This is a genomic window from Microbacterium sp. 22195 (genome assembly GCF_052056515.1).
Taxonomy (GTDB): domain Bacteria; phylum Actinomycetota; class Actinomycetes; order Actinomycetales; family Microbacteriaceae; genus Microbacterium.
In genome coordinates this window covers 1-55,361 of record NZ_JBQEPE010000004.1, presented here as the reverse complement: position 1 = coordinate 55,361, position 55,361 = coordinate 1, and the positions used below count along the sequence as shown (strand labels likewise).

The 55,361-nt window shown below is 69.7% G+C and carries 53 protein-coding genes (1 of these 53 running past the window's edge); 18 read left to right on the top strand and 35 right to left on the bottom strand.

The genetic code is table 11. The features are described 5' to 3' along the window. Positions 1-48: the 3' end of an aldo/keto reductase family protein gene (locus tag ACTJJ4_RS12890; protein ID WP_285637960.1), read on the top strand. 966 nt of this gene lie to the left of the window's left edge; only the last 48 of its 1,014 coding nucleotides appear in the window; the start codon falls outside the window, past its left edge; it ends in the stop codon at positions 46-48. A gap of 51 nt (positions 49-99) precedes the next feature. On the opposite strand, the gene ACTJJ4_RS12885 is transcribed toward ACTJJ4_RS12890, so the two are convergent. Genes ACTJJ4_RS12885 through ACTJJ4_RS12870 form a run of 4 tightly spaced genes read right to left on the bottom strand, consistent with a single transcriptional unit; the run spans position 100 to position 4,534 of the window. After that, positions 100-1,008 (bottom strand): carbohydrate ABC transporter permease, encoded by a 909-nt coding sequence (locus ACTJJ4_RS12885; protein ID WP_440943701.1) that lies wholly within the window; start codon positions 1,006-1,008, stop codon positions 100-102. Further along, complete coding sequence (locus tag ACTJJ4_RS12880; RefSeq protein ID WP_440943700.1) at positions 1,005-1,943, bottom strand: carbohydrate ABC transporter permease; 939 nt, start codon at positions 1,941-1,943, stop codon at positions 1,005-1,007. Before ACTJJ4_RS12880 ends, ACTJJ4_RS12885 begins: the two co-directional genes overlap by 4 nt. A gap of 3 nt (positions 1,944-1,946) precedes the next feature. Then, positions 1,947-3,260: an ABC transporter substrate-binding protein gene (locus tag ACTJJ4_RS12875; protein WP_440943699.1), complete on the bottom strand. Its 1,314-nt coding sequence runs from the start codon at positions 3,258-3,260 to the stop codon at positions 1,947-1,949. 38 nt (positions 3,261-3,298) lie between these two features. Further along, positions 3,299-4,534 carry an aminotransferase class V-fold PLP-dependent enzyme gene (locus tag ACTJJ4_RS12870; protein WP_440943698.1) on the bottom strand — a complete coding sequence of 412 codons (1,236 nt, stop codon included), beginning with the start codon at positions 4,532-4,534 and terminating at the stop codon, positions 3,299-3,301. A 164-nt stretch (positions 4,535-4,698) separates the two neighbouring features. Between ACTJJ4_RS12870 and ACTJJ4_RS12865 the strand changes: the two genes are divergently transcribed. Next, complete coding sequence (locus ACTJJ4_RS12865; protein WP_440943697.1) at positions 4,699-5,379, top strand: FadR/GntR family transcriptional regulator; 681 nt, start codon at positions 4,699-4,701, stop codon at positions 5,377-5,379. Positions 5,380-5,418: 39 nt separating this feature from the next. Here the strand turns inward: ACTJJ4_RS12865 and ACTJJ4_RS12860 are convergent, their stop codons facing one another. From ACTJJ4_RS12860 to ACTJJ4_RS12830, 7 genes are all read right to left on the bottom strand, one after another. Further along, entirely contained in the window at positions 5,419-6,807 is a 1,389-nt protein-coding gene (locus ACTJJ4_RS12860) for an FAD-binding oxidoreductase (RefSeq protein ID WP_440943696.1), read from the bottom strand. Positions 6,808-6,921: 114 nt separating this feature from the next. Continuing rightward, positions 6,922-7,431: a glycine cleavage system protein R gene (locus tag ACTJJ4_RS12855; RefSeq protein ID WP_440943695.1), complete on the bottom strand. Its 510-nt coding sequence runs from the start codon at positions 7,429-7,431 to the stop codon at positions 6,922-6,924. Between the two features lie 32 nt (positions 7,432-7,463). Continuing rightward, positions 7,464-8,516 (bottom strand): PLP-dependent cysteine synthase family protein, encoded by a 1,053-nt coding sequence (locus tag ACTJJ4_RS12850; protein WP_440943694.1) that lies wholly within the window; start codon positions 8,514-8,516, stop codon positions 7,464-7,466. 31 nt (positions 8,517-8,547) lie between these two features. Then, the gene (locus ACTJJ4_RS12845; protein WP_440943693.1) at positions 8,548-9,636 is read right to left on the bottom strand and encodes a hypothetical protein; all 1,089 of its coding nucleotides are present in this window, start codon (positions 9,634-9,636) and stop codon (positions 8,548-8,550) included. A gap of 55 nt (positions 9,637-9,691) precedes the next feature. Then, positions 9,692-10,462, bottom strand: a complete 771-nt coding sequence (locus tag ACTJJ4_RS12840) for a GntR family transcriptional regulator (RefSeq protein WP_440943692.1) — start codon at positions 10,460-10,462, stop codon at positions 9,692-9,694. An 8-nt stretch (positions 10,463-10,470) separates the two neighbouring features. Then, on the bottom strand, positions 10,471-10,869 hold the full coding sequence (gene rbsD / locus ACTJJ4_RS12835; protein ID WP_292697424.1) for a D-ribose pyranase: 399 nt from the start codon (positions 10,867-10,869) through the stop codon (positions 10,471-10,473). Positions 10,870-10,877: 8 nt separating this feature from the next. Next, complete coding sequence (locus ACTJJ4_RS12830) at positions 10,878-11,822, bottom strand: ribokinase (RefSeq protein ID WP_440943691.1); 945 nt, start codon at positions 11,820-11,822, stop codon at positions 10,878-10,880. 110 nt (positions 11,823-11,932) lie between these two features. Here ACTJJ4_RS12830 and ACTJJ4_RS12825 point away from each other — a divergent pair, with 110 nt between their 5' ends. Further along, on the top strand, positions 11,933-12,589 hold the full coding sequence (locus ACTJJ4_RS12825) for a transaldolase family protein (protein ID WP_440943690.1): 657 nt from the start codon (positions 11,933-11,935) through the stop codon (positions 12,587-12,589). Between the two features lie 200 nt (positions 12,590-12,789). On the opposite strand, the gene ACTJJ4_RS12820 is transcribed toward ACTJJ4_RS12825, so the two are convergent. After that, positions 12,790-13,470 (bottom strand): FadR/GntR family transcriptional regulator, encoded by a 681-nt coding sequence (locus ACTJJ4_RS12820; RefSeq protein WP_292697427.1) that lies wholly within the window; start codon positions 13,468-13,470, stop codon positions 12,790-12,792. A gap of 47 nt (positions 13,471-13,517) precedes the next feature. Between ACTJJ4_RS12820 and ACTJJ4_RS12815 the strand changes: the two genes are divergently transcribed. Continuing rightward, the gene (locus tag ACTJJ4_RS12815; protein ID WP_440943689.1) at positions 13,518-14,396 is read left to right on the top strand and encodes an amidohydrolase family protein; all 879 of its coding nucleotides are present in this window, start codon (positions 13,518-13,520) and stop codon (positions 14,394-14,396) included. A 166-nt stretch (positions 14,397-14,562) separates the two neighbouring features. Here ACTJJ4_RS12815 and ACTJJ4_RS12810 read toward each other — a convergent pair whose 3' ends face one another. The 3 genes from ACTJJ4_RS12810 to ACTJJ4_RS12800 form a co-directional block, all read right to left on the bottom strand. Beyond that, on the bottom strand, positions 14,563-15,540 hold the full coding sequence (locus tag ACTJJ4_RS12810; protein WP_440943688.1) for a hypothetical protein: 978 nt from the start codon (positions 15,538-15,540) through the stop codon (positions 14,563-14,565). A 217-nt stretch (positions 15,541-15,757) separates the two neighbouring features. Next, a complete protein-coding gene (locus ACTJJ4_RS12805; RefSeq protein ID WP_285637929.1) occupies positions 15,758-16,513 on the bottom strand; it encodes an SDR family NAD(P)-dependent oxidoreductase in 756 nt (251 codons plus the stop codon). Next, positions 16,501-17,355: a fumarylacetoacetate hydrolase family protein gene (locus ACTJJ4_RS12800; RefSeq protein ID WP_440943687.1), complete on the bottom strand. Its 855-nt coding sequence runs from the start codon at positions 17,353-17,355 to the stop codon at positions 16,501-16,503. Before ACTJJ4_RS12800 ends, ACTJJ4_RS12805 begins: the two co-directional genes overlap by 13 nt. A 122-nt stretch (positions 17,356-17,477) precedes the next feature. Between ACTJJ4_RS12800 and ACTJJ4_RS12795 the strand changes: the two genes are divergently transcribed. Genes ACTJJ4_RS12795 through ACTJJ4_RS12785 form a run of 3 tightly spaced genes read left to right on the top strand, consistent with a single transcriptional unit; the run spans position 17,478 to position 20,178 of the window. Then, entirely contained in the window at positions 17,478-18,770 is a 1,293-nt protein-coding gene (locus ACTJJ4_RS12795; RefSeq protein WP_440943686.1) for an L-fuconate dehydratase, read from the top strand. Continuing rightward, entirely contained in the window at positions 18,760-19,716 is a 957-nt protein-coding gene (locus ACTJJ4_RS12790; protein WP_440943685.1) for an aldo/keto reductase, read from the top strand. The genes ACTJJ4_RS12795 and ACTJJ4_RS12790 overlap by 11 nt, the downstream gene beginning before the upstream one ends. Positions 19,717-19,758: 42 nt before the next feature. Beyond that, the gene (locus ACTJJ4_RS12785; protein WP_292697438.1) at positions 19,759-20,178 is read left to right on the top strand and encodes an RbsD/FucU family protein; all 420 of its coding nucleotides are present in this window, start codon (positions 19,759-19,761) and stop codon (positions 20,176-20,178) included. Between the two features lie 19 nt (positions 20,179-20,197). On the opposite strand, the gene ACTJJ4_RS12780 is transcribed toward ACTJJ4_RS12785, so the two are convergent. Next, positions 20,198-21,193, bottom strand: a complete 996-nt coding sequence (locus ACTJJ4_RS12780; protein WP_440943684.1) for a LacI family DNA-binding transcriptional regulator — start codon at positions 21,191-21,193, stop codon at positions 20,198-20,200. Positions 21,194-21,324: 131 nt separating this feature from the next. On the opposite strand from ACTJJ4_RS12780, the gene ACTJJ4_RS12775 reads away from it, so the two are divergent. The 4 genes from ACTJJ4_RS12775 (at position 21,325) to ACTJJ4_RS12760 (ending at position 25,995) form a co-directional block, all read left to right on the top strand. Continuing rightward, a complete protein-coding gene (locus ACTJJ4_RS12775) occupies positions 21,325-22,194 on the top strand; it encodes a sugar phosphate isomerase/epimerase family protein (RefSeq protein WP_292697442.1) in 870 nt (289 codons plus the stop codon). A gap of 184 nt (positions 22,195-22,378) precedes the next feature. Next, the gene (locus ACTJJ4_RS12770; protein WP_440943683.1) at positions 22,379-23,881 is read left to right on the top strand and encodes a sugar ABC transporter ATP-binding protein; all 1,503 of its coding nucleotides are present in this window, start codon (positions 22,379-22,381) and stop codon (positions 23,879-23,881) included. Next, positions 23,881-24,924: an ABC transporter permease gene (locus tag ACTJJ4_RS12765; protein ID WP_292697447.1), complete on the top strand. Its 1,044-nt coding sequence runs from the start codon at positions 23,881-23,883 to the stop codon at positions 24,922-24,924. Before ACTJJ4_RS12770 ends, ACTJJ4_RS12765 begins: the two co-directional genes overlap by 1 nt. 75 nt (positions 24,925-24,999) lie before the next feature. Continuing rightward, positions 25,000-25,995 (top strand): ABC transporter substrate-binding protein, encoded by a 996-nt coding sequence (locus ACTJJ4_RS12760; RefSeq protein WP_440943682.1) that lies wholly within the window; start codon positions 25,000-25,002, stop codon positions 25,993-25,995. A 212-nt stretch (positions 25,996-26,207) separates the two neighbouring features. Here the strand turns inward: ACTJJ4_RS12760 and ACTJJ4_RS12755 are convergent, their stop codons facing one another. Genes ACTJJ4_RS12755 through xylB form a run of 5 tightly spaced genes read right to left on the bottom strand, consistent with a single transcriptional unit; the run spans position 26,208 to position 30,870 of the window. Beyond that, positions 26,208-26,504 carry a putative quinol monooxygenase gene (locus ACTJJ4_RS12755; RefSeq protein ID WP_440943681.1) on the bottom strand — a complete coding sequence of 99 codons (297 nt, stop codon included), beginning with the start codon at positions 26,502-26,504 and terminating at the stop codon, positions 26,208-26,210. 9 nt (positions 26,505-26,513) lie between these two features. Beyond that, positions 26,514-27,479 (bottom strand): phosphotriesterase family protein, encoded by a 966-nt coding sequence (locus ACTJJ4_RS12750; protein WP_440943680.1) that lies wholly within the window; start codon positions 27,477-27,479, stop codon positions 26,514-26,516. Between the two features lie 19 nt (positions 27,480-27,498). Next, positions 27,499-28,425 (bottom strand): shikimate dehydrogenase family protein, encoded by a 927-nt coding sequence (locus ACTJJ4_RS12745; RefSeq protein ID WP_440943679.1) that lies wholly within the window; start codon positions 28,423-28,425, stop codon positions 27,499-27,501. Then, complete coding sequence (locus tag ACTJJ4_RS12740) at positions 28,422-29,378, bottom strand: NAD(P)-dependent oxidoreductase (RefSeq protein WP_440943678.1); 957 nt, start codon at positions 29,376-29,378, stop codon at positions 28,422-28,424. The genes ACTJJ4_RS12745 and ACTJJ4_RS12740 overlap by 4 nt, the downstream gene beginning before the upstream one ends. A gap of 1 nt (position 29,379) precedes the next feature. Then, complete coding sequence (xylB, locus tag ACTJJ4_RS12735) at positions 29,380-30,870, bottom strand: xylulokinase (protein ID WP_440943677.1); 1,491 nt, start codon at positions 30,868-30,870, stop codon at positions 29,380-29,382. A 74-nt stretch (positions 30,871-30,944) separates the two neighbouring features. Between xylB and ACTJJ4_RS12730 the strand changes: the two genes are divergently transcribed. After that, a complete protein-coding gene (locus ACTJJ4_RS12730; RefSeq protein WP_440943676.1) occupies positions 30,945-31,550 on the top strand; it encodes a glucose-6-phosphate isomerase family protein in 606 nt (201 codons plus the stop codon). A 185-nt stretch (positions 31,551-31,735) separates the two neighbouring features. Here the strand turns inward: ACTJJ4_RS12730 and ACTJJ4_RS12725 are convergent, their stop codons facing one another. Continuing rightward, entirely contained in the window at positions 31,736-31,936 is a 201-nt protein-coding gene (locus ACTJJ4_RS12725) for a hypothetical protein (protein WP_440943675.1), read from the bottom strand. Between ACTJJ4_RS12725 and ACTJJ4_RS12720 the strand changes: the two genes are divergently transcribed. Both ACTJJ4_RS12720 and ACTJJ4_RS12715 read left to right on the top strand, forming a co-directional pair. Beyond that, complete coding sequence (locus tag ACTJJ4_RS12720; protein ID WP_440943674.1) at positions 31,929-32,537, top strand: hypothetical protein; 609 nt, start codon at positions 31,929-31,931, stop codon at positions 32,535-32,537. The genes ACTJJ4_RS12725 and ACTJJ4_RS12720 overlap by 8 nt on opposite strands. 127 nt (positions 32,538-32,664) lie before the next feature. Beyond that, a complete protein-coding gene (locus tag ACTJJ4_RS12715; protein WP_440943673.1) occupies positions 32,665-33,024 on the top strand; it encodes a VOC family protein in 360 nt (119 codons plus the stop codon). Positions 33,025-33,027: 3 nt separating this feature from the next. Here the strand turns inward: ACTJJ4_RS12715 and ACTJJ4_RS12710 are convergent, their stop codons facing one another. Next, positions 33,028-34,023 carry an acetylxylan esterase gene (locus ACTJJ4_RS12710; protein WP_440943672.1) on the bottom strand — a complete coding sequence of 332 codons (996 nt, stop codon included), beginning with the start codon at positions 34,021-34,023 and terminating at the stop codon, positions 33,028-33,030. Positions 34,024-34,136: 113 nt separating this feature from the next. Here ACTJJ4_RS12710 and ACTJJ4_RS12705 point away from each other — a divergent pair, with 113 nt between their 5' ends. Further along, complete coding sequence (locus tag ACTJJ4_RS12705; protein ID WP_440943671.1) at positions 34,137-34,937, top strand: DeoR/GlpR family DNA-binding transcription regulator; 801 nt, start codon at positions 34,137-34,139, stop codon at positions 34,935-34,937. 47 nt (positions 34,938-34,984) lie between these two features. Here the strand turns inward: ACTJJ4_RS12705 and ACTJJ4_RS12700 are convergent, their stop codons facing one another. The 6 genes from ACTJJ4_RS12700 to ACTJJ4_RS12675 form a co-directional block, all read right to left on the bottom strand. After that, a complete protein-coding gene (locus tag ACTJJ4_RS12700; RefSeq protein WP_292697468.1) occupies positions 34,985-35,890 on the bottom strand; it encodes a LacI family DNA-binding transcriptional regulator in 906 nt (301 codons plus the stop codon). Positions 35,891-35,958: 68 nt separating this feature from the next. Then, positions 35,959-38,217, bottom strand: a complete 2,259-nt coding sequence (locus tag ACTJJ4_RS12695; protein WP_440943670.1) for an FAD-dependent oxidoreductase — start codon at positions 38,215-38,217, stop codon at positions 35,959-35,961. 90 nt (positions 38,218-38,307) lie between these two features. Next, the gene (locus ACTJJ4_RS12690) at positions 38,308-40,134 is read right to left on the bottom strand and encodes a BNR-4 repeat-containing protein (protein WP_440943669.1); all 1,827 of its coding nucleotides are present in this window, start codon (positions 40,132-40,134) and stop codon (positions 38,308-38,310) included. After that, the gene (locus tag ACTJJ4_RS12685; protein ID WP_440943668.1) at positions 40,134-41,462 is read right to left on the bottom strand and encodes an extracellular solute-binding protein; all 1,329 of its coding nucleotides are present in this window, start codon (positions 41,460-41,462) and stop codon (positions 40,134-40,136) included. The genes ACTJJ4_RS12690 and ACTJJ4_RS12685 overlap by 1 nt, the downstream gene beginning before the upstream one ends. Positions 41,463-41,524: 62 nt before the next feature. Beyond that, positions 41,525-42,433: a carbohydrate ABC transporter permease gene (locus ACTJJ4_RS12680; RefSeq protein WP_440943667.1), complete on the bottom strand. Its 909-nt coding sequence runs from the start codon at positions 42,431-42,433 to the stop codon at positions 41,525-41,527. After that, positions 42,430-43,284, bottom strand: coding sequence for a carbohydrate ABC transporter permease (locus tag ACTJJ4_RS12675; protein WP_440943666.1), 855 nt, complete (start codon positions 43,282-43,284; stop codon positions 42,430-42,432). Before ACTJJ4_RS12675 ends, ACTJJ4_RS12680 begins: the two co-directional genes overlap by 4 nt. 380 nt (positions 43,285-43,664) lie before the next feature. On the opposite strand from ACTJJ4_RS12675, the gene ACTJJ4_RS12670 reads away from it, so the two are divergent. From ACTJJ4_RS12670 to ACTJJ4_RS12660, 3 genes are all read left to right on the top strand, one after another. Next, on the top strand, positions 43,665-47,729 hold the full coding sequence (locus ACTJJ4_RS12670) for an Ig-like domain-containing protein (protein WP_440943665.1): 4,065 nt from the start codon (positions 43,665-43,667) through the stop codon (positions 47,727-47,729). Positions 47,730-47,864: 135 nt separating this feature from the next. Continuing rightward, a complete protein-coding gene (locus ACTJJ4_RS12665; RefSeq protein WP_440943664.1) occupies positions 47,865-48,278 on the top strand; it encodes a GDSL-type esterase/lipase family protein in 414 nt (137 codons plus the stop codon). A gap of 19 nt (positions 48,279-48,297) precedes the next feature. Beyond that, positions 48,298-48,954: a GntR family transcriptional regulator gene (locus ACTJJ4_RS12660; RefSeq protein WP_292697483.1), complete on the top strand. Its 657-nt coding sequence runs from the start codon at positions 48,298-48,300 to the stop codon at positions 48,952-48,954. A 29-nt stretch (positions 48,955-48,983) separates the two neighbouring features. On the opposite strand, the gene ACTJJ4_RS12655 is transcribed toward ACTJJ4_RS12660, so the two are convergent. From ACTJJ4_RS12655 to ACTJJ4_RS12630, 6 genes are read right to left on the bottom strand one after another with little or no spacing between them, the layout of a single operon-like run. Beyond that, complete coding sequence (locus ACTJJ4_RS12655; RefSeq protein ID WP_440943663.1) at positions 48,984-49,799, bottom strand: amidohydrolase family protein; 816 nt, start codon at positions 49,797-49,799, stop codon at positions 48,984-48,986. Continuing rightward, positions 49,775-50,713: an aldo/keto reductase gene (locus tag ACTJJ4_RS12650; protein WP_440943662.1), complete on the bottom strand. Its 939-nt coding sequence runs from the start codon at positions 50,711-50,713 to the stop codon at positions 49,775-49,777. The genes ACTJJ4_RS12655 and ACTJJ4_RS12650 overlap by 25 nt, the downstream gene beginning before the upstream one ends. Then, positions 50,683-51,483 (bottom strand): ribonuclease activity regulator RraA, encoded by an 801-nt coding sequence (locus tag ACTJJ4_RS12645; protein WP_292702912.1) that lies wholly within the window; start codon positions 51,481-51,483, stop codon positions 50,683-50,685. Before ACTJJ4_RS12645 ends, ACTJJ4_RS12650 begins: the two co-directional genes overlap by 31 nt. Then, entirely contained in the window at positions 51,480-53,411 is a 1,932-nt protein-coding gene (locus ACTJJ4_RS12640) for a hypothetical protein (RefSeq protein WP_440943661.1), read from the bottom strand. Before ACTJJ4_RS12640 ends, ACTJJ4_RS12645 begins: the two co-directional genes overlap by 4 nt. A gap of 2 nt (positions 53,412-53,413) precedes the next feature. Further along, positions 53,414-54,313: a carbohydrate ABC transporter permease gene (locus tag ACTJJ4_RS12635; protein ID WP_440943660.1), complete on the bottom strand. Its 900-nt coding sequence runs from the start codon at positions 54,311-54,313 to the stop codon at positions 53,414-53,416. Beyond that, positions 54,313-55,227 carry a carbohydrate ABC transporter permease gene (locus ACTJJ4_RS12630; RefSeq protein ID WP_440943659.1) on the bottom strand — a complete coding sequence of 305 codons (915 nt, stop codon included), beginning with the start codon at positions 55,225-55,227 and terminating at the stop codon, positions 54,313-54,315. Before ACTJJ4_RS12630 ends, ACTJJ4_RS12635 begins: the two co-directional genes overlap by 1 nt. Positions 55,228-55,361 lie beyond the last annotated feature (134 nt).

Below are 55,361 nucleotides of genomic sequence, written 5' to 3'. Positions count from 1 at the left end.
GACCCCGAGGACACCTACACGGTCTCTCCGAAGGAGCGCCTGGTCTGAGGCATCCGACTGCCCGGGGCCCTTCGCTCGAAGCGCCCCGGGCAGTCGGCGTCACTCCTTGACGGCGCCCGACGTCAGCCCTGCGACGATCCACCGGCTCGCCAGGGCGAACATCAGCATGGTCGGCAGGATCGTCAGCACGGCGGCGGCCGACATCGAGCCCCAGTCGATGTTGAACGTGGAGATGAAGCCGTTCAGCGCCGAGGGCACCGTCCGGTTCTCGTCGGTGTTCATCAGCACCACCGACAGGAACAGCTCGTTCCAGCAGTTCACGAAGTTGAAGATGAACGCGGCGATGATGCCCGGCGTCATCACCGGGACCAGCACCCGGAACAGCGCGCCGAGGCGCGAGCATCCGTCGATCATCGCCGCCTCCTCGAGCGCGTCCGGCACGTTCTCGAAGAAGCCCCGCAGCATGACCGTCGAGAACGGGATGCAGATGGCGATGTACACCAGGATCAGCCCGGGCTTGGTGTCGACCAGCCCCAGGTCGCTCATCATCGAGTACAGCGGTCCCAGTGCGATGAACGCCGGGATCATCTGCGTGAGCAGGAACGCGATCAGCACCGCGCCCTTGCCGCGGAACTCGAACCGGGCGATCACGTACGCGCTCAGCAGCGCGATCAGCGTGGCGACGGCACCCGCTGTCAGCGCGACCAGTGCGGAGTTGCCCAGGAAGACCCCGAAGGCGCTGTCCTGGAACAGGCTCACGTAGTTCGCAAGCGACGGCTCGCTCGGCCAGTACTCGATCGGGTAGCGGTTGATCGTGCCCGGCGCCTTGAACGAGGTCAGCGCGATCCAGTACAGCGGGAACAGCGTGATGATCAGCCAGAGCGCCAGCCCGACGACGCGCACCACGCCGCCGACGGTCACCCTGCGCGGACCGCGGGGAGCGGATGCCGGGTTCGGCACGGTCAGGCGCCGCGTCGCATCGATCGGAGACGTCATCGTGGAGGTCATCGCTGCACCTTCCTCATCGCGACCAGGTAGAACGCGCAGAACACGAACAGGATGGCGACGACGATCAGCCCGATCGCGCTGGCGATGCCGTAGTTGCCCTGCTGCGTGTAGTCGATCATCCAGGTGGTGATGATGTGCGTCTGCTTGGCAGGGCCGCCGTTCGTCATCGCCCAGATGATGTCCGGGAAGTTGAAGATCCAGATCACCCGCAGCAGGATCGTCAGCATCAGCGTGACCGAGATGTACGGGATGATGATCGAGAACAGCTGGCGGGCCTTGCCGGCACCGTCGAGGCTCGCAGCCTCCAGCACCTCATCGGGCACGGACTGCAGAGCCGCCAGGATCATGATGGCGAAGAACGTCACGCCGTACCAGATGTTGGCGGTGATCACCGCGAGCATCGCGAGCTTCGGGTCGGCCAGCCAGGGCAGCGGCTGCGAGATGAGGCCGGCCTTCATGAGCAGGTCGTTGACGACGCCGAACTCGGCGTTGAACATCCAGCGGAACAGCATGCCGATCAGGAACCCCGACACCGCCCACGGGAAGAACACGAGCGCCTGGTAGAGCCCGCGGAACCGGAACCGCCTGCGCAGGGCGAGGGCGATCAGGAAGCCGATCACCAGCTGCGGGACGAGCGAGCCCACCACCCACAGCACCGAGTTCCAGGCGACGGTCGGGAACAGCGGATCCTGGAACACCGCGACGAAGTTGTCGAAACCGACCCACGGCGTGGAGGTGAGATCCCACAGGTTCCAGTCGTGGAACGCCATCCGTGCGCCCTGCAGCATCGGGTAGTAGGTGAACCAGCAGACGAACACGATCGCAGGGAGCATGAACGCCAGCAGCGTCAGCGCCTGCCGGGACCGGAACGGACGGCGCCGGGAGGCCCCGCCGGTCGTGCCGACGGAGCCTCCCTTCGAGTGCGTGCTCGTCACGACTCAGCCCTTCTTCTGGGACGCGTACTTCTCCGTCCAGAACTCGTCCCAGGACTTCAGCAGTTCGCTCGTGGACATGTTGCCGAGCAGCACCTTCTGGACGTCCTGATCGGACTTCTGGATCCACTCGGTCCACCAGCTGACGCCGCGGGGCTGACGCACGTTGACATACGTCTCGGGGTCCTTGGTCATCGTGACGTAGCTGCTCCAGGGGCCGGTCTTGTAGAAGTCGTCATCCGCGGCGGATGCGATGATCGGCACCAGGCTGTTCGCCTGGGCGAACTTCGTCGCCGGCTCCTTCGAGGAGAGGTACTCGACGAGCTTGACCGCCGCCTCCTTGTTGGCGCTCTTCTGCGCTACGCCCCAGCCCGCGACCGCCAGCGGCTGCGCGGCCTTGCCGCTGGGGCCGACGAGCAGCGGAGCGGTGTCCCACTGGTCGGCCTTCAGCGAGGACGCCTGCACGGTGGCGATCACCTCGGGGTCCTGCAGCAGGAACGCCGTGGTCCCGTTGGTGAAGCCCGCGACCATCTCGGGGTAGCCCCAGGACACGGCCGACGGCGGCGACGCCTTCTTGAACAGGGCGAAGTAGTCGTCCACGGCCTGCTGCGCCTCGGGAGCCGCGAACATCGTCGTGCCGTCCTTCATCAGGAACGCGTCGTCGACGTTGAGATCGTCGATCGTGTACGCCTCGATAGCGGCGACGACGTTGCTGTTCGCGTTCTGGCCGCCGCGGAACGCGTAGCCGTAGACGTTCTTGCCCGGGTCCTGGATCTTGGTCGCCTGCTCGAGCAGGTCGCTCCAGCTGTGCGGCGGACCGTCGAAGCCGGCCGCCTCGACCAGGTCGGTGCGGTAGAAAAGCGACAGGCCGTAGAAGCCGTACGGCACGAAGTAGGTCTTGCCGTCCTCGGCGACCGATGCCGACTTGGCGTTGTCGGTCAGGTCACCCCAGCCGTCCCACTTGCCCAGGTCGCTCTTCAGGTCGTACAGCCAGCCGTTGTTGGCGAACGGCCCGACCGTGATGTCGCGCACCTCGAGCACGTCGACTCCGCGTCCGGACTGCAGCATCTGCTGGATCTTCTGATCGGCCTGCTCGGTGGGAGGGGAGACCAGGTTGACCTTGATCTTCGGGTTCTCCTTCTGGAAGTCGTCCAGCATCGAGCGGATCAGCTTCGTGCGGGCCGGGTTGGTCAGGCTCTCGACCATCTGCAGCGTGACGGTGCCGTCGGCGGCGGGGGTGCCTCCGGAGGAGCAGCCGGTCAGTGCGAGGGCGGCGACGGTGCCGATGCCCGCGGCGACCGTCAGGATCCTGTTCTTCATGTTGTGCCTCTCAATCGGGGTGTTGGATGTTGCGTCTGTCAGGAGATGGATGCCGAGGAGCGGACGCCGATGCCGGCCCGCCGGAGCAGCTGCGGCACGCACCGCTCGACGAACGCCTCGAAGTCGGAGCTCTCGGTGTACAGGTGCACCGACAGGCGGTAGTAGCCGACGCCGCGGAAGCTGGTGAACGCCGTCTCGACGCCCACCTCGTCCAGCAGCTGCATGCGCAGCTCATCGGCGTCCTCGCGCGTGGCGCCCAGACCCTGGGGGAGCCGGATCAGGCGCATCGACGGCACCGGCGAGGGGAGCGGCGTCAGCGGGTCGGTCTCGCTGTACGGGCGCAGTGCGTCGGCGATCGCCTCCGCCCCGGCATCCGCCATCTCGGTCATCGCCTCGCGGGCCGCTGCCCAGCCGATCTCCTGCTCGATGAAGTCGATCGCCGCAGGCGTGCTGATGTAGGTGGTGGCGTCGATCGTGCCCTGGGTGTCGAAGCGTCCGGGGAACGACTCGGGCGCTCCCCACGAGTCGATCAGCGGCCACAGCTCCTGGCGGTCGTGCGCCCGGGTGACCAGCAGTGCCGAACCGCGCGGGGCGCAGGGCCACTTGTGCAGGTTGCCGAACCACCAGTCGCCGCCGCCGGCGATGGCCGCGTCCGGGATGAGGCCGGGCGCGTGCGCACCGTCGACCAGGGTGCGGATGCCGTGCACCGCGGCGTCCTCGGCGATGCGCCGGGTGGGGAGGAGGCGGGCGGTGGGGGAGGTGATCTGATCCACCACGATGAGCCGGGTGCGTGCGGTGCGGGCCTCGGCGAACAGCTGCACGACCTCGTCGTCCGAGGCGGACAGCGGGATGCCGACCGTGCGGACCTGCGCGCCGAAGCGGCGGGCCAGGCGCTGCGCGCCCATGGTGACCGCGCCGTACCCGTGGTCGGTGACGAGGATCTCGTCGCCGCCTTCGAGGCGCAGGGCGTTGTAGACCACGGTCGCCGCGGCGGATGCGTTCGGGACGAAGACGCTGTCCTCGGGGCGGGCGCCGACGAACGGCGCGGTGCGCTCCCTGGCCGCGCGCACGCGCTCGCCGATGCGCGGGAACCATTCCACCGGGCTGCGGTCGGCCCTGCGACGGAGCTCGTCCTGGTGCGCGACGACCGGCGTCGGGACGGCGCCGAACGAGCCGTGGTTGAGGTGGATGATGTTCGGATCCAGGGGCCACGCATCACGCGCACGGGTGAAGGAGTTCAGCCGGAGTGGGGCGGGAGCGGGGGTGGCCGTCATTGGTCCTCATCTGTCATTACAGCAAGTTGTTGCACAACTTTGCCACACTCGCCGCGCGAATGCGAGAGAAGTCCGCCCAGAAGTCAAAAGTTGTTATACAAATATGGGTGAGGGGCGAAATCCGTCAGAATTCAGGAATCCGGCTCGAGGGGAGAGGGGCACGCATGAGCGCGCTCGACACGGCACTGCACGGCCTGCGTGCGCTCATCGCCGACGGCACGCTGCGGCCGGGCGACAGGCTGCCCAGCGAGGGCGAGCTGTGCGAGCAGCTGGGAGTCTCGCGCGGGTCGCTGCGCGAGGCGATCAGGATGCTGGCCGCGCTGGGGGTGCTGGAGACCCGGCACGGCTCCGGCAGCTACGTGGGCGACCTTCGCGCCGCCGACCTGATCAGGAGCCTGTCGCTGACCGTCGGACTGCTGCCGATGGAGGGAGTGCTGGAGCTGACCGAGTTGCGCAGAGCACTCGAGCCCCATGTCACGGCCCTCGCGGCATCCCGGATCGACAGGGACACCCTCGAACAGCTGGAGCGACTCCTCGATGAGAACGAGGCGACGACGGACTTCGACGAGCAGTCCCGGATCGACCACGAGTTCCACATGACGATCGCGCGCGTGGCGGGCCAGGACGCGCTCACCAGCCTCATCGACGTGCTCAGATCGCGTTCCCGCTCGTACCGCATGGCGAACTCCGAGGACGCGGCGGAGCTCAAGCTGCACTCCGATGCCGGCCATCGTGCGATCCTGCGGGGGCTGACGGACGGGGATCCGGTCGCGGCGTCGTCCGCGGCCTCGGCGCACGTCGCCTACACGGAGTACTGGGTCAAGAAGAACTCGGCGCTCACCTGACGCCGGTTCTCGGCTCGGATGCCGCGCCGCCGCGCGGCGTCAGAGCAGACCGAAGATCGCGCCCGGGTTGAGGATGTTCTGCGGGTCGAGCGCCTTCTTGATGCGCAGGTTCAGCTCCAGCACGTCGTCGCCGAGATAGTCGGCCAGCCAGGGCTGCTTGAGCCGCCCGACGCCGTGCTCGCCGGTGATCGTGCCGCCCAGCTCGATCGCGAGCGCCATCACCTCCCCGAAGGCGAGGTCGGCGTTCGCGCGCTGCTCGGCATCCGTCGGGTCCAGCACGATCAGCGGATGCGTGTTGCCGTCGCCGGCGTGTGCGACCACGGCGATCTCGACACCGCGCGCCTCGGCGATCGCGCGCATGCCGTCGATCAGGTCCCCCAGGTGCGGCAGCGGCACGCCGACGTCCTCCAGCAGCAGCGCGCCGCGCTTCTCGACAGCCGGGATCGCCTGCCGGCGGGCCTCGATCAGCGCCTCGCTCTCGTCCGGATCGCTGGTCGCGTACACCTCGGATGCTCCGTGCAGGCCGCAGGTCTGCTCGATGGCCTCGATCTGCGCGGCCGCGACCTCGACGGACTCGTCCGACTGCACGATGAGCATCGCCGCCGACTCGCGGTCGAGGTCCATCCGCATCATGTCCTCGACCGCGTTGATCGTGACGCGGTCCATGAACTCCAGCATCGACGGGCGCATGGCGGCCTTGATGTCGACCACCGCCCTGATCGCGCCCTCGACGGTCGGGAACATCGCGACGAGTGTCGTGGGCATGCGCTGCGCCGGGACGAGCCGCAGGATCGCCTCCGTGACGATCCCGAGCGTGCCCTCGCTGCCCACGAACAGCTTGGTGAGCGAGAGGCCGGCCACATCCTTCAGCCGCGGGCCGCCGAGCGTGATCGCCCGCCCGTCCGCGAGCACGACCGTCAGGCCCAGCACGTAGTCGGTGGTGACGCCGTACTTCACGCAGCACAGCCCGCCGGCGTTGGTGGCGATGTTGCCGCCGATCGAGCAGAACTCCTGCGACGACGGGTCCGGCGGGTACCAGAGGCCGTGCTCGGATGCCGCCGCCTTGACCTCCGCGTTGAAGGCGCCCGGCTGCACCACGGCCATCTGCAGGGCGGCGTCGATGCGGATCTCGCGCATCCGCTCCAGGGAGATCACGATGGTCCCGTCCACGGCGGACGATCCGCCCGACAGCCCCGACCCGGCTCCTCGGGGGATCACTCCGACCCCCTCCTGCGCGGCGATGCGCACGGCCGCCTGCACGTCCTCGGTGGAGGTCGCCCGCACCACCGCGAGGGGGGTGCCGGCATCCGGATCCTCGGCGCGGTCCCGGCGGTACGCCTGCAGCGAGTCGGGGTTCGTGATGACGGAGCCGTCCGGCAGCGCGGCGATGAGGGCGGAGATCACGCGCGCGTCGCGGTCATCGGACATGGGCATCCTCGGCATTCCCGCTGCGTCTGGCGGCAGCGCACTCCCCACTGTGGCACAGCGACGGTCGCGCGCACGGTCGTTTCCGCCTGCCGGACACGGCGATCGGCGCCGCTGTCACAGGATGCTGATGTCGACCTGCAGGTCGTGCGTGAGCTTCTCGAGGTCGGCGCGCAGCGCGTCCAGATCGGCGGATGCCGGGGCCGACGCCGTCACGGCCGATTCGAACAGCCGCCCGCCGGCCATCGCGGCGTCACGGGTCTCGGTGGTCATGCTCCGGATGCTGAGCGCATGCGCGCTGAGCACGCCGGCGACCTCGCGGACGATCCCGGGGCGGTCATCGCCCAGCACCGTGACGGACAGGTGCCGCTCATCGGGCGCCGGGCTCGTGTCCGACCCGGTGCTCACGGTCACGGCCAGCATCCCGTCGAGGCCGCGCAGGGCGTCGCGCAGCTCGTCGACGCGATCGTCGGCGACCGTCAGCTGGATGACGCCGGCGAAGGTGCCGGCGAGTTCGGCGAGGCTGCTGTTCTCCCAGTTGCACCCGTAGGCGCCCGTGAGATCGGCGACGGCGGAGACGAGTCCGGGGCGATCCGCTCCCGCGACCGTGAGGATGAGCGTGGTCATGCGCTCACTGTAGTCGCGAGGCCGTCGTCCTGTCAGGACCAGGAACCTCCGGCCAGGAATCGCTCCATCCGCTCGCGGTGCGGGGCCAGATCCCAGCCCTGCGCTGCCACCCAGTCGTCGGAGTAGTATGTCTCGGCGTAGCGGGCGCCGCCGTCGCAGATCAGGGTGACGACGCTGCCGGTCTCGCCCGCGTCCCGCATCCGTCCGATCAGCTCGAAGGCGCCGTACAGGTTGGTGCCGGTCGAGCCGCCGGCCCAGTGCAGGGTGCGCTCGCGCAGCAGCCGGATGGCGGCGACCGACGCGGCATCCGGCACCTGGATCATCTCGTCGATCACGCTCGGCACGAAGGACGCCTCCACCCGCGGGCGGCCGATGCCCTCGATCCGGGACGGGCTGCCTGCGGCATCCGCATCGCCCTTCCATCCGGCGTAGAACGCGGAGCCCTCCGGGTCGACCACCGCCACCTGCGTGGCGTGGCGGCGGTAGCGCACGTAGCGGCCGAACGTGGCGCTGGTGCCGCCGGTGCCTGCGCCGACGACGATCCACCGGGGGACCGGATGCCGCTCCTGCGCCAGTTGGCTGAACACGCTCTCGGCGATGTTGTTGTTGCCGCGCCAGTCGGTGGCGCGCTCGGCGTAGGTGAACTGGTCGAGGTAGTGACCGCCGCACTCGGAGGCCAGCCGGCGCGCCTCGGAGGAGATCTCGGAGGCGTGCTCGACCAGGTGGCAACTGCCCCCGTAGAACTCGATCAGGTCGATCTTCTCGGGGCTGGTGGAGCGCGGCACGACGGTGACGAAGTCGAGGCCCAGCATCCGGGCGAAGTACGCCTCGCTCACGGCCGTCGATCCGCTGGAGGACTCGACCAGGGTGGTGCCCTCGTCGATCAGGCCGTTGACCAGGCCGTAGAGGATCAGCGAGCGGGCCAGGCGATGCTTGAGCGAGCCGGTCGGATGCACCGACTCGTCCTTCAAGTACAGGTCGATGCCCCAGTCGGCGGGCAGCGGGAACAGGTGCAGATGCGTGTCGGCGGAGCGGTTGGCATCCGCTTCCAGGACCCGGATGGCGGAACTGACCCAGTCACTCATGCTTCGAGCGTAGCGGGGCGCTCCGCTCGGGTCAGTTGTCGGTGTAGCCGCCCTCGCCGGTCGAGCCGTCGTAGTCGAAGGTGCGCGTCTCGAGCGTGATCTGGATGTCCTCGCCGAGCGGCTGCTGTGCGAGCAGCTTCGCCTCGACGTCGGCGGCCTTGGCCGCGTACTCCTGCGCCTCCTCATCGGTGACGCCCCAGATCGTCCCGGCCTTCAGATCGGTGATGATGTACAGGAACGCAGTGACGGCGGTGCGGTTGAACTCATCGTCGGGGATCTTCTGCCAGAGCGACCCGTCGTCGCGCGCCGTGCGGTACTCGTCGATCTTCGCCTGCAGCTCGTCGCCGATCGTGGCGGCTGCACCGGAGGAGGGGTCCTCGCCGGACGTCGTGTCGTCGGAGCCCGCCGCAGGAGCGTCGGAGTCGGACGTCGACGCGGGGGCCGGGGCCGAGCTGAAGTCGAAGACACCGGCGGGGCCGACCAGCAGCAGCCGGATCAACACGAAGAGGATCGCGACACCCACCACGATGCCGCCGATGATGACCGCCGTGAGCCAGCGCTGGGAGCTCTGCTCCGGCTGATGGCCCGGCCCGAAGGATGCCGGCGTCGCAGCGGACGGCTGCCCGCCCCAGACCGGGGTCGGCGGCAGGCCGTACGACTGCGCGGTGGGAGTTCCGGGCTGTGCGCCGCCGCGCGCCGGCGCGGGCTGCGCTGCGTACGGCGGCCCGGACGGCAGGCCGTAGGGCTGAGCAGGTTGTGCGCCGTAGGGCGGTGCCGGCTGGGCGCCGTAGGGCGGTGCGGCCTGCGCCCCGTACGGCTGCGCCCCGTAAGGCGGTGCGGGCTGCGATCCGTGCGGCGGTGCGGGCTGCGTGGCGTACGGCGGTGCGGGCACGGCGGGCAGACCGTACGGCTGCGTTCCGTACGGCTGCGCGGGCGCGCCACTCCACGCGGGCGGCGCGCCGGGCGGCGCGGGGACAGGAGCGCCGTCGGCGGGTGCGCCGTAGGGCGGCGCGGTCGGCATCGCCGGGGACGCCGCGCGTGCGGCATCCGTCGGCTCCGGCGGCGCAGGCGGGATCACCGGATACCCGGCCCCCGGCGCAGGTGCGTCTTCCTCGCGCATGATCGTCGTCTCCCCCTCGATCGCGTGTCGACTCAGAGAATATCCGCTGCGCGGCTCAGGGGATGCGGACCAGCGATCCGCGCGAGGCCTCCGGGCCGAGCTGGAACTCGAAGCGCGAGCGGTCGCCGCGGTGGTGCGCGATGAAGAACTCGATCGGGGTGCCCGACGCGTCGCGGCTCACGCTGCGCAGGCGCAGCAGCGCCGAGCCGGCGCTCACGCCGAGCAGCTGCGCCTGCTCGTGGGTGGCGACAGTCGCCTCGGCGGAGCGCACGCCGCTGGTCGCGACGATCCCGTGCTCCTCGAGCAGCCGGTACAGCGAGGTCTCGTGCAGATCCGCGCCCAGGGTGACCGCGCCCACGGCCTCCGGCATCCAGGTCGTCGACAGCGACCAGGCGTCGCCGTCGACGTGCCGCAGACGCGTCAGCACCACGATCGGCGATCCCTCCTCCACTTCGAGGGCGGCCGCCACCTCGGCATCCGCCTCGATGGTCTCGTGCCGGAGGATGTCGCTGTGCACGTGGCCGCCGCGGCTCGCGACCTCGTCGTACAGACCCACGAGGGTGTGCACCAGCGACTCGCTGGTGCGCGGGCGGGCGACGAAGGTGCCCTTGCCCTTGACCCGCTCGACCAGGCCCTCGTGCTCCAGTTGCGCGAGCGCCTGGCGCACGACCGTGCGCGAGATCCCGTACTGCTCGCACAGCCGGTGCTCGCCGGGCAGCGGATCGCCCGGATGCAGGCCGTCCTGCTCGATGTGGTCGATGATCAGCTGCCGCAGCTGGTCGTACATGGGCGTGGCCGAGAGCCGGTCGATTCCCCCCGTGGTCATCATGCTCCTCAGTATGCGACGCCGGCGTGCAGGATCACGTTGGCGTAGGGCGTGAACTCGCCGGAGCGCACGAAGGCGCGCGCGGCGTGCGTGCGCTGCTTGAACTCCACGTGCGGCACCAGCTCGATCTCGATGCCCGGCAGCCGCTCGCGCAGCGCGTCGAGCACGTGCGGGCTGACCTCCGCGACCTCGGCGGAGACCGTCGCACCCTCGACGACCATCTCGGCGAGCACGGTGTCGAGCACGTCGAAGAACGCGGGGGCGCCCGGACGGTACGCCAGATCGATCCGCTCGGACCCGGGCGGGATCGGCAGCCCGGCATCCGTCACGACGATCAGATCCGTGTGGCCGGTCTCGCTGATCACCCGGGACAGCGCCGGGTTGATCGTGGTGGACGTCTTGCGCATGGCTCCTCCTACTTCTGCTGCGCGGCCAGCAGCGCGTCGACCTCGGAGCGCACGGGAAGGCTCGGCGACGCGCCCTGGCGGGTCACGGCGATGGCTCCGGCGGCGCTGGCCAGGCGGGTGGCGTCGGCGAGCGTCCAGCCCTCGGCGAGGGCGGCGCCCAGGTATCCGGCGTAGGCGTCGCCGGCGGCCGTCGTGTCGATCGGTTCGACGGGGATGGGTTCGATGAACGAGGTCCCCTCGGCGGTCACCACGCAGGAGCCCTTCTCCGCCATGGTGATCACCGCTGAGCCCACGCCCTGTGCCAGGAACCAGCGACCGGCCTCCTCCGCCGAGGCGGCATCGGTGACCTCGATCCCGCTGATCAGGGTGGCCTCGGTCTCGTTGGGTGTGACGATGTCGATGCTGCGCCACACCTCCGCGTCCAGCGTCGCCGCGGGTGCGGGGTCGAGCACCACGGTCATGCCCAGCTGGCGTGCGCGCTGGGTGATGTGCAGGGTGAGGGATGCCGGTGTCTCCAGCTGCGTGAGCAGCACGGAGGTGGTCGGCGCGAGGGCCTCGAGCGCGGCGTCGATCTGCTCGGCGCTGAGCTGCGCGTTCGCCAGCGGCACCATCACGATGTCGTTCTGCGCCGAGGCGTCGACGCGGATGTGCGCGATGCCGGTGGGGCCCGGGACGGTGCGCAGATGGGTGAGGTCGACGCCCGCGCCGCTGAGCCCTTCGACGATGAGGTCGTGGAACAGGTCGTCGCCCACGCAGCCGACGAAGCTCGTGCGGGCGCCGGCGAGGCCCGCGGCGACGGCCTGGTTCGCGCCCTTGCCTCCGAGCAGCAGGGTGAACTGGTCGCCGAGGATTGTCTCGCCCCGCGCGGGCAGGCGCTGGGAGAAGGTGGTCACGTCAGCGGTCACGCTTCCGACGATCACGACGCCGGTGCGGGCGGGCTGGTCGCTGGTCATGTTCTCCCGATCGTCTTTGACTTCAGATGGACGCTGTCATTACATTATCGGCAGAGTGGCCTGTAGTGACAGGTTGCGCGCACTCGCCGTCGGGCGGGAGAGGAGATCGGATGACCGCGCCGCGGCTGTACGTCGACAGTGCCGACATCGAGCGGGTCGGAGCGCTGCTCGCCGCGGGCGTGGTGCACGGCGTCACGACGAACCCGACGATCCTCGAGCGCGGCGGCCGCACGGCATCCGAGATCCCGTCACTGTACGCGCGATGGGTCGGCGAGGGCGCGCAGGAGATGTTCTTCCAGACCTGGGGCGGAGACCGGGACTCGTTCCTGCGCAACGCCGCCGGCATCCTCGACCTGGGGGAGCGGGTCGCCGTGAAGGTGCCCGCCACCGCGGAGGGCTTCGCGGCGGCATCCACCCTGGTCCGCGACGGCGCCTCGGTGCTGGTGACGGCCGTCTACTCCGTGGCGCAGGCGCTCGCGTGCGCGAGCATCGGGGTGCGGTACATCGCTCCCTATCTCGGGCGGATGCGGGACTCCGGCCTCGACGGCGCCGACCTCATCACCCGGATGCAGGCCGTGTGCGAGGGCACCGACACGAACGTGCTGGCCGCCAGCCTGCGCTCACCGGAGGACATCGTCGAGCTGCGGCTCGCCGGAGTGCCGTACTTCACGGCCGCACCCGACGTGCTCGATGCGCTGCTGCACGATCCCGTGAGCGACTCCTCCGCCGCCGAGTTCGACGCCGCGATGGGACGCCTGGGCGCCTGACGCGGTAGGCCGTCCGGTGCCTGGCGCCGGCGCTTTCCTTCGTCCGGGTCGCAGTTCGTCCCGGAACACCGATCCGCTCTGGGCCCACGTCGCAGTTCGTCCCGGTATCCGAGGCGGAAACCGGGACGAATCGCGACCTGGAGCGAGATCGGTGGCCGAGAACGGGACGAATCGCGACCTGGGCGACGGATGCCTCGGCCTCAGGCGTTCGCGGCCTGACGCAGCCAGCGCTCGACGCCGGCGACGTGCGCGGTGGCCAGCGAGGTCGCCAGCGCCGAGTCGTGCTGGGCGATCGCCTCGGCGATGGCCAGATGCTCGGACAGCGTGCGCTCCACCGCGCCCTGCTCCGTCAGTCCGCGCCACACGCGGGCACGGATCGTCTGGCTGCTGAGCCCGTCGATCAGGCTCGCCAGGTAGTCGTTGCCGGCGAGTCGCACGATGGAGCCGTGGAAGCGGATGTCGTGGGCGACGAGATCGTCGATGCTGACGGCATCCGCGTCGACGGAGCCGATCTCGTCCAGCAGACCCTGCGCCTGCTCCTCGCTGGCATTGCCGGCGGCGAGGCCGGTGGCCTGCGATTCCAGCATCCGCCGCACCGCGAACAGCTCGAGCAGCGAGCTGTCGTCGTGCATGTCGACGACGAAGCTGATCGCCTCCAGCAGCAGGTGCGGCTCGAGGCTGGTGACGTAGGTGCCGTCGCCGCGCCGCACGTCGAGCACGCGGATGACCTCGAGCGCCTTGACGGCCTCGCGCATGGAGTTGCGCGACAGGCCGAGCCGCTCGGCGAGCTCCTTCTCCGGCGGAAGCCGATCGCCGGGACCGAGTTCGCCGGTGACGATCATCGCCTTGATCTTCTCGATCGCCTCATCCGTGACTGCCATGGCCACATCTTCGCACAGCCATCCGATGTTTCCGGCAGGATGGTGCCATGCGCGTCATCGATTCCCACCTGCACCTGTGGGACCCGGAGGTCCTCACCTACGAATGGCTCGAGGGCCCGCTGGCCTGGCGGTTCGCCGAGGAGGAGATCTACGAGGAGCAGCTCGAGGGTGTCTCGGAGGAGGCCGCGATCTTCGTGCAGGCCGACCCGATCGAGTCGCAGTCCCTCGACGAGGTGCGCTGGGTGGACTCGATCGCGCTCGCCGCGGGAGTGGTGGCGATCGTCGCCGGAGCGCGGCTGGACCGCGGCGCGGCGACGGATGCGCAGCTGGAGGCGCTGAGCGACTTCGATCGCGTCGTCGGTGTGCGGCACCTGCTGCAGGGCGAGCCGGACGGCTTCGCGCTGAGTTCGGCGTTCCAGCGCGGCGCCCGGGAGGTCGCACGCCGCGGCTGGACCTTCGACGCCTGTGTGCGGGCGCACCAGCTTCCGGATGTGGCCGCGCTCGCGGCATCCGTCCCGGATCTGCCCATCGTGCTCGACCACGCCGGCAAGCCCGCGGTCGGTTCGGCGTCCGCGCCGGCGGCGCCGGACGCGGCGTGGCTGCGCGACCTGGACGCGCTGGCGCAGCATCCGCAGGTGTTCTGCAAGCTGTCGGGCCTGCCCGCCGAATCCGGCGGGGTGTGGACGGATGCTCAGATGCAGCCGTTCCTGGATGCCGCGCTCGACGCGTTCGGGCCGGAGCGGCTGATGTGGGGGAGCGACTGGCCGGTGTCGTCGATCGACGCCGGTCGTCTGGCCGGCGGGGCGTACGTGGTGGGCTCCCGTCAGCGCTGGTTCCGCACGGTCGCCGACTGGGCGGCGCTGCGTGGCCTGGATGCTGAGGCGCTGTTCTGGTCGAATGCGCTGACCTTCTACGGCATCCGCTGAGGCGGGCGCGCCGGGCCGGCTGGCCTGGCACCGCCGCCGGCGGGCGACGCTGCCGGGCGGCGACGGACGGTCCAGGTATCAAGATCTGCGGTTTCTGGATGCGGGATTCCGGCGGAAGTTGATACCTGGAGTGCCATCGATGACACCCCTGGAAGCGGCGCCGGCGTCACCGGCCCCGCAGCGCGATGCGCACCCGTGCGACGAGTTCCTCCGGACGGGCGAACAGCGCCGACGTCACCTCGATGATGGTCCAGCCGGCGGCACGCAGCGCGGCCATGCGCTCGACATCGGCCGCGTACTGGGCATGGTGCAGCTCGCCGTGGTACTCGACCGCGACCTTCTGATCGGGATATGCCATGTCGACGCACCCCAAGAAGAGCCCGAAGTCGTCGAAGACGTCGACGTTCAGTGCAGGTTCGGGCAGCCCGGCCGTCACGAGGTGGAAGCGGACCGCCGATTCACGGGGCGACCATGAGTCCTCCCGGACGAGCTCGATCGCCTCTCGGAGGCGTCGGATGCCGCGCCATCGCACGCCGTTCATGGTCGAGCGCAGTCGGTCGATCGTCGTCAACGGAGGCGTTCCGGCATCTCGTCGGCCGTAGCCCTCGCGCCAAATCCGGCAGAAGAAGTCGCCGAGCGTGACGAGGTCGATGACGCTCAGGGTTCCACCGAGCTGCGCCCACGCGGTCTCGGGGCGCGCGATCTGCGCACCGTCCCGTGCCACGAAGAAGCGACAGGCGATGTTGGCGCGATGCCCGTGGATGCCGTTCGCGCGCGGGATGGGACCCTCCCCGAACGAGCTGACATGGACGTCGAGGTCGCGCCCGTCCGCCACCACGCCTGGTGCGAGCCATCGCAGGGGAAGAGGTCCGCCGAGCAGCGCCGCGGCCGTCTCGTGGCTGTAGAACTGTCCGTCGCCGAGTCGGGGGATGAAGGCGCGCGCCTTCATCCGGCGCTCCGCGGCCTGGCGTGCGAACGGGTCCAGCTCGGAGAGGTCAGGATCGACTGGGATCGATCGGATTCCCCAGAACGGCGCATCCAGGCCGACGCGGCGCAGATGGGTCAGTGTGGCGCCCGCATCCACGGCGTCGCGCACCCGGAATCGGGCCCCGAGTCCATCGGGCAGAGGAATGGGTCTTCGCATGTGCAGAATCTGCCCGAAGCCGCGGGATGGCCGCGAAAATTATCCACAGGCAGGTCGAGAGGGGGCGTTCGCGGCATCGGCATCCGTCCAGGTATCAGCATCCGCTGTTTGGAAAGCCCGGATTCCACCAGAAGTTGATACCTGGACGGCCCTGGCCCGGATTCCCGCAGAAGTTGATACCTGGACGGTCCTGGGGCGGCGAGGGGGCCGCGACGCGCTACTCGGCGCGCAGGCGCAGGGCGGCCATGCCTCCGTCGACCTCGATGAACGTGCCGGTGGTGGACCCGGAAGCCGGGCTGACCAGGTAGAGCACGGCGCCGGCGACCTCGTCGGGGGAGACCAGGCGACCGTGCGGCTGGCGGGCGTTGAGCGCCGCGCGCTCGGCGGCGGGGTCGGCGGCCGAGTCCAGCAGGCGCCCGACCCAGGGGGTGTCGGCGGTGCCCGGGTTCACGGCGTTGACGCGGATGCCCTCGCGCAGGTGGTCGGCGGCCATCGCGCGGGTCAGCGCGGAGACCGCGCCCTTCGACGCGGAGTACAGCGCGCGCTGCGGCAGGCCGGTCGTGGAGGCGATGGATGCCGTGTTGCAGACCGCCGCCGAGGGCGATTTCCGCAGCCAGGGCAGGGCCGCCGAGGTCACGCGCGCGATGCCGGTGACGTTGATGGAGAGCACGCGGGCCCACTCGTCGTCGTCGTTCGCGGTGACATCTCCCTGCGCGCCGATGCCGGCGTTGTTGATCACGATGTCGATGCGGCCGAACCGCTCCGCGACCGCCGCGACGGCGGCGTCGACGGAAGCGCGGTCGGAGACGTCGGCCGTGAACGCCGCGAATGCGGCATCCGCTCCGGACGTGTCGCGGTCGAGGACGGCGATCTGCGCGCCCTCCTCATGCAGGCGACGGGCGACCGCCGCCCCGATTCCAGATGCTCCGCCGGTGACGATCGCCACCAGGCCTTCGAGACTCAGCGCGCCCATGCCACGAACTCCTGCTTCTGACGGCCCAGGCCGTCGATCTCGACCTCGACGACATCGCCGGGGCTCAGGTAGGGGAAGCGCCCCGAGAGGGCGACGCCCTGCGGGGTGCCGGTGAGGATCAGGTCGCCGGGCTCGAGCGTGACGTACTGCGACAGGTGGTGCACGATCGTGCGCACGTCGAAGATCAGGTCGCTGGTGTTCGAGTCCTGACGCGGCTCGCCGTTGACCCAGCTGCGCAGGCGCAGGTTCGTCGAGTCGACCTCGGATGCCGGCACCAGCCAGGGTCCGGTGGGGTTGAAGCCCGCGGCGATCTTGCCCTTGGACCACTGCCCGCCGGACACGGCCATCTGGAAGTCGCGCTCCGACACGTCGTTCGCGAGCACGTAGCCGGCGATGTGGGCATCCGCCTCCTCCGGCGAGTCCAGGTAGGCGGTGCGGGTGCCGATCACGACGCCCAGCTCGACCTCCCAGTCGGTCTTCTCGCTGCCGCGCGGGATGGTGACGGCGTCGTTCGGGCCGACCACGGTGTTCGGCGTCTTCAGGAACAGGATCGGGATGGTCGGCGGCTCGGAACCCGACTCCGCGGCGTGCGCGGCATAGTTCATTCCGATGCAGATCACCGCGCTCGGCCGCGCGATGGGGGCGCCGATGCGCAGGGCATCCGCGTCCGCCAGCTCGGGAAGGGAGCCCGCATCCAGAGCGGCTCGCGTCCGTCCGACAGGATCGGATGCCAGGAATTCGCCGTTCACATCGGATGTCACCGGACGCAGATCGAAGGTGCGACCCTCGTCGATGACGACGGGGATCTCGCTTCCTGTCTCGCCGAGTCGCGCGAACTTCATGGTTCTCCTTCTCCTGGATCGACGGCGGGTGCTGACGCGACCCCGCCGTTGACAGTATAGACATCGGATGTTTACACTCCAAGAGTCCGCGTCATATTCGTCCGACGCGCCGAAGGAGCCCCGTGAGCCGTATCGTCGCGCTGGAGACCAGCGACATCCGCTTCCCCACCTCGCTGAGCCTGGACGGCTCGGATGCGATGAACCCCGACCCCGACTACTCGGCCGCGTACGTGATCGTGCGCACCGACGCCGAGGACGACATCGCCGGCCACGCGTTCGTGTTCACGATCGGCCGCGGCAACGACGTGCAGGTCGCCGCGATCGACGCGCTCGCCGGTCACCTCGTCGGCCGCGAGATCGAGCCGCTGCTGGATGACATGGGCGGCACGTTCCGCGACATCATCGGCGACTCCCAGCTGCGCTGGCTCGGCCCCGAGAAGGGCGTCATGCACATGGCCATCGGCGCTGTGATCAACGCGCTGTGGGACGTCAAGGCCAAGCGCGCGGGCCTGCCCCTCTGGCAGCTGCTCGGCCGCATGAGCCCCGAGGAGCTCGTCGACCTGGTCGACTTCCGCTATCTGACCAACGCGCTCACCCGCGACGAGGCGCTCCAGATCCTCCACGCCGCGGTGCCGGGACGCGAGGAGCGCGAGGCCCAGCTGCTGGAATCCGGCTACCCGGGCTACACGACCAGCCCCGGTTGGCTGGGCTACTCCGACGAGAAGCTCGAACGCCTCGCCCGCGAGGCCATGGCCGACGGCTTCACGCAGATCAAGCTCAAGGTCGGCGCCGATCTGCAGGACGACATCCGCCGCTTCCGCAAGGCCCGCGAGGTGTGCGGCCCCGACTTCCCGATCGCGATCGACGCCAACCAGCGCTGGGAGGTGTCCGAGGCCATCGAGTGGGTCAATGCGCTCGCCGAGTTCCACCCCGCCTGGATCGAGGAGCCCACCAGCCCCGACGACATCCTCGGCCACGCCGAGATCGCCCGCGGCGTCGCCCCGATCCGCGTGGCCACCGGCGAGCACGCCCAGAACCGGATGATCTTCAAGCAGCTGCTGCAGGCCGACGCGATCAAGATCATGCAGATCGACGCCGTGCGCGTCGCGGGCGTGAACGAGAACATCGCGAACCTGCTGCTCGCCGCCAAGTTCGGCGTGCCGGTATGCCCGCACGCCGGAGGCGTCGGCCTGTGCGAGGCCGTGCAGCACCTGTCGATGTTCGACTTCGTGGCCGTCAGCGGCTCTCGCGAGGGCCGGCTGATCGAGTACGTCGATCACCTGCACGAGCACTTCGTGGTGCCGACCGACATCCAGGGCGGCTCGTACATGGCGCCGACCGCGCCGGGCACGAGCATGGAGATGAAGGCCGAAAGCATCGCGAAGTACACCTGGACGGGACAGCATGTCGCTTGAGCTTCCCGCGCTCGGCTACGGCGCTGCGAACGTCGGCAACCTCTTCCGCGCGCTCAGCGATGACGAGGCCTGGGCGGTTCTCGAGGCCGCGTGGGAAGCCGGCATCCGCTACTTCGACACCGCCCCGCACTACGGACTCGGGCTGAGCGAGCGGCGCCTGGGTGCGTTCCTGCAGACCAAGCCGCGCGACGAGTTCGTGATCTCGACCAAGGCGGGGCGCCTGCTGCGGCCGAACCCCGCGCATCAGCCGGGCGGGCTGGACAGCGACAACGACTTCCATGTGCCGGACGACCTGCGCCGCGAATGGGACTTCAGCGAGGCGGGCATCCGTGCCAGCATCGCCGAGTCCCAGGAACGGCTGGGGCTCGACCGGATCGACCTGCTGTATCTGCACGATCCCGAGCGCCACGATCTCGACCTCGCGCTGGCCGAGGCCTTCCCCGCGCTGGAGAAGGCGCGGTCCGAGGGTCTGGTCGGAGCGATCGGCATCGGATCGATGGTGTCGGATGCCCTGTCGCGCGCCGTCCGCCAGGCCGACCTCGACCTGATCATGGTCGCGGGACGATACACGCTGCTGGAGCAGCCTGCCGCGGCCGACGTGCTGCCGGCGTGCGCGGAGACCGGGACGGGGATCGTCGCCGCATCCGTGTTCAACTCCGGACTGCTCGCGCAGAGCGAGCCGCAGCGCGACGGCCGGTACGAGTACGGCCAGCTTCCCGAGGAGCTGTGGGACCGGCTGGTGCGGATCGCGTCGATCTGCCGCGCGCATGACGTGCCGCTTCCTGCGGCCGCGATCCAGTTCCCGCTGCAGTCGGAGCTCGTGCGCTCGGTCGTGGTCGGCGGCAGCCGTCCCGCGCAGCTGCGGCAGAATGCCGAGTACGCCGCGCTGGAGATCCCTGCCGATCTGTGGGCGGAGCTGGCCGAGGACGGACTGATCCCGGCGTGACGCGGTTCGGATCGCCGGCCAGATGGAGAAGAGGACTGACGGATGCTTGAGGGGATCAACCCGCTGCTGACCGGTGAGCTGCTGCTGCACCTGGATCGGATGGGGCACTCGGACTCGGTCGTCGTGGCCGACGCGCACTTCCCGGCGTGGGCGCTGGGCGAGCGCGTGATCGACCTGCCCGGCACGACGACGCCTGAGGTGGTCGCCGCGATCCGGTCGGTGCTGCCGCTGGACGATGCGCCAGGCATGGACCTGATGGAGTCGGCGGATGCCGAGGTGCTGGACGTGCAGCACGAGCTGATGGCCGCCGCCGGGACCGCGCTGGACACGACCCGCTTCGTGGAGCGCTTCGCGTACTACGACGTCGCCAAGGGCGCGTACCTGATGGTGCGCACGGGAGAGACCCGCAAGTACGGCAACGCCCTGCTGCGCAAGGGCGTCGTCGGACACCCCTCGGCCTGAACACTCGGGCGCCCGGCGGTCAGCCGACCGTCGAGGCCCGGACGACCAGCTCGGCGGCGAAGGGCGTGACCGGCGCGGCGGGTGCGCTCGGACCCTCGAGCAGTCGGAGCAGCACCGATGCCGCGGCACGGCCGATCTCGTAGCCCGGCTGCCGGATGGTGGTGAGGGGGACCAGCGCCTGGCGGGCCTGGTCGACGTCGTCGAAGCCGACGATCGCGACCTCGCCGGGAACCGTGATGCCCGCGCGCAGCAGAGCGGTCTGGGCTCCGATCGCGAGCATGTCGTTGGCCGCGAACAGGGCATCCGGGCGCTCCGCTGCGGGGGCGGCGATGATCCGCTCCGCCGCCAGCAGCCCCGCCTCGATGGTGAGCCCGTCCGTCGCGATGACCTCGATCCGGGCGTCGGGCGCCCCGTCCCGGAGGCCCGCGAGGCGATCCGCGGACTGGCTGACCGTGCGGGGATCGCCGAGAAAGGCGATGCGGCGCCGGCCGATCCCGATCAGATGCTGCCCGGCGAGCCGGCCGCCGCCGCGGTCGTCGAACGCCACGGAGCCGACGGAGGACGACGGCTGCTCGGGGCCGATGACGACCGAGCGGATGCCCTTGTCCGCCAGGCCCTCGAGCCGGCCGAGCACGTCGCCGAGCGGGTAGATGAGGATGCCCTGCGCGCGATGCGCCTCGAACATGTCGATGTTGCGCTGCTCCTGTGCGGCATCGCGATTGCTGTTGCTGAAGAACAGCGACCAGCCGGCTTCCCGGGTGACGTCCTCGACGCCCCGGGAGAGCTCGCTGAAGTACGGGAGCCAGGCATCGAGCAGGATCAGCGCGATCGTCCTGCCCGCGCCGGCGCGGAGCTGGCGGGCGGACTCGTTCGGCACGAACCCGAGCTCGGCGACGGCGTCCCGCACGCGCTCCCTCGTCCTCTCGCTGAGCACGTGCGGATGGTTGAGGTAGTTCGACACGGTGGAGGCCGAGACGCCCGCATGGGCGGCGACATCCTTGACGCTGGCCGGCATCCGGCATCCTCTCCGCTCGAATCAGGTGGTGACAGTCACGATACCCGGGTATTGACACGTTGCAACCTTGGCGAGTACCGTCGCTTCAACGTGAAATTGCAACGTGCCAATTCAGCAGCGAGGGAGCTCACATGAACATCGGATGCCATGGCCTGGTCTGGACCGGGGAGTTCGACGCGGCGGGCATTCGCCTGGCCGTCGAGAAGACTGCACGGGCAGGGTTCGACCTCATCGAGTTCCCGCTGATGGACCCGTTCGCCTTCGATGTCGAGGCCGCGAAAGAGGCGCTCGCGGAGCATGGCCTGGCGGTGAGCGCCTCGCTGGGGCTCTCGGACGCGACCGACATCACCAGCCCCGACGCGGACGTCGTGGCGGCCGGCGAGGCGCTGCTGATCCGCGCTGTCGATGTGCTCGCGGAGCTCGGCGGCACGCACTTCTGCGGCGTGATCTACTCGGCGATGCGCAAGTACATGATGCCGGTCACGCCGGAAGGCCTGGCGAGCAGCAGGGCCGTCATCGGCCGTGTGGCGGACCACGCCGCTTCCCGGGGTGTGCAGGTGAGCCTGGAGGTGGTGAACCGCTACGAGACCAACGTGCTGAACACCGCGCGGCAGGCGATCGGCTACCTCGCGGAGGTGGATCGGCCCAATCTGGGCATCCATCTCGACACGTACCACATGAACATCGAGGAGTCGGACATGGCCGCTCCCGTGCTCGACGCCGCGCCCGGGCTCCGGTACGTGCACATCGGCGAGAGCCACCGCGGCTACCTCGGCACCGGCACGGTCGACTTCGACACCTTCTTCAAGGCGCTCGGGCGGATCGGCTACGACGGCCCGATCGTCTTCGAGTCGTTCTCGTCGGCAGTGGTCGCGGAGGATCTGAGTCGGATGCTGGGGATCTGGCGCAATCTGTGGACCGACAACGAGGAGCTCGGCGCGCACGCGAACCGCTTCATCCGAGACAAGCTCGTCGCCGTCGACTCCATCCGGCTGCACTGAGTCATCCGGTCGTGCTGGGCAGCGACACCACCGTGACCAACTTGTTATTACAGGTCTGGCGCTCTGCGCCGACGTTAGATACATTTAGATACAACTTGCGCATCGCACCCGGGACGCGCACAATTGATCCGATGTTTGGAATGGATTCCATGGGAATCCTCGACCTCCGAGGGAGTAGGCGGGCATGAGCGATCCCATCCTCAAGGTGGAGGGAATCAGCAAGGGGTTCCCCGGCGTGCAGGCGCTGAAGGACGTGCACCTCGAGGTGCGCTCGGGTGAGGTACTGGTCCTCGTCGGAGAGAACGGCGCAGGCAAGTCGACGCTGATGAAGATCCTCTCCGGCATCTACACGCGTGACGAGGGGACCATCACCTTCGAGGGCGAGCCGGTCGAGTTCACGAGTCCGCTGCAGGCGCAGCAGCTCGGTGTCACGATCATCCACCAGGAGCTGAACATGATGCCCGACCTCACGGTCGCGCAGAACATCTACATCGGCCGCGAGCCGAAGGTCGGACCCTTCGTCTCGGAGCGGCGCCTGAACCAGCAGACGGCTGAGCTGCTGCAGCGCCTCGACATCCACCTCGACCCCCGTCAGAAGGTGGGAGAGCTCACCGTCGCCGAGCAGCAGATGGTCGAGATCGCCAAGGCGCTCTCGTTCAACGCCAAGGTGCTGATCATGGACGAGCCGACCTCGGCCCTCACCGACACCGAGGTCGAGGTGCTGTTCACCCTCATCGAGCAGCTCAAGGCCAAGGGCACCGGCATCGTCTACATCTCCCACCGCATGGACGAGCTGCGGCGCCTCGCCGATCGGGTCAGCGTGCTGCGCGATGGCGCATACATCGGTTCTCTCGAGAAGGACGAGATCAGCATCCCCAAGATCATCGAGATGATGGTGGGACGCGCGATCGACGAGGGGGCCCGGCCCGCGCCGCGCGACTACACCACCGAGCCGGTGGTCCTCGAGGTGCAGGGCCTGTCCACCAAGTCACTGCTGCGCGACGTGTCCTTCCGCCTGCACCAGGGCGAGATCCTCGGCTTCGCCGGGCTGATGGGCGCCGGACGCACCGAGACAGCTCGCGCCGTCATCGGAGCCGATCCGCGCGACGGCGGGAGCATCGTGATCGGTGGCCGGGAGCGGCGCATCCGTCAGCCCGAGGACGCCGTCAAGCAGGGCATCGGGTATCTCTCCGAGGACCGCAAGCTCCTGGGTCTCATGCTGGAGCAGGACGTCACCTTCAACACGGTGCTCGCCTCGCTCAACTCCTACGCCGGCGCGCTCGGCTGGATGGGCGACCGCACGGCCAAGCAGAAGACCAAGGACTACGTGCAGCAGCTGCGCGTGAAGACGCCCTCGGTCAACCAGATCGTCAAGCTGCTCTCGGGCGGCAACCAGCAGAAGGTCGTCATCGCCCGCTGGCTGATGCGCGACTGCGACATCCTCATCTTCGACGAGCCCACCCGCGGCATCGACATCGGAGCCAAGGAGGAGATCTACCGCCTGATGCAGCAGCTCGCCGACTCGGGCAAGTCCATCATCGTCATCTCGTCCGAGCTCCCCGAGCTGCTCCGCGTCGCGAACCGCATCACCGTGTTCGCGAACGGGGAGGTCACCGGTGAGCTCCGCAACGAGGAAGCCACCCAGGAGAAGATCATGCATCTCGCAGCCCACGGAGAGGACAGCTGATGAGCAACTCGACCACGACGGTCGTGCAGACCGCGGTGTCCGAGAACACCCAGAAGGGCCGCCTCGGCGCGGCTCTGCGCAACTCGGTTCAGCAGGGGCTCGCCCTCGGAACGTTGATCGTGCTGTTCGTGTTCTTCGCGATCTTCGGATCGAACTTCACGTCGTCCTCCAACATCGAGAACATCCTCATGTCGACGGTTCTCGTCGGGGTGCTCGCACTGGGCACGACCTTCGTGATCGTGACCGCGGGCATCGACCTCTCCCTGGGCTTCGGCATGACGCTGTGCTCGGTGATGATGGGAACCTTCATCACCGGATGGGGCCTGCCCGTGTGGGTGGGTGTGCTCGGCGCCCTGGCCACCGGTGCGCTGATCGGCCTGATCAACGGGCTCAACGTCACCTTCCTGCGTCTGCCTCCCTTCATCGCCACGCTGGCGATGATGATGATCGCGCAGGGTCTGGCGCTGGTCATCTCGGAGGTGAAGCCGATCACCTTCGCCCCCGAGACGCGCAAGCAGGTCACGAGCATCGTCCAGTTCGACCCGGTGCTCACGGCGTCCGACGGCTACTTCGCGAGCCTCCCCTCCGGTGTGCTCATCTTCATCGTGCTGGCCGTCATCGCGTACCTGACGCTGAACAAGACCCTGCTGGGCCGCTACACGTTCGCGATCGGTTCCAACGAGGAGGCCACCCGCCTCTCCGGTGTGAACACCCGCCGCTGGACCATCTGGGTCTACGTCTTCGCCGGCCTGTTCATCGGCATCGCCGGTGTGCTGCTGACCGCCCGCCTGGGCTCGGCTCAGCCGACCGCCGGCGCCGGCTACGAGCTCCAGGCCATCGCGGCCGTGGTCATCGGCGGCACCTCCCTGATGGGCGGCCGCGGATCGATCGTCGGCACCGTGATCGGCGCCTTCATCATGAGCGTGCTGATCAACGGTCTGCGCAGCATGTCGATCCAGACCGAGTGGCAGTACATCCTCACCGGCATCGTCATCCTCATCGCCGTGTTCTTCGACGCGCTGCGCAACCGCGGCAAGAGCTGAACGACCTCCCTTCCCCAACTGAACACCGCACGTCCACCCGAGAACGTCCACAATCACAGAACGATGGAGTTTCACATGAAGTACGGAAAGAAGATCGCCGTCGCGACCGTCGCAGCGCTGACGGTGCTGAGCCTGGCCGGCTGCGCCACCGGCAAGGGCGACACCCCGGCCGGCGGCGGCGACAAGCCCGCTGCCAAGGACATGACCATCGACCTGGTCTCGAAGGGCTTCCAGCACCAGTTCTGGCAGGCCGTGAAGAAGGGTGCCGAGGAGAAGGGCAAGGAGCTCGGCGTCAAGATCAACTTCGAGGGCCCCGGCTCCGAGACCGAGATCGAGAAGCAGCTCCAGATGCTGCAGTCGTCGATCGACCGCAAGCCGTCCGCCATCGCGTACGCGGCCCTCGACCCTGAGGCCTGCATCCCCGCCCTGGACGCCGCGGCCTCCGCGAACATCCCGGTCGCCTACTTCGACGCCCCGTGCAACAGCGAGGTCGGCAAGACCCTCGCCGCGACCGACAGCAAGGTCGCGGGCGCGCTCGCGGCCGAGCACATGGCCGAGCTCATCGGCGGCAAGGGCGATGTCGCGATCGTCGCGCACTCGCAGATCAACTCGACCGGTGTCGAGCGTCGCGACGGCTTCGTCGAGAAGATCAAGGCGGACTACCCCGACATCAAGATCGTCGACATCCAGTACGGTGACGGCGACCACCTGAAGTCGGCCGACATCACCAAGTCGATGCTGAACGCTCACCCCGACCTCAAGGGCATCTACGCCACCAACGAGGGTTCCGCGGTCGGCGTCGCGAACGCCCTGAGCGAGCTCGGCAAGACCAGCAAGGACATCACCGCGATCGGCTTCGACTCGGGTGCGGCCCAGATCGACGCGATCAAGGGCGGCGTCCTCGCCGGCGCGATCACGCAGGACCCGATCGGCATCGGCAAGACCGTCGTGCAGGCCGCCTACGACCTCGCGAACGGCAAGTCCGTCGAGAAGTTCTACGACACCGGCTCGTACTGGTACGACGCCACCAACCTGGACGACCCGAAGATCTCCGCGGTCCTCTACCAGTGACCCGCTGACGGCGTCACGATTCGGGCCCCTCGCCTTCGGGCGAGGGGCCCGAATCGTGCCGGAGGCGCGCCCGATCTGCGGACGTCCTCCCGATCTGCGGAGGAAACGGGCGGACAGGTCAGCAGATCGGTCCGTCGTCAGCAGATCGGGGCGCGGTGGCAGGCGGGATGCGGACGGGATGCGGATGCTGCGCACACCGCGCCGCGCCCGTCTCAGAGGCGCCGCAGGAAGGTCAGCACGGAGGACGGCTCGACGATGAGCTCCTGCAGCGCCGCGTTGAACGGGCCGCCGGCGGGATTCGCGAGGTGCGCCCGGAAGGCCGCCTCGTCGACGTACTCCTCGTAGACGAAGAAGCTGTCCGGGGCGTCGAGCACGCGGGTGGCGTCGAAGACGACGTTGCCGGGCTCGGTGCGGACGGCCTCCGCGAAGTCGCGCAGCAGCGCGGCGACGCGATCGCCCTCGCCGGGGCGGGCCGTGAACGTCGCGTGCAGGATCGTGGGCTCGGACATGGAGCTCCTTCAGGAGGACGGTGCGGACAGCGTCAGCAGCCGGGCGGGGTTGTCGACCAGCATCCGGTCGACCGCCTCGTCGCCGATCAGGGCGCGCAGGCGCGGCACATACCGCTCGCCGAGGTAGGCGAGACCGGGCATGCCGCCGTAGGCGATGTAGCGGGTCGCGCGGGCGACGTCGCCGCCCAGCACGATGCGGTCGGCGCCGCCGCCCGCGACGACGGATGCGGTGAGCTGCAGCAGCTCGGCGTCCGAGCGTGTGCGCGGGCGGGCGAAGCCGTCGTAGCCGAGGAAGGCGCCGCGCTCGGTCAGGGACAGGTGCAGGCCGGCATCCGGGTCGCGGTCTGCGTGAGCCAGCACGACGCGGTCGGACGCCACGCCCTCGGCCGCGAGCAGGTCGAGCACCTCATGGGCGGCCGTGCAGAACTCGAGGTGCACCATGACGGGGGCGCCGGTGCTGCGATGCGCCTCGGCGAGAGCGAGCAGGGTGATGCGCTCGAACTCGCTGATCCGCCAGTAGTCGACGCCGCCCTTCAGCATGCCGGCTCTCACCGACTCCCCGTGCGGGGCGACAGCACGGGGACCGTCGAGCGCGTCGTCGGATGCCGGCATCCCGGACTGCACATCGGACGCGAACAGGTCCGCCAATCGCGAGGCGTCCCACGACCGCGTCGGGTGATCGGCCGGGTAGTGCGCCTCCCGATGCCGGCCGCTCGTCGCCACGACGGCGAGGCCGGTGGCGGCGCTGATCCGCGCTACGGCGCCGGGGTCGCGACCGAGCCCGAAGGGCGTGGCATCCACCATCGTCTCGAAGCCGCTGGCCTTCAGCGACGCCGCTTCGAGACCTGAGGCCTGTTCGTCGGCGAGCTCGTCGCCGGGCAGCAGCGGCGAGACCTGGAACAGGTGCTCGTGGTAGTTCACCCACCCCAGCGTCGCCGGATCGACGTCGCCGAGCACCGTGCGAACGACGCTCATGCCAGCACCCGGCCGCGCATCAGCGCACCGACTCCGCGGCGGCCGCGAGCTCCTCGACGATCTCGGGCGTGAGGGTCAGGCCGAACACGTCGGCCACGACCTGCGACCAGCCGTGGATGAAGTAGCGCCAGCCGTCGATGACCTGCAGCGAGCGGGCATCCTGCTGCGCCAGCGCCTGGTGCATGAACTCCAGCGAGCCGCGGTAGTTGAACTCCCAGGCCCAGGAGGACTCGGGGAAGACCACCGCATCCGTCAGCGGCGATCCGGGACGGTCCTTGCCGAGCCCGGTCGCGTTGGCGATCACGGAGCCGGCGGTCGCAGCGGCGACGATCGCGTCGGCATCCGCAGGCGTCGGCGTGACGACGTAGCGGATCAGATCCTCGCGCGTGCCGTGCTGGCGGTGCACCTCGCGCAGGTGGTCGAGCTTGTCCTGCGAGCGCGCGGTCACCGTCACGAGCGAAGGCGCGTCGGCGCGCTCGGCCAGCGCCCAGCTCAGCGCCGTGCCCGAGCCGCCGGCGCCCAGGATGACGACCTCGGCTCCGGTTCGTGCGAAGTGGTCGGCGGGGAGGAAGTCGTTCAGGGCGAGGTCGACCGTGATGGGATCCTTGGCCTGGCCGATCAGCCGGTCGCCGCGCTTGGAGATGCTGGAGATCTCGGAGCAGGAGACGGCGAACGGATCCAGCTCGTCGAACAGATCGGATGCCGCCGCGAACACGTTCATCTTGTGCGTGGTCACCAGCGCCCCGCGGTGGTGCTCGTCGTCGCGGATCTGCTCGACCATCGCCCGGTACACGGACGGGTCGGCATCCATCGGCAGGTCGTGGCCGACCAGGGTGCGCGTGGGGAGGCCGAGGATGTCGGCCCAGAGCGGGAACACCTTCATGATCGACGAGGAGCCGGTGGTGACACCGACGAAGCCCATGTAGTCAGCGGGGGCGGTGGTCATGCTGTTCTCCTCACGGGGTGGGCGGGCTCGTCGCCGCGCAGCACGGCGATCACGTCGTCGAGAGACACACTGCCCATGTTGTCGACGGCCTGCGTGGTCTGCGCGGCCAGGTGCGGGGTGACGATCACGCGATCGGCGAGCTCGGCGGCCAGCAGCGGGCTGTCGCCCGCCGCGGTGTCGCCGTCGAGGGTGTCGGCGGCGTACGCGGCGAGGGTGCCGTCGCGCAGCGCGGATGCCAGCGCGGCCTCGTCGACGAGATCGGGACGCGCGGTGTTGACGAGCACCGTGCCCGGCCGGACGCCGTCGAGCCGGTCGGCGTCGACGAGCCGCTGTCCCCCCGGTGCATGCAGAGTGATGACGTCGGCGGTGCGGAACAGCTCGTCCAGGTCGACGGGCTCGGCCCCGGCCTCCCGGATGACGTCGGCGGGCAGGAAGGGGTCGGATGCCAGGATGCGGGGTCCGAAGCCGCTCAGGCGCTTCGCGACGCCCTGGCCGATGCGGCCGAACCCGACGATGCCGACGGTGGCGGCGCCGAGCTCGCGGCCGCGGCGCACGCTCCAGTCACCGGCGCGCACCCGGCGGTCCCCGTCGGGAATGGTGCGCAGCGCGGCGAGGATCAGCGCCAGGGCATGGTCGGCGACGGCGTTCGCGTTGGCGCCGGGGGTGTTGGTGACCGGGATGCCGCGTGAGGCGGCGGCGTCGAGGTCCACCGCCTCGTAGCCGACGCCGTAGCGGGCGATGATCTTCAGCTTCGGCGCCGCCGCGAGGTGCTCCTCGGTGACGGGACCCGTGCCGGCGATCCACGCGTCTGCGCCGTGCAGCAGGGGACGCAGCTCGGCGAGGTCGTGATGGGACGGTCCGCGCATGACGCGGTGTCCCGCGTGCGTGGCACGGGCGACCAGGTCGAGGTCGCCGTCCGAGAACGAGCGGCTGGTGACGAGGATCACGGCCATGTCAGTGGGTCCTTCCGGCGAACCAGGGCTTCAATGCCTCGTAGGCGTCGGTGAAGCGGGCATGTCTCTCGGCGTACACGGCATGGCGCGCGGCATCCGGAGCGAACTCCGCCGTCACCTCGCTGAGTGCGCGGGCGGCGGAGAAGTCCGCCAGGCCGAGGCCGACCGCCGCCGTCACGGCGGCGCCCAGGCTGTTCGCCTCCTCCACCACGGTGCGCCGGCGCACCGGGACGCCCCAGACGTCGGCGAGCACCGACAGGTACGCGTCGCTCTGCGCGCCGCCGCCCACCGCGTCGATGCGGTCGATCACCGCACCGGACTCGCGGAACGCCTGGATGCAGGTGAGCAGGTTGAACGCGGTGCCCTCGAGCACGGCGCGCACCAGGTGCGCACGGGTGTGGTGGCGGCCGATGCCCACGAAGGCGCCACGCGCATCCGGGTCCCACAGCGGGGAGCGCTCGCCGAGCAGGTAGGGGAGGAAGTACAGGTCCTCGGTGTCGATGCCGTCCGCGGCCTCGGCCGTGAGGCGGCCGGTCTCGGGCCGGGCGGGGTCGGGGGAGAGGGCCTCGGCGATCCACTGCACGGAGGCGCCGCCGGCCTGCATCGTGGCGGTCGGCACGAAGGAGCCCGGCACGACGTTGTCGAACGTGAAGGTGCGCATCGCCGGATCGTGCAGCGGGGCATCCGCTGCGAACGAGATCCACGAGCTGGTGCCCAGACAGACGTAGGCGCCGTCCTCCGGGGCGACGACGCCGGAGCCGACGGCGGCCATCGGACCGTCGCCGCCGCCCATCACGACCTTCACGCTCGTCGGCAGGCCCAGCGCCTCGGCGGCGGACGCGGTGAGCGAGCCGGCGATCGCGGTGGAGTCGAGGATCTCGGGGAACAGTGCGGGATCGAGGCGGGCCGCCGTGAGCACCTCATCCGACCACGTGCCGCGCAGCTGGTCGTAGGCGTTGGTGCCTGAGGCGTCCGAGCGGTCAGTGGCCAGCCGCCCGGTGAGGCGCAGCACGATGAAGTCCTTCGCCACGCAGGTGCGGCGCACGCGCGACCAGACCTCGGGCTCGTTGTCGCGCACCCACATGATCTTCGAGACCGAGTAGGTGGGGTTCAGGCGGTGGCCGAGCAGCTCGTAGGCGTGCTCGGCGCCCAGCGCCGCCTCGAGCTCGCGCTGCTGCGCGCCCGCGCGGGTGTCGGCCCAGATGATCGCTGGGCGCACCGGCTCGCCGTCGGCGTCGAGCAGCACGGCGCCCATCATCTGCCCGCTCACGACCAGGCCGGCGACCTCGGCAGGGGATGTCCCCGTCCGCGCGATCAGTTCGCGGGTGGCGCCGACCACGGCGTCCCACCAGTCCTGCGGGTCCTGCTCGGCGATGCCGCCGGCGGCGAAGTGCGCCGGGTACGGCACGGTGACGGATGCCACGAGCCGGCCGTCGTCGTGGTGCAGCGAGGCCTTGTCGCCGGTGGTGCCGAGGTCGTGCGCGATGATCACAGTCCGTGCCTGTCTTTGTGCGGTCTCAGGTGTTTGGAGTATACCTGTAATTACAAGTTACCAGGAGGCCCATCGTGAGCACCACGCCCGCCATCGACATCCCCGTCACGCTGACCATCTCGCCCGACGGCGGGATCGAAGGACGCTCGCGTCGCTACGAGAAGCACCTCGGCGACATGTCGGGCGTGTACCGCGCCGAGGCCGCCTGGCAGGCGTCCGTCGCGGAACGCGGTGCCGACGAGCTGGTCTACTGGGTCGACGACCACCGCTACCAGGAGGGGCCGGGCGCTCTCATCACCGGGACGAGCACCCTGCTGCCCGGCCGCGTGGGCGAGGAGTTCGCGGTGACCCGTGGGCACCTGCACGCGGTCGCCGATCGCGCCGAGCTGTACTACTGCCTGAGCGGGCGCGGCGTGATGCTGCTGGAGACCCTCGACGGCCGGTCCGAGGCGATCGAGCTGACCCCGGGCAAGGCCGTGAACGTGCCCGGGCACTGGATCCACCGCAGCGTGAACGTGGGCGACGAGCCGTTCGTCACCCTGTTCTGCTACGCCGCGGACGCCGGTCAGGACTACGCGCTGATCGCGGATGCCGGTGGCATGAAGAACCTCGTCACCGTCGACGGCGACGGCTGGGCGCTCACCCCCAACCCCGACCACATCGGGTACCACCGCGCCTGATCGGACGACCCTTGACCCCTGGTGGGGTACAAGAAGTGGCCGATTCGGCTCAGTGGGCCCGATGAGCGATGTGCGGTGGATAACGTGTTGCCCGTATCCGGGTGTAGCTGCACTCCGAATCTCATTCCCCACTGAGAGGTGATCTGCATGTCACATTCGTCCCCCCGTTCCGCTGCGCGAGTCGATCAGAGCGCGGGCAGCTCGATCGGAGACGCGAAGGCGGTGTCTCGGCGGGCTGTGACCAAGGGCATCGTCTGGTCGGTGCCCGTCGTCGCAGCTGCAGCTGCGGTGCCGATGGCGGTCGCATCCAACGGATGCACGCCGGTCTCCTTCACCTCACAGGGAGCGGTGTTCACCCGTAACAGCCCCACCTCGGCGATGTTCACCTGGGCCGATGCGCTGGGCGACGGCAGGAACCTGACGCTCACGCTCAATGCCGCGTACACCGGGCAGAACAATCCGCCGAACATGGCCATCAACACGACGAGCAACCTGACGCTGGATACTGCGCAGCAGGGTGGCGAGGCGCTGCCGAGCCTGCGCTTGTCGCTGGATACGCTGACTCTCGTCAACAACGGCGGTGGAGAGAACGTGACCTTCAGCTTCGCGCTGGACGGCGCGCCCGTGGCCGTCGAGAACCTGACCTACAAGATCAAGGACATCGACGGTTTCAAAGCTCAAGACGGCAACGGCGGCGCGGAGCGCATCTCCATCACCGCGGGGACCGGCCAGATCGTCAACACGGCCTGGGTCACCGGCTCGGGCACGGGGGCTGATCGATGGAGGCTCTCCCCCCAGGCTCCGGACACCGAGGTCGTGCCGAGCAGCACTGCCGGAAACGTGAACGTCATCGTTCCCTCTGTCACTTCGTTCACTCTCGCGTTCATCGTCAACAACTCGGGGCGCGCAGGAACGGATCGGCCGAATCAGAACATCTGGATCGGACCGTTCGCGTTCGCGTTCACCGACCCCGCCTGCACACCGTGACGGGTCGCCGGATCCGGGCATCGTGCGTCTGTCCCGGGTCCGGTTGACCTGACCCACTTGTCCTGCGCCTCCGGGTGGCGCAGACTGTCCCCATCATGCTGACGAGGACCGACGAGAGGATCGGATCATGGCGCACGGAGACATCACCCACATCGACATCCCGGTGGCCGACCTGGCGGCCGCGAGCGCGTTCTACAGCAAGCTCTTCGGCTGGAACATCGCCGAGATGCCGGGCTTCGAGGGCTACCCGATGTGGCAGGCCCCGAACGGGATCTCGGGAGGAGGGCTCGCGCCCCGCGACGACGGCTTCACGCAGCCGCGGTCGTACGTCGAGGTCGACTCCATCGACGACACGATCGCCGCGGCGAAGGAGGCGGGAGCGACGGTCGCCGCCGAGAAGCAGCCCATCACGGAGACCAGTGCATGGGCCGTGATCGTCGACCCCGACGGCAACCACATCGGGCTCTTCGAGGGCGTCGTCGGCTAGTTCTCAGCGGGGCACGGCCGCGGCCAGCGCCCGGTCCAGATGCGCGAGGCCACCGGCCACGGCATCCGCGGTGATCGATTCGAGACCCGGGTACTCAGCATGCCCGGCGGGGAGGACGTGCAGTTCGAGCAGTGCGTCCGGCACGGCGTTGGCGACGGCGAACTGGCCCTGCGGCGGCACGTTCTGATCCCAGAGCGCGGCCTCGACGCGCACCGGGACGCGGAAGGACAGCGCCGCGGTCGACGCGTCGAACGGCCGCAGCTGCTCGCGCGCCTCCGGATGCCGCAGCACCCATTGCCGCTGGAACTCGCCGCTGCCCAGGCACGGCACCGCGAGTCGCTCGTCGTACTGCCCGAAGGTCGGCACGACCAGCGTCGCACCGAAGAAGCGGTCGTCCCACGGCACGGCGAGGGCGCCGATGCCGCCGCCGAAGCTCTCGCCCACGTAGTAGAGCGGCACCTCGCCGGTTAGCGCCACCAGTGCGTCCGCGGCGAGCCACAGGTCGCGGGCGCACAGCCCGATCACGTAGTCGTCAGGAGAGGCGAGACCGGTCAGCACATGCGCCTCCCGGTCCTCCGGGGCGCCGATGTCCGCATTGAGGTCGCCCAGGCCTCTGGCGACGGGGAAGATCGCGGCGGCATCGGCCGGAACGCGACGCAGGTCCACGGCATCCCGCCCGCCGTAGCCGTGCCCGTGCACGATGCCCGCCCGGGGTGAGGTCCCGTCGAGAGGCGCGACGCTCCAGGCGCGCAACCGCACGCCGTCGACGCCGGACAGCTCGATCAGTGACACTGCGCGCCCCTCCACCGTCGACGTGGTCAGCACGGTCGGCGCCGCGTCCACGGAGCGGGCCTGCTCGCGCCATCCCCGCCAGAGCGCCTCGAAGCCGTCCTTCGGCGCGATCGGGGCGACCGCGCGCAGGGTGTCCAGGGTGAACCCGTAGCTGCCGTCGAAGGCGGCATCCGGGAACCAGGCGTCGAAGGGGGCGGGGTACGTCATGCGCGGTGAAGGGTCCTGTCGGTGTCGGGAAGAGCGGTGTCGAACGAGCCGGTGTCGAACGAGGCGGCGCGGGCGTGCATGGCAGACTGGTCACGACCCGAGAAGGAGAGCGGATGCTGGTCACCGAGCGACGCGAGCGCATCCTCGCCCTGGTGCGCGATCGCGGGTCGGTCGCCCTGCCTGAGCTCGCCGCCACGCTGGGCGTGAGCGAGATGACCGTGCGCCGCGACATCGAGCTGCTCGCCGAGGACGGCGAGGTGCAGAAGGTGCGCGGCGGCGTGCGCGCGGCATCCGCCACGGGCATCCGGCCGGCCGCCGTGCAGGCGACGACGGCCGAGCGCCGCGCGATCGCGGCGGCCGCCGCCGAACTGGTCGAGCCGGGCATGGCCATCGGCATCTCCGGTGGTCCTGCAGGACTGGCCCTCGCGCACGAACTGGTGCGAGTGCCCGATCTCACGATCGTCACGAACTCGCTTCCCGTGTCGGACCTGTTCTCGCCGCCCGAGCGGGCGGACGCGCCCTACACCCAGACCGTCGTGCTCACCGGCGGCGTGCGCACGCCCTCGCAGTCGCTGGTCGGCCCGGTGGCAGTGCGAGCCCTGGAGCGGCTGCACTGCGACCTGGTGCTGCTCGACGCGCACGGGCTCGACGAGCAGGCGGGGCTCACCACCATGAACCTGCTCGAGGCCGAGACCTATCGCGCCTTCATGGCGGCCGCGCGCGAGGTCGTCGTGCTGGCCGATCACACCCGCTGGCAGGTGGTCGGGCTCACCACGATCGCCGACCTCAGCGACATCGACCGGCTGATCACCGACGACGGCCTCGGCACGGACGCCCGTGAGCGGCTCGCCGAGCACATCGCCCGCGTCGACATCGCCGAGCGCACCGTCGCCGAGCGTGCTCCGCACGCCTGAGCTGGACGCGCCGTCGCAGACTGGACCGCCTGCCCCGCACACCGCCATCAGCGCGCCGTGCTCGCCCGCTTCACGAGGCGGGCGGGGATCGTGATGTGCCGCACGGGCAGGTTCGCGCCGATCGGTGCGGACAGCTGCCGCTCCAGCTCCGTGAAGGTGGCGTCGACCAGCTGATCGTGGTCGGGGGCGACCGAGCTCAGGGCCGGGACCGAGAAGCGCGCGGCGCGGATGTCGTCGATGCCGATCACCGCGATGTCCTGCGGCACGCGGCGCCCGCGTGCGGCGAGGGCGGCCAGGGCGCCGAGCGCGACCGAGTCGTTCGAGCACACGATGCCGTCCAGGTCGGCGACGGCCGCCGCCATGTCAGCGGCCACGCGCTCGCCCTCCTCCGCGGTGAACGCGTCGACCTGGGCGGTGAGCGCTGGATCGGCCGGGATGCCCGCGGCCTCCAGTGCCTCGAGGTAGCCGGCGTGCCGGCGATCGGCGGCATCCGAGGGGCGCGCGTCGCGACGTCCGATGAAGGCGATGCGACGGCACCCGGCCTCGATCAGGTGCGCGGTCGCGGTCTTCGCCGCGCCGCAGTTGTCGATCGTGATGTGCGTGAACGGGCTCACCTGGATGTGCTCGCCCAGCAGCACCAGAGGGCCGGGGGAGGTGCGACGCGTCAGATCGGCGACGGTCAGTGAGCGCGGGATGTGGATCAGGCCGTCGATGTCGGGCAGGCCGTGGCCGTTGGCGACGTCGATCTCGCGGCTGTGCTCGCCCTCGGTCTGCACGATGAGCACGGCGAGTCCGCGCGCCTCGGCCCCGCGCACCAGGCGCGAGCTGAGCTCGGCGAAGTACGGCTCCTCCAGGTGGGGCACGGCCAGCGCGATCAGCCCGGTGCGGGTCGCCCTGGCGCCCGGAGTCGAGCGGGCGGTCGGGCGCTCCCGCTCGTCGAAGGACGTGCTCACCCTCGGTCTCCTCTTGGCGCGACGGTCACCCGCGGGAACGCGGGTGGACTTCACGTTAGCGTCATCCGTCACGACTGCACCCGGAATGCGATCACGCGCGCCTCGGCCGCGCCGTTGGTCGCCTCGATCACGAGCCGCGCCGCGGTGAACGCGCCCAGGTCCGCGGGGAGAGGATGCACACGGTGGCGGAGCCGGTTGCCCTGCTCCGCCACGGCCGTGACCCAGGTCCCGTCGACCAGCACCTCGACGCGGTAGTCGCGCACCAGCTGCGGCATGATCTCGTCGGGCGTGCGGTGGTGGTGCAGCGTGATCAGCGAGACGTCGACGTCGTCGTCGAACACCAGACGCACCTCGCGGGCCGTCACGGGAGCTTCCCAGTCCAGTCGCAGCCAGGCGGGCCCGTCCGACAGCGGACCGGAGGCCCACATGTTCGGACCGCCGAAGGGGCGGTTGTACCCCGACACCGCGCGCTCGGGCGCGAGCGCCTCGCTCTCGGGCAGGGCGCGGAAGACCGGCGCGCGGCCGCGCAACGGCTTGGTCGGCCACTTCACGAGCAGGCCGTCATCGCTGATCTCGACGTTCTCGTCGTCATTGTCCACCCGGTGCACGAGGGTGAGCACGCCCGCGGGCAGCGGCGAAGTCAGGTGCACGCTCAGGCTCGGATTCGCCCGAAGCACGACGATCGCGTTCTGCGGCGTCTCGGGCGCGAACGGCGTCGGCGCGCTCACCCAGGAGGCGTCGCCGGCCGGCACGTCGATCGTCGTGCTGTGCTCGAGGTGCGCGGGCACGACGTTCTGCCGCTTGCCGGTGGACCAGACCTCCACGGTCAGGGTGGTGGACTCGCTCGCGCTGAGCAGCAGCTCGGTCGTCTCCAGGAGCGGATGCACGGGGATGACGATCCCGAGGTCCTCTGCGAGCACGTGCGGTGCGACTGCGGCATCCGCGGCATCCGCTCCAGCCGCGATCGTGCGCTGCCAGCCCGACCCGGTCACGGTCGCCGTGCGGGCGAGGTCGTGCGGGTCCTCGTTGGCGACGCCGATCAGCGAGGAGTCCGAGCGCAGTAGCGCCTGACGCAGCTCGCGGCGGTGGTTCTGGTGCAGCTCGCGCGGCGTCTCGTCATGCTCCAGGCAGAGGGATGCCGCGGTGCCGGCCGCCTCGCCCATCGCGGCGCAGGTGGCCATGACACGGGCGGCGCCGAACGCGATGTGCGTGGCGGAGATGTTGCGGCCGGCCATCAGCAGGTTCGACACGTTCGCCGAGTACAGCGAGCGGAAGGGGATCTCGAACAGGCCGTCCGAGAAGCGCTGCACGGCGCCGGCGCCGGTGGCGTACATGCCCTCGGCGGGATGGAGGTCGATCGACCAGCCGCCGAACGCGACGCCGTCGTCGAACTCGACCTGGTCGAGCACGTCCTGCTGTCGCAGAGTGTGGTCGCCGGCGAAGCGACGGTACTCGCGCTTGCCCGGCAGATTTCCGATCCACTCGAGCGTGAGGTTGTCGGCGTCGAACTCGCCGGAGTTCTTGATGTGGTCCCAGATGCCCAGGATCACCGAGCGCAGCTCATCGCGGATCCGCTCGTTGTCGTCGACGATGTCGAGTTGACCGCCCCACTCGATCCACCAGTAGTGCGCCCCGCTGTCGCCGCTGCGGATGATGCGGGTGGCGGGGATCGGCGTGGTGCTGATGTCCTTCGCGGACTCGGGGGCGACGAATTTGACCGGGTGCCCGAGGTCCTTCGTGTAGAACAGCAGGGTCGAGCCGAGGAACTCGCGGATCGGCTCCTCGGGCGCCCATTCCTCGTCGAACTCCGCGCGGCTCTCCTTGCCGAGGCGGTGGCGTGCGCCGACCAGGCGGCCGATCAGCCCGTCGCCGGTGCAGTCCAGGAAGACCGGGGCGCGGAAGATCGTGCGGATCTCGGAGCCCATGGTCCAGCCCGTCACCGAGGTGATGCGGCGGTCGTCGTCGGGGCCGGTCGCCTCGGCCTCGGACACGTCGGTGTTCAGGAACAGCGTCAGGTTCGGCTCGCGCCGCACGGTGTCGAGAACGACGTCGTCCCAGTAGACCGGGTTCCCCTCGGGGTTGCGGTACTGGTTCTCCAGGAACATCTCGCCCATGATCCCGGTCTCGCGCGCCCAGCGCTGGTTGCCATGAGCGGTCGCGCCGCACACCCACACCCGCACCTCGGAGGACGAGTTCCCGCCCAGCACCGGGCGGTTGTTGATGAGGACGGTGCGCCGCCCGAGCCTGGCGGCTGCGACGGCGGCGCTCACACCGGCCAGGCCTCCTCCGACGACGATGATGTCGGCTTCGACGGTCTGCGTGCGCATGGCGGGGAACTCCTGGGATTTCAGATGAGGGTCGGAAGGGATGGAAGGGCCGGGGTGGGGCGGATGCCGTGCGGCATCCGCCCCTGGCGATCAGCCTGCGGCGATCGCCTCGACCTCGTACACGCGCGCCACGTCCGTGGCGGAGGCGGACGGATCGGTGATCAGGAGCCGCACCGCATCGGCGGTGAGGCCCTTCGCGTCGACGACGACCTCGCCGCTGACGTTGCCCGCGACGCTCGCGATGGGCGTCCAGCCCTCCGCGGTGCGCAGCTGCACGGTGAAGTCGCGCAGCACGGAGTCCGAGGGGACTCCGGCGGAGTAGCCGCTGCGCACGCGCACGACATCCAGCGGTGCGGCCTGCGTCCACTCGACCATGAACCACGGCTGCGTGTCCGTCGACGAGGAGACCCAGCGGCTGGCATCCGCGCAGCTGCCGTCGATCGCCCGCTCAGGGCCGGTGTCGGTCCGCAGCTGCGATGAGGCGCTGGCCGTGCCGGTGCGCGCGAGGTTCGCGCCGCCGGCGTCGCCGCGGAGAGCCGTGAGGATGCCCGCGAGCGAGCCGCCTGCGCGCTTCTGGCCCGAGCGCGGCACCTCGGCGTAGCGCAGCGTGCCGCCGCCCGGGGTGGCCGGGGCGCTGAGGTACAGCACGTCGGTGCCGTCGTCGCGGGTCGCGGCGCGCAGTCGCTGCTGGCCGACCATCGGGTCTCCGACGGCCTCGATCGCCCAGTCGGAGCGGCCGTCGGCGCGCTCGAACATGACGACCTGGCTGCGCGTGACGTTGCAGGTCTGCAGCGTCACGACACCGTACACGCGGGTCTTCGAACCGTACGAGGTCGCATCCATCGTGGCGACGGTGTCGACTCCCGAGCCGAGGGACGGTGGATCGATCAGCGTCTCGCGGTTCCAGTCCGTGCCGTTCCAGGTCGCCCACTCCAGGTCGAACAGGGGCGAGTCACCCGAGGCGTAGCGGTACGTCACGCCCTGCAGCACGCCGTCCAGGATCGCCATCTTGGCGGTCTGCACGGCGGGGGTGGTGTCCGTCATGGTCTCGCCGTCGGTGAACGGCTGGAAGACCACGGGCCCGGGGGTGGTGGGCCGGATCGGCGTGGGGAGCGCCCCGCCGGCGACGTCGCTGAACGTCTTGGTGACGGGGTTCCACACGGCGTACGAGCCCAGGTGGCGGTAGGGGCCGGCGGCCCAGGCGTGCCATTCCCAGAGCAGGTGCACCTGCCCGTTCGCGTCGACCGTCACGTCGTCCGGGTACACCGAGTAGTTGGTCGCCGAGGCCACCACGGTCTCGCGCGCCCAGGTGCGCGTGTCCAGGTCGTACCGATAGAGCACGCCGTCGCGGCGCGCCTGGGCGTCGGGGCCGGTGCGCACCATCAGCCAGACGTCGCCGTCCGGGCCGACCGCGGTGATCGGATAGGAGATCGTCGAGCCCTGGTCGGGCATCTCCTCGCTCACCTCGACCAGCGAGGTGACGTCGCCGGGCACGGTGGAGCGGAAGTAGTTCCAGTCCTCGTGGTGCATGGAGGCGAACACGTGGATCTCGCCCGCGCCGTCCACCGCGACCGAGGGCTGATTGTGCCCGTTGTCGTTCAGGTAGTCCGCGCACGCGCCGGTGGCCAGCCGCAGGCATCCGGAGGTCCACTCGCCCGACGCGGTGCGCGAGGCGAGGTGCACCTCGTGCCGGTTCGCGCCGGCGGGCACGTTGTAGGCGAAGTACGTGATCCCGTCGACGACGGCCAGCGGGTTCCACCAGCCGGACTGGTTCGACCCGTCGACCGTCACCGGCACGGTCTCGACCGTGCTCGGGTGCACGCCCGCGCTCGCCGCGGGCGCCAGCGCGGTGGCCAGGGCGACGGCGATGCCCGCCGTCACCCCTGCCACTGCGCGGCGCGTGACCGGGATGCCCATCAGCCGATCAGCTTCTGCGCGGCCTCGCCCGCCTGCGCCATGGCGTCCTTCGGGCTCTGCTGACCGACCAGCACCGCCTGCACGCGCTCGGCGACCACGGTCTCGACCTGCGCGTACTGCGGGAACTGCCAGAACGGGTTCACGGTGGCGGTGGCGGTGATCTTCTCCGCGAAGCGGGAGCCGAAGGCGTCCGAGGCGACCTCGTCGGAGGCCTGCGCCTTCTCGGTCACGGGAGGCAGGGCGCGCACCTTGTAGTCGGCGAGCACGGCGTCCAGGTCGCTGGTGGCCCACTGGCCGAACTCGGCGGCGGTGCCGGTGGCGTCGTCGCTCGCGCCGCCGACCACCACGATCGCGCCGCCCCAGACCAGGGCGCGCGGGGTGTCGCCCTTCTTCAGCACCGGACGCGACTCCGACACGATCTTGTCGGCGAGCTGGGGGTCCGGCGAGTCCTTGATGACCGAGTTGCGGCCGACCGGGGCGTCGTCGTAGATCGCCGTGCGCCCCTGCGAGAACAGCGAGCGGGCGTCGAAGCGGTCGACGTCGGCGGCGATCAGACCCTGGTCGTACAGCGACTTGTACCAGGTGACGGCCTCGATGCTGGCGTCGTCGCCGATGGTGACCTTGCCGTCCTTCACCAGGTCGCTGCCGAAGGTCTGCATCCAGATCAGGATGTCCTTCAGCTGCGCCGCCTTGGTCGACGCGGCGTAGGGGATCAGCCCGTTGCCGAGGCCCTTGAGCTTCTTCAGCGCACCCTCGTACTCGTCGACCGTGACCGGGAACTCGTCGATGCCCGCCTTCTGGATCAGCTCGGAGTTGGTGAGCAGGCCGATCGCGCCGATCGTCCACGGGAAGCCGTACTGCTTCCCGTCGAACTGCGCGGCCTTCAGCGCGGAGTCGGTGTACCCGCGGTCCGCGGTGAAGGCCGAGACGTCCTGCAGCTTGCCCAGTGCCGCCAGCGAAGCGAGCCAGGCGACGTCGACGTGGGCTGCGCCGGAGAACTGGCCGCCGCGCACCTGCAGCATGAGCTGCTTGAAGTACTCGTTGTAGGGGAACGAGACCTCGGTGATGTCGACCTTGCTCTTCTTCTTGTAGCCCTCCAGGAGCGCCTTGATCGCCGGGGCCGCGGCCTCCTCGGTCAGCGACCAGCTGGAGAACTTGAAGTCGGCGGCCTTGAACTTGCCGGGGGCGAAAGCATCGCCCGCGGCGGGTGCGCCGCCGCCGGTGGTGCCGCCGCTGGGCATGCAGCCGGCCAACATCAGGCCCGCGGCTCCCAGGCCTGCGAACTGCAGGAGCTGGCGGCGCGAGACGGAGGGGGTGTTCTGAGACATGGTGTTCTCTCTCTTCTTCGAGGGGGTTCTGCGTGGGTGTGTCGGGAAAGGAGCGGGCGGGATCAGCCTTTGACCGCGCCGGCGGTCATGCCGCCGACGAGGAAGCGCTGCAGCGCGATGAACGCGATGGCCACCGGCAGGGAGACCACGAGTGAGGCGGCCATCAGCTCGGGCCATGCGGTGGACGCCTCGCCGATGAACGTGTTCACCAGGCCGGGAGGCAGGGTCTGCTTGTCGGGACCGGCCAGCGTCAGCGCGAAGATGAAGTCGTTCCAGCCGCGCACGAAGGCGAACAGGCCGGCGGCGACCAGGCCGGGCGCGGCGAGGGGCAGCACCACGGAGTGGATGATGCGCATGCGCGAGGCGCCGTCGACGAGGGCGGCCTCGATCAGGTCGTCGGGGATCGTGTCGAAGAAGCCCTTCAGCATCCACACGCACAGCGGGAGCGTGAACGTCGTGAACGACAGCACCAGCGCGGCATAGGTGTTCAGCAGGCCGTAGGCCGAGAACACCGTGTACAGGGTGATCAGCAGCAGGGCCTGGGGGAACATCTGCGAGGCCAGTACGAAGTACATCAGGCTGCGGCGCCCGCGGTAGCGGAACTTCGAGAACGCGTAGCCCATGTACGCCGAGACGATCACCGAGAGCACGGCCGTGATCACGGACACGATGATGCTGTTGCGCAGGTACCCGAACAGGGCCGGGTTGTCGAGCAGCGCCAGGTACGCGTCGAAGGTGATCTGCTTCGGGAACAGGCGCGGAGGGTACGAGAAAACCTCGGTGCGCGGGGTGAGCGAGGTCGCCAGCAGCCAGTACACGGGCAGCAGCGCGAAGCCGCCGAAGACGACGACGGCCACCCAGGCGCTGATCGTGACGGCGCGGCGGTCGGCGCGCATCTTCGGCTTGCGCAGCTGCTGCGGCGCGGGACGGTCGGATGCCGCAGCGGGCGTCTCGGTGAGCAGCGCGGTCATCGCTTCTCCCCCTTCTCCGAGAATCGGACGTAGACGACGACGAGACCCATCAGGAGCACCATCCAGAGCAGCCCGAGGGCGCCCGCGTGGCCCAGGTCGAACCCGGTGAACGCGGTCTCGTACACGGCGGTGGCGAAGGTCTGGGTGGAGCCGGCGGGTCCTCCGCCGGTGAGGACGTAGATGATGTCGAAGTGCTGGAAGTTCCAGATGAACTCGAGCAGCAGCACCAGGCCGATGATGCCGCTCAGCTGCGGCACGGTGATCGAGAAGAACCGGCGCACGGTGCCGGCGCCGTCGATCTCCGCGGCCTCGTGCAGCTCGGGCGGAACGGTCTGCAGACCCGCCAGCAGCATGACCATCATCCAGGGGAACGACTGCCAGGTCTTGGCGACGATCACGGCGATCATTGCAGTGGCGGGGTGCGCCAGCCAGGCCTGCGGGTCGTCGATCAGCCCGATGGACTGCAGCAGGGCGTTCATCACGCCGTAGTTGGCGTTGAAGATCCACATCCACAGGAACGACACGACGACGCCGGGGATGAGCCAGGGGATGAGCATGATGCCGCGCAGAACCTTCGCGCCCCGGATGCGGGAGTTCAGCGCGAGCGCCAGACCGAACCCGATCACGAACGGCGCGATGGTCGTGCCGAGGGTGAAGACGATGGTCTGGCCGAGCAGGCGGGGGAAGTCGCCGGTGAGCACGTCGATGATGTTCTGCAGCCCGACGAACTCGCGCCCGGGCACGACCAGGCTCTGCTTGAAGAACGCGGTGACGAGCGCAGTGATCAGCGGGTAGACGACCACCGCGGCCAGCAGCGCCAGACCGGGTGCCGTCAGGAGCAGGGCGAACATGCCGTTCGACATCCGCCGGGGACGTCGTCCTGCAACTGGCTGTGAACTGTTGAGAAGTTCTGTCATGACTGGGGCATCCTTGACCTTCGGGCTCTCCGCGACATCCGGGTGTTGTGGTGCGGAGTTTCCAGTGTTTCCGGTGATCGACCGTTTCGTCAACCTCGAGTCGTCACGATCAAGTAACGAGAGAAGATGGGAAAAGACGTTAGAAAGTGTGGCAAATGATCGAAGGTGTGATCCCGATCCGGATCGATGCTTGATTAGCGATTATCGATTAGCTAGGCTCTCGATCGATCGCCCCAGCGATCGGGCGGGCCCCCAGCCGGCCCCGAGGCGTAGTCCCCTCGACGCAACCCTCATGAACGAGCAACGGAGACGCGATGAAGCGTGCACTGGCAGCATTCGCCATAGCGGCGGTGATCGGGACGGCGCTCGTCGCCACCCCGGCATCCGCCGCCGACGGACCCGCCCTCTACGTGGCGCCAGGGGGTGATGACGCCGCCGCGGGAACCATCGACGCCCCGCTCGCCACGCTCGAGGGTGCGCGCGACCGCATCCGCCAGCTCAAGGCGGGTGCGGGCCTGCCCGAGGGCATGACCGTGTTCCTGCGTGAGGGGCAGTACGACCGCAGCGCCTCGTTCGCGCTGGGCAAGGAGGACTCCGGCACAGCCGAGCATCCGATCGTCTACCGCTCCTACCCGGGTGAGAAGGCGACCCTGACGGGCGGCCGCGAGCTGCCCCGTGAGGACTTCGCGAAGGTGACCGACAGCGCGGTCACGGGCCGCATCGTCGACGTCGCCGCACGCGACAAGGTTCTCGAGGTCGATCTGAAGGCCCTCGGCCTGAACGACTACGGCCAGCTCAGCCGGCACGGCTACTGGAAGGCCAACGACGTCAGCACCACACCGCCGATGGAGCTCTACATCGCCGGACAGGGCATGACGCTGGCGCGCTGGCCCAACGCCGACGCCGCGAGCCCCACCGTGCAGATGGGCGACATCATCGATCCCGGTCCCACCCGCAAGGACGCCGACCTGCAGGACCGCGGCGGCACGTTCACCTACGGCTATGACCGCCCGAAGTACTGGACCCAGGCGAAGGACGTCTGGCTGGACGGCATCTTCGGCTACAGCTGGGAGTGGTCGTACAACAAGATCGAGAAGATCGACACGACCGCCAAGACCATCACGCTGCGCTACGGCGAGATGTCCGGGATCATGAAGAGCTGGTTCCCCGACTTCCACTTCGCGCAGAACCTGCTCGAGGAGCTGGACGCTCCGGGCGAGTACTACATCGACCGGGATGCCGGAAAGCTGTACCTCATGCCCAACGCGGCGTTCACCTCGGGTGAGGGCGCGGTCACGGTGACCACGCTCAGCGAGCCGATGCTGCGCACCGACGACACCTCGTACGTCACCTTCGACGACATCGTGATGGAGTACGGGCGCGCCACGGCCGCCGTCATCCTCGGCGGTTCGCACGTCACGGTGTCGCACTCCGACATCCGCAACTTCACCGACGGCGGCGTGCTGATCAACTCGCCCGGCCGCTACACCTACGACGGCATCCCGGTGAACCGCGGCGGCCGCGACCACGCCGTGACCGACTCCCGGATCACCCACGTCGGCGGCATCGGCGTGGTGCTGCAGGGCGGCGACAAGACGACCCTCGAGCCGGGTCGCAACCGGGTCGAGAACTCCGAGATCGCCGACTTCGCGTACTACCACAAGGCCTACAACCCGGGTGTGATGTTCGACGGGGTCGGCAACATCGCCAGGAACAACAAGATCCACGACGCCCCGCATCCGGGGATCATCGTCTACGGCAACGACCATCTGTTCGAGCGCAACGAGGTGTACGACGTCTGCAAGATGTTCAACGACCTCGGCGCGATCTACATGAACTCCGGCAAGACCCCGCAGCAGCGCGGACACGTCTTCCGCGAGAACTACTTCCACGACATCGGCGTGGGCATCGCGGGCGTCGAGGGCATCTACGCCGACAACTTCACGTGGGACCTCACCATCGAGAAGAACGTGTTCGCGAACATGGGCAATTCCGCGATCAAGAGCGGATCGGCCGACTACATCAACGCCAGCAACAACGTCTTCATCGACTCCTACGTTCCGTACGACAACTACGAGCAGTGGATGGGGAACCAGGAGGGCAACGTCGTGGACCGCGACTACATGCCGGCCTGGAAGCAGGTGTTCGCCGACAACAACGATTTCGTCGGCACCCCGTACCTGGAGAAGTACCCCGAGCTGAGTCACTTCTTCGAGGACGACCACTACTACCCGAACCACAGCACCTTCGCGAAGAACGTGGTGTGGAACCCCAACCGCAAGCCGATCGCCGGGCTGAACGACCAGGGCGCGAAGGACGGCAAGAACCTGCTGAACTACGGCACCAACCTGGTCGCCACCGCCGATCCCGGCTTCGTGGACGCCGCCAAGGGCGACTACGCGCTCAAGGCCGACTCCGAGGTCTTCTCGAAGATCCCCGGGTTCGAGGCGATCGCGTTCGACGAGATCGGCGTGTCCGGGCACATCGGGCAGTCGCAGTCCCCGGACACCGTGGCACTGAAGGGCATCGCCTTCGACAGCGACCAGCTGCGCATCGACGCCGGCGACCAGGCGCGGGTGCGCGCCGTGCCGCTGCCGTGGAACGCGGCCGACTCCGCCGTGACCTACGCCTCGGCCGACACCGCCGTGGCCACGGTGGATGCCACGGGCCTGGTGCTCGGCATGGGCCCTGGTACGACGACCATCACCGCGACCGCGAAGTCCGACCCCGCGAAGCAGGCGACCATCGAGGTCGTCGTCTCCGAGGGCGACGGCGTGCTGCACTTCACCGACTTCCAGTCGGGGGCGAACGGATGGCCGACCGACCCGAACCGCAGCGTCCAGGTCGATGCGGCAGGCAACAAGGTGTACCGGATCGTGAAGGGGGCGAACTCCCTGCTCCCGCGCGACTTCACCGAGTTCGTGCTGGACTTCGACGTCACCCCGCCCGCCGGCGACATCGCCACCTCGGGCCTGGTCATCTACAACCGCAATCAGAACGGGGGCGGGTACATCCGCTACCGCAACGCAGCAGCCGGACCGACCTGGGACATCTTCGACAGCAACTGGAAGACGGTCGCCGAGAAGGTGCTGCCGGCCGATCAGGCGCTCCCGAACGGGAAGACCTCGCACGTGCGCATCGCGGTGCAGGACGGCTCGATCAGGATCGTCGTGAACGGTGCGATCGTGCTCGAGGGGAAGGACCCGGCTCCGGGCGCAGCGGGTCGTGTGGGCTTCTACGTCGAGGGCTACCCCTCGCTCGACTTCGACAACATCGGGTTCTCGCTCTCGGGCGTGCCGGTCACCGGCATCAGCCTGGATGCCGAGAAGCTGGCGCTGAACGTCGGCGAGCGGCACACGGTCAAGGCCACGGCCGCGCCCGAGGACGCCAGCGACACCCGAGTGAGCTGGTCCAGTGCCGACCCCGCGGTCGCGACGGTCGGGGACGACGGGCGCATCGCGGCGGTCGGGGGCGGCTCGACCACCGTGACGGCGACCTCCGTCTCGGATCCGTCGCTCACGGCATCCGTGCAGGTCACGGTGGCCGACGCCGTCTACCCGACGGTGCGGCTCGACCGGCAGCTGACGGATGCCGCGAACTGGAGCACCGCCGACGGGATCACCGTCGACGCGGACGGCGTGAAGCTCGCCGCGCAGGGCGTGTACGGCTACAAGGCCGAGCGCTTCGGGTCGACGCTGCTGAAGTTCCGCGCGGACTTCGGCGCGTTCGACGGCGGCTGGTACGGATTCCAGGTGCGCTCGGACCAGACCGGCATCCCGGCCTGGCAGAACTCCAACACCGGCTACCTGTTCATCGTGAAGGAGGACACGTTCGAGTTCCAGAGCTGGACTCCCGGTCAGACCATGCTCGACGTCATCCCGAACACGGTGATCGCACCCGGCAGCACCCACGAGATCGAGGTCGGCGCCGTGGCGGAGGAGGGCGGCACCCGTGTGGTGCTGCGGGTCGACGGCAAGACGGTGTGGAACGTGCGGGATGCCAGGGCGAACCTCCGCATCGGCGCCGACGGCTTCTTCAACCTGTACCACTACGGCAAGACGAACACCTTCTCGGTGAGCGCGGAGACGAAGGACGCCACCGTCACCGGGATCTGCTGGTCGGCGGATGCTGCACCCAAGACCCGCTACCTGCGCGGCGAGGAGCTCGACACCACCGGGATGCTGCTGGATGTCGCCTGGAGCGACGGCAGCGCCTCGCAGCATCAGGTGACTGCCGATATGGTGAGCGGATTCGACAGCAGCAAGCCGGATCACGCGCAGAAGCTGACCGTCGCCTACCTGGGCGCGACCACCACGCTGAACATCACGGTCCGCCCCAAGCTCAAGCAGGAGGAAGTGGACGTGCCGCGATGCGGATGAGCTTCATCGGCGACTCCATCACGGATGCCGGACGCGACAGGACCGACCCCGGATCGTTCGGGGACGGGTACGTGTCGCTGCTGGCGGCCGAGCTGCAGGCCGGCGGTGCCGAGGTGCGCAACCTCGGCATCGCCGGTGACCGCGCCGCAGGTGCTCACCGTCTACGTCGGCATCAACGACGTGTGGCGCCGGTTCGACAGCGACGACCCGACCCCCACGGAGCGGTTCGAGCAGACGCTCCGGGCGCTCCTGGCATCCGCCGTGGATGCCTTCGATCCGGTGCTGATCCTGATGGAGCCGTATCTGCTTCCGGTGCGGGACGAGCAGCGCGGCTGGCTGGACGAGCTCGACGAGAAGCGCGCCGCCGTCCGGCGGCTCGCGGTCGAGTTCGGTGCGCAGCTGGTGCCGCTGCACGAGGTGCTCACCGCTGCGGCCGAGGGCCGGGACGCCGCCGAGCTGGCCCCCGACGGCGTGCATCCGTTCCCCGAGGCGTCCCGCCTGATCGCCGATGCCTGGCGCACCGCGTGGGCCATTAGCGATAGTCGATAATGAAAGTACAATGGAAGCCATGACGGACGTGATGGGCGCAGCAGGCCTGCAGCGGGGACTGCTCTCGGATCAGATCTACGCCATGATCAAGGCGATGATCAAGGACTCGACGCTGGCCCCGGGCGAGCAGCTGGTCGAGTCGCAGCTGGCCCGCCAGCTGCAGGTCAGCCAGGCGCCGGTGCGCGATGCGCTCAAGCGGCTCGCGCACGAGGGCCTGGTCTCGCACGTGCGGCACCAGGGCAACTTCGTCGCCAGCTACTCGGCCGAGGAGGCCGCACAGGCCAAGGTCGCTCGCGTGGAGCTGGAGGCGCTCGCCGGCCGGCTCGCGTGCGGGGCACTGGATGCCGAGCGCCGCGGCCTGCTCGACGATCTCATCGCGAGCATGCACGAGGCCGCCGAGGTCGGAGATCTCGCGCGCTTCCGGGAGCTGGACTTCGCGTTCCACCGCGGCGTGATCGAATCCAGCGGGAACGTCTACCTGCCCAAGATGTGGGATCTGCTGGAGCCCAGCCTGCGCTCGCTGCACGTGCTCGGCGACCCGAAGTTCACCGGTGACTGGCACGAGGTGGCCGACTGGCACCGCGGTCTGCTCGACGTCCTCGAGGCAGGCGATCCGCAGGCCGCGTCCGACCTGTTCCGCGCCCACGCCGCCGGCACCCTGCTCGACCCCGCCTGATCGCGGCACTTCGTCTCGCTTCGGGGTGCTCAGCCGTACAGGCGCGTGGCGGTGCCGGACCAGAAGTCGAGGGAGTCGGGATGGGGGAGCGCCCGCCGGGTGGCGGCGACCACGTCCGCGTAGGAGTGCGTGCGTGCCGACATCGGCCAGTCGCTGCCGAACATCAGACGGCCGGCGCGGAACAGTCGGAACGCCGTGCCGGCGAGCTCGGTGAGCGCAGCATCCGTCCTCGTGGCGGACAGCAGCCCGGAGAACTTCGCGTACGCGTTCGGCTGCGCGGCGAAGGCGGTGAGACCGCTCAGCCACGCCTCGTCCGGTTCGCCATGGCCGAGGCCGAGGTGGCACAGCACGATCGCGGTGTCCGGCTGCCTGGATGCCAGCGTCGCGGCGCCCTCGAGCTGCTCGGGCCGCAGCAGCAGCTCGAGCACGCGGCCGGACGCCCCTAGGGCATCCGCCAGCGCGTCCAGCCCGGCCACGTCCGAGAGGTCGGCGGCGCGCTGCGGCACGGCCGCCCGCACCCCGGCGAGATCCGCTCCCTGGAACGCGGTCGCGCCGAGCGGCTTCCCTGCGGCCGGTTCGTACTGCAGCACGGCGCGCCGGACCACGGCATCCGCCGCCGTCGCGGCCGTGAGCCAGCGCGCCTCCTCGACGGAGTCGGCCACCTGCACGGCGACCGCGGCATCCACGCCGCACGGTTCGGCCGCACGCCGGTACTCCGCCACCGACGACACCGCAGGCAGCCCCAGCCCGTCACGGAACCAGGGGATCGGGAACGCGTCGACGTCCCACAGATGCACGTGAGCGTCGACGATGCGCACGCTCAGGCGCTCTCGAGCGCGAGCCACAGCTCCTGGGGGACCTCCGCGGAGAGCCCGGCGACGAACGCGTCGATCTCGGCGGGCGTGCGGGCGCCGACGACCACGGCATCCGCTCCGCGCCGCAGCGGGAACCGCACCGCGGCATCCGCCAGCTTCACTCCGCGGTCGGCGCACAGCGCCTGCAGCCGGCGGGCGCGCTCCAGGAGCGCGTCATCCGCCTGCCGGTACTCGAAGTAGGGGGCGGCGTCCGGATCGGCGAGGATGCCTGAGTTGAACACACCCGCGGCGATCACGCCGATGCCGCGCGCGGCGGCCAGGCCCAGCAGTCGCTCCTCGGCGGTGCGGTCCAGCAGCGTCAGCCGCCCTGCCTCCATGATCACGTCCAGCGGTGCTTCGGCGGTGAAGCGCTCCAGCGGCTCCAGCCTGCCCAGGCCCACGCTGATCGCGCGCACCACGCCCTGCTCGCGCAGCTCGATCAGCGCCGTCATCGCTCCGGCCAGGCCCGCCTCCACGTCCAGCGGGTCGTGCAGGTGGAGCACGTCCACGCGGTCGGTGCCGATCCGCGCCAGCGACCCCTCCAGGCTGCGCCACACGCCGTCGCGGCTGAGGTCGGCGACCGATGAGGCCCCGCTCGCGGCACCGGCCACGGGCGCGCCGTCGGCGTCCAGCAGCTGCCGGCCCACCTTCGTGGCGATCACGACCTCATCGCGCGGGACCCCGCGCAGCGCCAGACCCAGCTTGCGCTCGCTCTCGCCGTCGCCGTACAGCGGGGCGGTGTCGAAGAACCGCACGCCGGCAGAGAGGGCGGCCTCGACCGTCGCCACGGCATCCGCATCCGGAACCGGCGCGAACAGGTTGCCGATCGGCGCGCAGCCCAGGCCGGCGTCGTCGCGCAGACCGGGGACGATCCTCAGCGGGCGGAGGGCTGCAGGGAACGCCATGCCTCGTACTCCTCACGGCTGTCGGGGGTCAGCGGGTAGTAGTCGCTCAGTCGTGCGCCCTCGTCGAGTCGCATCCGGCTGAACACCTCCCACTCCTCATGATCCCGCGCCGAGGCCACCACCTGGGGAGCCATCGCCTGCGGCACCACGACCGGGCCGTCGTCGTCGGCGATCACCAGGTCACCCGGCATGCACAGCGCACCGCCGACGGCCACCGGCACGTCGTACGCCCAGGGAGCGAGCTCGGACTGCGAGGCGTAGTGCGGGGTGGTGCCCGTGCACCAGACCGGGATGCCGAGCTCGCGGATGCGCGCCGCGTCCCTGATGCGCCCGTCCACCACGATACCGGCGCCGCCCTTGCGGATGAAGTACCGCACCAGGATGTCACCGAGGCATCCGGAGAACCTGCTGCCGTAGGCCTGCACGACCAGCACGTCGCCGGGCTGCACGGCCTCGAGCACGTGCCAGAGGGCGGTGTGCCGCTCGGCGTACTCCTGCTCCACACCGGCCGCGGCGTCCTGCGGCAGTGCCATGTCCTCGCGCTGCGGCATGAACTGCAGCGTGATCGCCGAGCCGACCACGCGGCTGCCGGTGGTCAGCGGCACGGGGCCGTCGACGAAGGTGCGGCGGATGCCGAGCTGGTGCAGCTTCGCGCAGGCGGTGGCAGATGACAGGGCCGAGAAGTCCTCCACGAGCGCCGCGTCGGGTCGGGCGTACGCCGGTCCCCGCACCGGGAGTGCGAAGTCGGGGCGGATCAGTTCGGCGCTCATGCGTGTCCTTCGGTGGTGCGGGGTGCTGCGGTGGTGAGGTGGCGCGGCGAGCCGGTCGCGCGCGCGATGGTCAGGTCGAGGTCGGCGCCGTGCGCCGGCGGGAGCACGACCACCAGGTCGTCGTCGCAGTCGACGGAGACCGTCGAGAACGCGCCGAGCGGGGAGGCGTAGGTGCCGGATGGCCCGGGGTACGCGCTCGCGTCCTCGACGCGCGCGGCGGCGGCGACGATCCGGTCGAGCCCGAAGCGTCCGCCGCGAAGCCGCACGGTCCGGGTGCGCGTGACGGAGGTGTTGACCAGGCGGAGGCCGATGCCATCGGCATCCAGCCGGTGCACGAGCGCGGCGACGTCCTCGGGCAGACCCGGACGTCCCCGGTCGACATCCTCGTACCGCAGCGCGGTGTGCCCGAGCCCGCCGTTGTAGAGCACCTGCGGTGCACCGCCGACGAGCTGCGTGAGCACCTCGGTGACCACCGGGTTCACGCGCTGCCAGAAGTGCAGGTGGGCGGCGTCGGGGTCCTGTGCGTCGCCGAGCATCATCGCCGTGCGCCGGGCCACCTGGCCGAGCGCCATCTCCAGCGCCCGCTGCGGGTAGTCGGGCAGGTCGCCTGCGAGGAACGAGTACCAGCCGGCCTCGTGGCCGGCCTCCTCCTTGTCGCGGAACGGGGCGACGCGGTCGGCGGATGCCGGGATGCCGGCGATCGCGCGCTCCAGGCGCGCCCGGTCGGCATCCGTCCGCGACCACCACCACAGCCAGACGGGGACGTCCAGCTGCAGCGGCCCGAAGTCGAACCAGCCGTCGACGCCGTAGCGGTAGGGGACCAGCATCCCCTCGTCCTCGGCCGCCGCGCCGTAGCGGGCGTTCCAGCCGCCGCGCAGGCTGTACGCGCTGCCCGCGGCGGAGCCGGGGCGCGCCTCGGCGAGGACCGCGTCGAGCATGGTGCGCACCAGGTCGAGCGCGGTGTCGTCGCGGGTGATCAGGGCGTGGTTGACCGCGCCGATGAGCGTGCTCATCGCGACAGAGTGGAACCCGTGCGGCCACGCCCAGCCGTAGTGCGCGCCCCACCAGCGGCCCTCCTGCAGGGAGCCGGCGACGCCGTCGGGACCGATGGAGTCGAACATGACGGGGCCGGAGCCGGCGCGCTCGCGCCAGCCGTCGACGTAGCGGCGGACCCACGCGCTCGCGGTCTCGTCGCCGTCGTACAGCCAGGTGTTGGCCGCCAGCGAGGTCGCGGCGAGGTTCACCGCCACGTCGCCCTGGGCGCGGCGGTGCATCTCCTCGGACATCCGCAGCGCGTTCGCCGGGTCGGCGAGGTCGTCCCAGCTCTCGATGCCGGGCAGGCCCTGGATCGGCAGGCCGTAGGGGCGCATCTCGGTGCGATCGGCGGTGTACGGCACGACCGTGTCGTCCAGGCCGGGGCGGGCCCCGAGGGCGCCGTTGTGCGGGGCGCGGATGATGTTGTGCTCGGCGTCGTAGTTGCCGTGCGCCGGGTCGGTGAACAGCGCCGCGAAGCGCCGGGCACGTGCGGCGTAGGCCTCGTCGGCGGGGTCGGCGGCGCAGATGCCGGCGAAGAAGAGCAGCGACTCGCCCTGGTGGAACCAGTCGTAGCCGTTGTCGTACTCGTCGGTCAGCATGCCGGCCTCGGTCAGCTGCGCGGTCACGCCCTCCCATGCCCGCTTGCTGTCGGCGAGCACCTCGTCAGGCCCGCCCAGCAGGTAGAACGCCGGCCAGTTGAAGAACGGCTCGTACAGGTCGTCGACCCCGTCGCGGTCCTCGAACTCGGCGACGCCGCGCAGGCGGCCGTCCGGAAGCGTGTACCGGTCGCGGAACAGGCGTCGCGCCTGCTCGATCTCGTCGAACAGCCGGCGCTGCAGCACGGCCCATGCGGGGACGGTCCGCAGTGGGGAGGAGAGGTGCGCGTCTGCCATGGTCAGCCCTTCGTGGCGCCGGCGACCAGGCCGCCGATGATGTGCCGCTGCATGATGATGAAGAAGATCAGCGCGGGGAGCACGGCCAGCAGCAGCGTCGGGAACACCTGCGTGTAGTCGGTGGAGAACTGCCCGACCGCGGCGTACACGCCGGTGGTCACGGTGTAGATGCCGGAGCTCGGGCCCAGGATGATCTGCGGGCTGACGAAGTCGTTCCACACGCCGATCGAGTTCAGCACCACCATCGTTGCGATGACGGGCTTCATGATCGGGAACACGCACGTCCAGAACGCGCGGATCGGGCCCGCCCCGTCGAGCGACGCGGCTTCGTCGATGTCGCGGGGGACCGTGCGCAGGTAGGCGGAGAACAGGAAGATCGACACCGGCAGGGTGGCCGCCGTCTCGAACAGGATGAACCCCGGCATCGTGTTGATCAGCCCCAGCACCCTGAGCACGAACACGACCGGGATCAGCGTGACCTGACCGGGGATGAACAGGCCGGTCACGAACAGCAGCAGCAGCCCGAGGTGCCACTTCGAGCGGCCGCGGGCGATCACGTAGGCGACCGGGGCGGAGAGCAGGATGCAGAACAGGTTGACCAGCACCACGAACAGCAGCGTGACGCCGTACGCGGCGATGACGTTGAACCGGCTGCTGGTGATCGCGGCCCACAGGTAGTCGAACGTGAAGCTCTGCGGTGTGATCAGCAGCGGGTTCTCGATGATCTCCTTCTGCGGCTTGAAGGCGTTGATCACCATCGTGTACATCGGGATCAGCATCGTGATCGCGAAGACGCCCAGGACGATCCACCGGGCGGTGCCGGCCAGGACGGAGGGACGGTTGCGGCTCTGCTTCATCAGCGGGGTCTTGGACAGCGGGGTCTTGGACAGTGGGGTGGCCATCAGTCGGTCGCCTTCTGGTCTGCGCGGCGGCGCACGAGCGTCACGCCGAGGCCGATAACGGCCGTCACGATGAGGAGCACGATCGACTGGGCGGCGCCGAAGCCGAGCGCGGAGTTCGCGAAGGAGTCCTTCAGGATCTGGTAGACGATGGTCTGCGTGGACCCGGCTGGGCCGCCGTCGGTCAGGGCCAGGATCACGTCGTACGCCTTCAGCAGGCCGACCAGGGTCAGCACGATGTTCACGGTGAAGACCGGGGCGATCAGCGGCACGGTGATCGAGCGGAACTGCTGCCAGCGGCTGGCGCCGTCCACCGTGGCGGCCTCGTAGTACTCGGCGGGGACCGACTTGATGCCGGCCAGGAACAGGATCATGTTGAAGCCGAAGTGCGACCACACGATCGTGAAGATGATGCTCGCCTTCGCGAACGTCGGGTCGGTGAGGAACGGCAGCTCCGGAAGGCCGATGCCCTGCAGCATCCCGTTCACCGCACCCTGTGGCGCGAGCATCGCCGACCAGATGAAGCCGATGATCAGTGCGCTGATCACGTACGGGTAGAAGAAGATGGTGCGCAGCAGGGTGTTGGTCCGTCCGGGGCCCGAGATCAGGGCGGCGATGGCGAGCCCGATGACGTTGCAGAACACGGTGCCGAACACGGCGATGACGCCGGTGAAGATCGCGGCGTTCAGGGAGCGCGGGTTGCGGAAGGCCTTGGCGTAGTTGTCCCAGCCGACGAAGTCGAAGTTCAGGCTGTAGCCGGTCCAGTTCGTGAAGCTCAGCACGCAGGCGAGAATCATCGGGATCACGAACATCGCGAGGAAGACCGCGACGGCGGGGGAGGCCATGATCAGGCCGGGGATGCGGCGCCGCCAGCGCTGCGCCGCGCTGCGCTGCCGCGGGACGGCGGTGGATGCCATGGGGGAACGCTCCAATGCGGGCGTGGTGCGGAACATGTCTGTCAGCTCAGGATGCTCGATGCCGGAGCGGTGGGCGGGACGACGCGCTTGCCCGCCGCCGATGATCCGGTGAACGAGATGACATTCGTGTGCGG

Excerpts from the sequence above, each read along its gene's own strand:
- ACTJJ4_RS12885 (WP_440943701.1), bottom strand. The coding sequence starts at position 1,008 with ATGACCTCCACGATGACGTCTCCGATCGATGCGACGCGGCGCCTGACC.
- ACTJJ4_RS12875 (WP_440943699.1), bottom strand. The coding sequence starts at position 3,260 with ATGAAGAACAGGATCCTGACGGTCGCCGCGGGCATCGGCACCGTCGCC.
- ACTJJ4_RS12870 (WP_440943698.1), bottom strand. The coding sequence starts at position 4,534 with ATGACGGCCACCCCCGCTCCCGCCCCACTCCGGCTGAACTCCTTCACC.
- ACTJJ4_RS12865 (WP_440943697.1), top strand. The coding sequence starts at position 4,699 with ATGAGCGCGCTCGACACGGCACTGCACGGCCTGCGTGCGCTCATCGCC.
- ACTJJ4_RS12860 (WP_440943696.1), bottom strand. The coding sequence starts at position 6,807 with ATGTCCGATGACCGCGACGCGCGCGTGATCTCCGCCCTCATCGCCGCG.
- ACTJJ4_RS12855 (WP_440943695.1), bottom strand. The coding sequence starts at position 7,431 with ATGACCACGCTCATCCTCACGGTCGCGGGAGCGGATCGCCCCGGACTC.
- ACTJJ4_RS12850 (WP_440943694.1), bottom strand. The coding sequence starts at position 8,516 with ATGAGTGACTGGGTCAGTTCCGCCATCCGGGTCCTGGAAGCGGATGCC.
- ACTJJ4_RS12845 (WP_440943693.1), bottom strand. The coding sequence starts at position 9,636 with ATGCGCGAGGAAGACGCACCTGCGCCGGGGGCCGGGTATCCGGTGATC.
- ACTJJ4_RS12840 (WP_440943692.1), bottom strand. The coding sequence starts at position 10,462 with ATGACCACGGGGGGAATCGACCGGCTCTCGGCCACGCCCATGTACGAC.
- rbsD (WP_292697424.1), bottom strand. The coding sequence starts at position 10,869 with ATGCGCAAGACGTCCACCACGATCAACCCGGCGCTGTCCCGGGTGATC.
- ACTJJ4_RS12830 (WP_440943691.1), bottom strand. The coding sequence starts at position 11,822 with ATGACCAGCGACCAGCCCGCCCGCACCGGCGTCGTGATCGTCGGAAGC.
- ACTJJ4_RS12825 (WP_440943690.1), top strand. The coding sequence starts at position 11,933 with ATGACCGCGCCGCGGCTGTACGTCGACAGTGCCGACATCGAGCGGGTC.
- ACTJJ4_RS12820 (WP_292697427.1), bottom strand. The coding sequence starts at position 13,470 with ATGGCAGTCACGGATGAGGCGATCGAGAAGATCAAGGCGATGATCGTC.
- ACTJJ4_RS12815 (WP_440943689.1), top strand. The coding sequence starts at position 13,518 with ATGCGCGTCATCGATTCCCACCTGCACCTGTGGGACCCGGAGGTCCTC.
- ACTJJ4_RS12810 (WP_440943688.1), bottom strand. The coding sequence starts at position 15,540 with ATGCGAAGACCCATTCCTCTGCCCGATGGACTCGGGGCCCGATTCCGG.
- ACTJJ4_RS12805 (WP_285637929.1), bottom strand. The coding sequence starts at position 16,513 with ATGGGCGCGCTGAGTCTCGAAGGCCTGGTGGCGATCGTCACCGGCGGA.
- ACTJJ4_RS12800 (WP_440943687.1), bottom strand. The coding sequence starts at position 17,355 with ATGAAGTTCGCGCGACTCGGCGAGACAGGAAGCGAGATCCCCGTCGTC.
- ACTJJ4_RS12790 (WP_440943685.1), top strand. The coding sequence starts at position 18,760 with ATGTCGCTTGAGCTTCCCGCGCTCGGCTACGGCGCTGCGAACGTCGGC.
- ACTJJ4_RS12785 (WP_292697438.1), top strand. The coding sequence starts at position 19,759 with ATGCTTGAGGGGATCAACCCGCTGCTGACCGGTGAGCTGCTGCTGCAC.
- ACTJJ4_RS12780 (WP_440943684.1), bottom strand. The coding sequence starts at position 21,193 with ATGCCGGCCAGCGTCAAGGATGTCGCCGCCCATGCGGGCGTCTCGGCC.
- ACTJJ4_RS12775 (WP_292697442.1), top strand. The coding sequence starts at position 21,325 with ATGAACATCGGATGCCATGGCCTGGTCTGGACCGGGGAGTTCGACGCG.
- ACTJJ4_RS12770 (WP_440943683.1), top strand. The coding sequence starts at position 22,379 with ATGAGCGATCCCATCCTCAAGGTGGAGGGAATCAGCAAGGGGTTCCCC.
- ACTJJ4_RS12765 (WP_292697447.1), top strand. The coding sequence starts at position 23,881 with ATGAGCAACTCGACCACGACGGTCGTGCAGACCGCGGTGTCCGAGAAC.
- ACTJJ4_RS12760 (WP_440943682.1), top strand. The coding sequence starts at position 25,000 with ATGAAGTACGGAAAGAAGATCGCCGTCGCGACCGTCGCAGCGCTGACG.
- ACTJJ4_RS12755 (WP_440943681.1), bottom strand. The coding sequence starts at position 26,504 with ATGTCCGAGCCCACGATCCTGCACGCGACGTTCACGGCCCGCCCCGGC.
- ACTJJ4_RS12750 (WP_440943680.1), bottom strand. The coding sequence starts at position 27,479 with ATGAGCGTCGTTCGCACGGTGCTCGGCGACGTCGATCCGGCGACGCTG.
- ACTJJ4_RS12745 (WP_440943679.1), bottom strand. The coding sequence starts at position 28,425 with ATGACCACCGCCCCCGCTGACTACATGGGCTTCGTCGGTGTCACCACC.
- ACTJJ4_RS12740 (WP_440943678.1), bottom strand. The coding sequence starts at position 29,378 with ATGGCCGTGATCCTCGTCACCAGCCGCTCGTTCTCGGACGGCGACCTC.
- ACTJJ4_RS12720 (WP_440943674.1), top strand. The coding sequence starts at position 31,929 with ATGTTCACCTGGGCCGATGCGCTGGGCGACGGCAGGAACCTGACGCTC.
- ACTJJ4_RS12715 (WP_440943673.1), top strand. The coding sequence starts at position 32,665 with ATGGCGCACGGAGACATCACCCACATCGACATCCCGGTGGCCGACCTG.
- ACTJJ4_RS12710 (WP_440943672.1), bottom strand. The coding sequence starts at position 34,023 with ATGACGTACCCCGCCCCCTTCGACGCCTGGTTCCCGGATGCCGCCTTC.
- ACTJJ4_RS12705 (WP_440943671.1), top strand. The coding sequence starts at position 34,137 with ATGCTGGTCACCGAGCGACGCGAGCGCATCCTCGCCCTGGTGCGCGAT.
- ACTJJ4_RS12695 (WP_440943670.1), bottom strand. The coding sequence starts at position 38,217 with ATGCGCACGCAGACCGTCGAAGCCGACATCATCGTCGTCGGAGGAGGC.
- ACTJJ4_RS12690 (WP_440943669.1), bottom strand. The coding sequence starts at position 40,134 with ATGGGCATCCCGGTCACGCGCCGCGCAGTGGCAGGGGTGACGGCGGGC.
- ACTJJ4_RS12685 (WP_440943668.1), bottom strand. The coding sequence starts at position 41,462 with ATGTCTCAGAACACCCCCTCCGTCTCGCGCCGCCAGCTCCTGCAGTTC.
- ACTJJ4_RS12680 (WP_440943667.1), bottom strand. The coding sequence starts at position 42,433 with ATGACCGCGCTGCTCACCGAGACGCCCGCTGCGGCATCCGACCGTCCC.
- ACTJJ4_RS12675 (WP_440943666.1), bottom strand. The coding sequence starts at position 43,284 with ATGTTCGCCCTGCTCCTGACGGCACCCGGTCTGGCGCTGCTGGCCGCG.
- ACTJJ4_RS12670 (WP_440943665.1), top strand. The coding sequence starts at position 43,665 with ATGAAGCGTGCACTGGCAGCATTCGCCATAGCGGCGGTGATCGGGACG.
- ACTJJ4_RS12660 (WP_292697483.1), top strand. The coding sequence starts at position 48,298 with ATGACGGACGTGATGGGCGCAGCAGGCCTGCAGCGGGGACTGCTCTCG.
- ACTJJ4_RS12650 (WP_440943662.1), bottom strand. The coding sequence starts at position 50,713 with ATGGCGTTCCCTGCAGCCCTCCGCCCGCTGAGGATCGTCCCCGGTCTG.
- ACTJJ4_RS12645 (WP_292702912.1), bottom strand. The coding sequence starts at position 51,483 with ATGAGCGCCGAACTGATCCGCCCCGACTTCGCACTCCCGGTGCGGGGA.
- ACTJJ4_RS12640 (WP_440943661.1), bottom strand. The coding sequence starts at position 53,411 with ATGGCAGACGCGCACCTCTCCTCCCCACTGCGGACCGTCCCCGCATGG.
- ACTJJ4_RS12635 (WP_440943660.1), bottom strand. The coding sequence starts at position 54,313 with ATGGCCACCCCACTGTCCAAGACCCCGCTGTCCAAGACCCCGCTGATG.
- ACTJJ4_RS12630 (WP_440943659.1), bottom strand. The coding sequence starts at position 55,227 with ATGGCATCCACCGCCGTCCCGCGGCAGCGCAGCGCGGCGCAGCGCTGG.